Source organism: Paracoccus everestensis, assembly GCF_021491915.1.
Taxonomy (GTDB): Bacteria; Pseudomonadota; Alphaproteobacteria; order Rhodobacterales; family Rhodobacteraceae; genus Paracoccus; species Paracoccus everestensis.
In genome coordinates, this window is sequence record NZ_CP090836.1 from 2,539,233 (window position 1) to 2,593,453 (window position 54,221).

Genomic DNA, 54,221 nt, shown 5'->3' on the forward strand with positions numbered 1-54,221 from the left:
CCATGCCTGCAGCGGCCTGTTCCGTGGCCAGCACCGCGCCCAGCGGGAAGCCGCCGCCGAGGCCCTTGGCGACCATCATGATGTCGGGCGCAATGCCCGCATATTCATGCGCGAACAGGCGGCCGGTGCGGCCCATGCCGCATTGCACCTCGTCCAGCACCAGCAGCGCGCCGTATTGGTCGCAAAGGTTACGGATCTCGCGTAAGTCGGCGTCGGGCAGCGGGCGGATGCCGCCCTCGCCCTGCACGGGCTCCAGCATGACGGCGGCGGTCTTGTCGCTGATGGCGGACTTCAGCGCATCCAGATCGCCCCAGGGCAGCGTGCGGAAGCCGGGCATCAGGGGGCCGAAGCCCTTGGTCATCTTTTCCGACCCCGAGGCTGCGATGGCGCCAGTGGAACGGCCGTGAAAGGCGCCTTCGAAGGTCAGGATCTCGATGCGGTCCTGATCCTGGTCGTGCCAGTACTTGCGGACCATCTTGATCGCCAGTTCGGCGGCCTCGGTGCCCGAATTGGTGATGAAGGCGGTATCGGCGAAGGTGTGTTCGACCAGCAGGTCGGCCAGCCGTTCCTGCTGCGGGATCTGATAAAGGTTCGAGACGTGCCAAATCTTGCCCGCCTGTTCGGTCAGCGCGGCCACCAGGTCAGGGTTCGCATGGCCCAGCACATTCACCGCGATGCCCGATCCCAGATCCAGGTATCGGCTGCCGTCCGTGGCGATGGCCCAGGCCCCCTCGCCCTGGTCAAAGGCGATGGGCGCGCGGTTATAGGTCGGCAGGACGTGCGAAATCATAGGGGACTCCCCGATTGGCAGGACGGAATGTGAGGGCAGGCGGGATCGGACGGTGACTTGGCGTCAACGTCGGGGACGGGCTGCAAAGGCGGTCCATGCGATCATGGCATCGGCCATAACGCCGATTCGGGCCTCGCGCAATCACGCTTTCATCCGATAGCCGGTTTTCAGCCAGTGCCAGGCCAGCCACAGGATCAGCGCGACAACCATGATGCAAACCAGCAGCCCCCGCCACACCGATGCGTCGCTGACCCCGGTGACGCCATAGCGCGCCCCGTCGATCAGGTAGAAGACCGGGTTCCAGTGCGACAGCGTGCGGAACGGCTCGGGCAGGGCCTGGACGGAATAGAAGGTGCCCGACAGAAAGGACAGGGGCGTGATGATGAAGTTGCTGATCGCCGCCATCTGGTCGAACTTCTGCGCCAGCACCCCGGCCAGGATCCCCAGGCCCCCCAGCATCAGCGCAGCCAGCAGGACAAAGGCCAGCGTCCAGCCGGGATGCGCGATCCCCTGACCCGTGACCAGGACCATGCCGGTCCCGATCACCGCGCCCACCAGGCCTGCGCGCACGACCGACCCCGCCAGATAGCCTGCCAGCAATTCCCCCGCCGACAAGGGCGGCATCAGCGTGTCTACGATGTTGCCCTGCACCTTGGCCGAGGTGATCGAGCTGGACGTGTTGGCGAAGGCGTTCTGGATCACCGTCATCATCAGGATGCCCGGCCCCAGGAAGACCAGATAGGGCAGGCCCATCACCTGTCCCCGCCCCTGCCCCATGGCCAGGGCAAAGATCAGCACGAACAATGCCGCCGTCATCAGGGGGGCAAAGATCGTCTGCTGCCAGACGGCCATGAAGCGCATCACCTCGCGCCTGGCAAGGGTTTGCAGGCCCAGCCAGTTGACGCGGCCGAAACGGCGCACGCCCATGGCGGGGGTTTCGGTGCGGATTATGGGCGACATCAGGCGGTCCTTGAATTTCTGCGCATCGGCGGCTAAATCTCGGCATCCCGTTTCTGACGGGGGCAATCGCAGGTTTCAAGATGGGGCGGCGCAGATGCACGCCCGGAAAGGCAGCCATGTCCTGGACGGATGAACGCGTCGAGACGCTGAAGCGCATGTGGTCCGAAGGCCAGTCCGCCAGTGCCATCGCCAAGGAACTGGGCGGCGTGACCCGCAACGCCGTGATCGGCAAGGTTCACCGCCTTGGCCTGTCGAACCGCAACGACGAACCCGAGCCTGCCCCCGCGCCTGCCCCGGAGCCCGTTGCCGAAAAGAAGGCGGACCGCAAGCCCGCCCCCGCCGCCCAAGCCGCCCCGCGTCCCGAACCGCAGCAGCCGCCCGAGCCTGCCGCCCCCGCGCGAGAGGCTCCCGCCGAGGAAGAACCCGTGTCCCAGCCCGTTTTCACCCCCGTTCCGCGCCGCCCCATCGTGCCGGCGGGCCAGCCCCTGCCGCCGCAGCCTTCCGCCAACGAGATCAGCCCAGAAACCCTGGCATCCGTCCGCGAGGTGGAAAAGCGTGCCAAGAAGCTGACCCTGATGGAATTGACGGAACGCACCTGCAAATGGCCCATCGGCGATCCTGCGACCGACAAGTTCTGGTTCTGCGGATTGCCCAGCCAGGCGGGCAAGCCTTATTGCGACGCCCATGTCAGCGTGGCCTTTCAACCGATGAGTTCGCGGCGCGACCGGCGGCGGTAAGGCCTGCCACAAGGGTTTGATCATGATGCGCCCGTCTTGCCTCACCCTTGCCATGACCGCCCTCCTGTCCGGTCCCGGACAGGCGCAGACCACCCTGTCCCTGCCCCTGGACGGCGCAACGCTGGACGACATCACCTATTTCTGCGACGGCGGCGCCCTTGTGCAGGTCAGCTACCTTGACGCCGGGCCGAACAGCCTGGCGCTGTTGCCCATTGACGGGGAACAGCGGATCTTCGTCAATGTGATCGCGGCATCGGGCGTGCGCTATGTTTCGGGCGAATACGAATGGTGGGCCAAGGGCCGCAACGCCAGCCTGACCAATGCCATGGACGACGCCGCCACCCGGTCCTGCGTGCAGACGGATTAAAGGCCCGGCACCCGGTCTTCGACCCAGGCGCGCAGGATCGTCTGGGCGATGGCACCCTTGCGCGCCGGCCGGATGCGGCCGTGCTTTCCGGCCAGGGCATCCGCCATTTCGGCCTTGCCGGCCCACAGCGCGTCTTCCAGTTCAACAGGGTCCATGGTGATCGCGCTTGTTTCGGCCCGCGCCACGCAACCGATCATCAGGGATGCGGGGAACGGCCAGGGTTGAGAGGTCAGATAGCGGACTGCACCCACCCGGACCCCCGTTTCCTCGTGAACCTCGCGGCGCACGGCTTCCTCGATCGTTTCGCCCGGTTCGACGAAACCGGCCAGCAGGGAATACATCCCGTCATCCCAGCCGGGCTGGCGGCCCAGCAGCACGCGGTCGCCGTCCAGCACCAGCATGATGACAACCGGATCGGTGCGCGGAAAATGCGGCCGCTTGCAGGCGGGACAGTCGAAACGCCAGCCAGCATGGGCGACGATGTTGCGCGCCCCACAATTGGAACAGAACCCGTGACTGCGGCGCCATTCGAAGATGCCCTTGGCCGGGGCGGCGATGGCGGCATCGCGATGATCCAGGTCGCCCAGCACGGCGCGCAGGTCGATGAACCCTTGCGTCGCGGGCAGGCCCAGGTCGGTGGCCGGATCGCCGTCGGGCGGCGCCAGGCCTGACAGGTCAATGGCGAAATGCGCGCATCCGCCGTCGTCCAAACCCAGGAACAGCGCCGTATCGGCCTGTCCCGCCACGACCGGATCGGTCGACCCCCACCAGACCAGCCGCGGACCGGCATCCGTCGAATCGAACAGCGGCTTGCCTTGCCAGAAGGGCAGCACGCGGCTGGCAGGATCGGCCAGATATCGCGCCATGGCCCCTCCGTCGCCGCGCAGCCGGTCGGCGCGGTCCAGGTAGCTGCCGCCAAAGGTGATTTCGGATTCGTCGATCATGGCCGCGACGCTGCACCGTCTGGCGGGCGGCGGCAAGCCCCGGCACTTTTCATCGCAGCCCAAGACGGCTAGAGACGGTGCGACCCAAAGGACGCGACCATGGCCCGCCATCTCATCACCTCTGCCCTGCCCTATATCAACGGCATCAAGCACCTGGGGAACCTTGTCGGATCCCAGCTGCCCGCCGATCTTTACGCCCGTTACCTCCGGGCGCGGGGGCACGAGGTGATGTTCATCTGCGCCACCGACGAACATGGCACGCCCGCCGAACTGGCCGCTGCCAAGACGGGCGAACCCGTGGCCGATTACTGCGCGCGGATGCATGGGGTGCAGACGGAACTGGCGCGCGGCTTTGGCCTGTCCTTCGATCATTACGGCCGGTCCTCCAGCCCCCGGAACCACGCGCTGACCCAGCATTTCGCGGGCCGCCTGGCCGAGAACGGCTTTATTTCCGAGGTCAGCGAAAAGCAGGTCTATTCCGTCGATGACGGCCGCTTCCTGCCCGACCGCTATATCGAGGGCACCTGCCCCAATTGCGGATATGACAAGGCGCGCGGCGACCAGTGCGAGAACTGCACCAAGCAGCTTGACCCGACCGACCTGATCGACCCGCGCAGCGCCATCAGCGGAAGCACCAACCTTGAGGTGCGGGAAACCAAGCACCTGTATCTGCGCCAATCTGCGCTGAAGGACCAGATCAGCGACTGGATCGACAGCAAGACCGACTGGCCGATCCTGACCACCTCGATCGCGCGCAAATGGCTGGACGACGGCGAGGGGTTGCAGGACCGCGGCATCACCCGCGACCTGCATTGGGGCGTGCCGGTCAAGCGCGGCGACCAGCCCTGGCCGGGGATGGAGGGCAAGGTCTTCTATGTCTGGTTCGACGCGCCCGTCGAATACATCGCCGCGACCGCCGAATGGGCCGATGCCCATGGCAAGACGGATGCCGACTGGCGCCGCTGGTGGCGCCGCGACGAAGGCGCGGATGACGTGACCTATACCCAGTTCATGGGCAAGGATAACGTCCCCTTCCACACCCTGTCCTTTCCCGCCACCCTGATCGGGTCCGGCGAGCCGTGGCGGATGGTCGATTACATCAAGTCCTTCAACTATCTGACCTATGACGGCGGGCAGTTCAGCACCTCTCAGGGGCGCGGCGTCTTCATGGACCATGCGCTTGAAATCCTGCCCGCCGATTACTGGCGGTGGTGGCTGCTGTCCCACGCCCCCGAATCCGGCGACAGCGAGTTCACCTGGGAGAATTTCCAGCAATCCGTGAACAAGGATCTGGCCGATGTCCTGGGCAATTTCGTCAGCCGCATCACCAAGTTCTGCCGGTCCAAGTTCGGCGAAACAATCCCCGAGGGTGGCGAATACGGTCCCGAGGAAACCCGGCTGATCGACACGCTGACTACCCGCATCTGCGCCTATGAAGGCTTTATGGCCGCGATGGAGGTCCGCAAGTCGGCCGGTGAACTGCGCGCGATCTGGGTTCTGGGCAACGAATACCTGCAATCCGCAGCCCCCTGGTCCACGCACAAGACCGACCCGCAAAAGGCCGCGATGCAGGTGCGCCTGGGCCTGAACCTGATCCGCCTTTATGCGGTGCTGTCCGCGCCCTTCATTCCCTTTGCCGCCAGGTCGATGCTAGAGGCGATGGGAACCACGGATGAGGCCTGGCCCGACGACGTGGCGGGTGCCCTGACTGCGCTGGCGCCCGGCCATGCCTTCTCCGTGCCAGAGGTGCTGTTCGCCAAGATCAGCGACGAAAGCCGCGTCGAATGGGAGGAACGCTTCAAGGGCGTTCGGACCTGACAGGGCTCCTGTGGCCATCAAGCCACAGGAAGGCCCTCGATCCCCTGCGAAAACTTGAGACAGCAAGGCTGGGCGGTTAATCCGACAGAAATACCCAGGAATGCGGCATAGCGAACCCAGGCAGAATCATGGATTTATGCCTGGACTTCATCATGCCTATTGCCTTTCGACTTCCGACCCTTCTTCTTTCCGCCACTGCCTTGTGCGGCCCTGCCGCTGCCCTTGCGCAGACCCAGGCCGCCCCAACCGTATTGGAGGAGATCGTCGTCACGACCGCGTCGGGCATCGCGACCTCCGTCCAGGACGCGCCAGCCTCGGTCACGGTAATCGACCAGAAAGCGATCCAGGCCAGCGGCGCGCGCAATGTCAAGGACGTGCTGCGCACGGTGCCAGGCCTGAACCTGACGCGCGGCAATGACGGCAATTCGAACGTCTCGTTCCGGGGCCTGTCCAGCAGCCGCACCCTGACCCTGGTCAATGGCAAGCGCATCGGCAGCCGCAACACATTCGCCCGCCATTACCAGGGCGACCTGCAAATCGTGCCCCTAGATGCTATCGACCGGATCGAAGTCGTGCGCGGTCCGATGTCCACCCTTTATGGATCGGATGCGATGGGCGGGGTGATCAACATCATCACCCGAAAGTCGAGCGACGCCTGGACCGGATCGGTCACGACCGATTTCGGCATTGCGGACAACAACACCACTGCCGACAGCCGGTCGGTCTCGGCCTGTCTGTCGGGCCCGCTGGGCCGGAACCTTTCCCTGTCGGCTTGGGGCAAGCTGGCGGAAACGGAATCCCCCAAAGCCTATGGCTTCACCGAAAGCCGGGGCGAGTTGATCCCGCAGTATTCCACGAACGGGATCCGCACCCAGACCCTGGGTGCGCGCCTGACCTGGACCCCCGGCGACGGCATGGAATGGGGGGCCGAGGCGCAGTCTTCAGTCGACGACTATCTGGCGCCCGACAACGGCCCGACGGAAAACGAGGTCACCCGCCACAGCATCGGCCTGACGAACGAATGGCAATTGGCCGGGGGACAGCTGTCCAGCTACCTGCGCCACGAGGCGTCGGAAAACAAAAGCCGGAACACCGATACGGGCGATTTCGACGATGCCATCGATTATAACGCGACGACGCTGGAATCGCGCTATACGTCCGCGGCAACGCTGGGCGGGCATACCTTGGACTATACCCTGGGCGGGTTGATCGCCCATGAGAAGTTGCGCGATCCGAACACCACGGCGGATGCGCTGATCGAAGGCTCGGCCACAACGGCGGCGCTTTACGGAGAGGTTCGCACGGACGTGACCGACGCGCTGAGCCTGACCGGAGGCCTGCGCGTGGATCATCACGAGGATTTCGGCACCCATGTGACCCCCCGCATCTATGCCAATTACCGGATCAGCGACGCGCTGATGCTGAAGGCGGGCTATTCCCAGGCCTTTGTCGCGCCCGACCTGCGCAACCTGAACCCGAACTATCGGATGGGTTCGCGCGGCAATGGCTGCAAACCCTATCCCGGTCCCTGCACGATCATCGGCAACCCCGACCTGCAACCCGAAATCTCGGACAATTATGAAATCGGGCTGAACTATCAGGGCGAACGGACCAGCTGGGAGGTGACGGTCTTTTACAACGATGTCGAGGACATGATAAGCGCCCGCAGGATCCGCCCGGCCGATCCTGCAAATCCCGATGACACCGCCTTGTTTCAGCGCGACAACTTCGATTACGGCAAGACCGCCGGGATCGAGGCGGGGTTCGAACATGACCTGACCGACAACCTGGCCTGGACCACCTCGGCCACCCATATCGCCAAGTCGGAATTCAAGTATGGCGATTTCGACACCGCCTATCCGATGGCCACGACCCCGGAATGGAACGTCACCACCGGCCTTGCCTGGCAGGCCACCGACCGCCTGAACCTGTCGGGGCAGGTCACCTATGTCGGCAAGCAGGTGGGCTTTGTAATCGAGGAAGGGTTGACGGTGGGTGATGACGAACAGGCGTCTGTTCCGGCGGGGCAGAACAGCAAGGCCTATTACCTGGTCGATGTCGCGGCGGCTTTCGACCTGACCGACGACACCACGCTGAACCTGGGCATCGACAACCTGTTCGACGACCAGCCCGAATCAGAGGTGGATTACCGCGAGGATGGCCGCCTGTTCAAGATCGGGCTGACCACCCGCTTCTGACCCCGTGTCGCGAACCGGCCTGCGCCCGGTGGTGGACCTTCGCCGCCAAGCGTGTTCTTTTCGGGCCACCCGGCCCAAGGAGACGCGACCATGACCCATTGCATCTTGATCGGCGCGCCTGTCGATGAAGGCCAGCGCCGCCCCGGCTGCCTGATGGGACCGGCGGCCTATCGCGTGGCGGGATTGCCGGGAACCCTGACGGCCCTGGGCCATACGGTCCAGGACAGGGGCGACGTGCTGCCGGGTGCCCTGCCCGACCTGTCCTGCGCCAACCCTGCCGTCCACCACCTGCCCGAGATGATCGCCTGGACCGATGCGCTGCGGGATGCCGTGGCCGGGGCCTTGCCCGACGGGCTGCCGATCATCATGGGCGGGGATCACGCGCTTGCGCTTGGCAGCGTGGCGGGGGCGGCAATCCACGCGCACGCCACGGGCCGGCCCTTGTTCGTGCTGTGGCTGGACGCGCATAGCGACATCCACACGGTCCAGACGACGACATCGGGAAACCTGCACGGCACGCCCATAGCCTATGCGCTGGGGCTGCCGGGCTTTGATCCCTTTCCGTCCTTTCCCCATCCGGTGCCGGGCCAAAACATCTGTATGTTCGGCATCCGCAGCGTGGATCCGGCCGAACACGCCGCCCTTGTTGCCATCGACATTACGGTGAACGATATGCGAGTGCTGGACGAACAGGGCATTGTCGCCCCCTTGCGGACATTCCTGGACCAGGTCGCGGCGGCGAACGGGATGCTGCACGTGTCGCTGGACGTGGATTTCCTGGACCCGTCGATCGCACCCGCCGTAGGCACCACCGTCCCCGGTGGAGCCACCTTCCGCGAGGCGCATCTGGTCATGGAACTGCTGCACGAATCCGGCCTGGTCACGTCGCTGGATCTGGTGGAGCTGAACCCGTTCTTGGACGACCGGGGCCGCACGGCCAAGCTGATGGTCGATCTGGTCGGCAGCCTGATGGGCCGCAAGGTCTTCGACCGCCCCACCCGCAGCTTCTGAAAGCCTTGCCAATTGCCCCCCTGCCGGTTAGCGACAGGGAACGCGGGCGTGGCGGAATGGCAGACGCATGGGACTTAAACTCCCTGGGGCGCAAGCCCGTGCGGGTTCAAGTCCCGCCGCCCGCACCAGTTTTCCCCCGGAAATGCAAGACGGCCAGCCCCGAGGGACCGGCCGTTCCTGGATCAACCATGGTGCCGCTGAAGGGACTCGAACCCCCGACCCCATCATTACGAATGACGTGCTCTACCAGCTGAGCTACAGCGGCATCTGGTTGTGCGGCGCCGGATAGCAGGTTCCACGCCAAGGGAAAAGGGGGCGCGGCACTTTTTCTGCGTCCCCGTCGGTCAAGGCCGGGTCTTGCCCTCGGTCCAGTCCGCATCCTCGGGCGGAAGGACGTCGGGACGGATCAGGGTCGGTTCGGGCTGCACGGCGGGCGCGGGCCGAACCGACGGCTGCGGGTCTGCGGCCATGACCTCGACCCGGACGGGCACCGGTTCGGGCGTGGTGATGGTGTGGGCGGGTTCGACCGTCACATAGTCGCTTTCACGCGGGACCATGCCCGGGGTCACATCGGCGATTTCCACCCTGCGGACCTTGGAGGTCTTGCCCACGGGTTCCACGACCGGCTTGACCGGCTCGTCTTGCCGGACCGCGTCCTCGACCACAGGGGCCGATGGCTGAGGCTTTGGCGCGCCGACCAGCAAGGGCAGCATTTCAGCGCCCGGCGCCGCCATGGCGCCGGTGCCCCTTGCCTGGGGTTCCCGCCAGGTCAGCGTGTCAAAGCCGCCGCAACTGTCGCAAACCGGCGCCCAGTCCGACATCACGTTATGGCATTTGTCGCAAACCCATTGCGGGCCGCGCGAGGCGGTCAGCGCGCGCGCCAGATATCCGCGCACGACGCTGTCGTCCGCGCCCTCGCCCCGCTCCACCGCCGCCATGATCGACAGCGTGCGCACGGTCGGATGCTTTTCGGCCAGATCGCCCAACGCGCGGCGGGCGCCGGGGAAATCTTCGGCCGACAGCAGCAGTTCGGCGCGCAGCAGGCGCGATTCCTGGTCGTTGGGGTTCTTGGCGATCAGCCGGTCGAACCGGGTCAGGCGGGCGGAAGGCGTCTCATCGGGCACGATCTCGGCATAAGCCGAGGCCACGTCGGGATGGGGCCGCACCGACCAGGTCTTTTCCAGCACGCGGGACGCATTGCGGTAATCCTTTTGCGCGATATAGCTGCGCGCGGCCAGGACCGCCGCCGGGATCAGGTCCGGGGATGCCTTGTTGGCGGAAATCGCGGCCTCTCGGGCGCTTATGGAATTGCCATGGGCCAGAACTTCGCTGGCTTCCTGCAAGGCCAGCACGGCATCGCGGCGGATATGCACATCGGAGGGCAGATCGCCCTGACGGCGCTTGTCCTTCAGCAATTGCCGCGCGCCCTTCCAGTCATGTTCCCGCATTTCCAGATCCAGCAGCGTATCCTGCAGATCGCGGTGACGGGGCTTGAGGGCATAGGCCTTCTGCGCCAGCAGCAAGGCGGTTGCCGTGTCGCCGTCTTCCATCTTCTGGCGCATCAACCCGCGAATACCCACAAAGCGGGTGCGGTCGTCTTCCAGCAGCGTGCGATAAACCTGGCCCGCGCGGGTCTTGTCACCCGCCACCTCGGCCGCCTGGGCGGACAGCAGGTTGGTGATATGGGGCATGTTCAGGTATTTCTCGGCCTTGGCGGCCTTGTCCTGGGCCAGCTTGCCTTCGCCCGATGCCACGGCCAGCATCCCCTCGCCCAGGGCCTCGTATCCCTTGCGTTCGCGGGACCGGGCGAAATAGCGGTCGATGGCCGTTTCATCCCCCGCAATGAAGCGGATAAAGGCCAGGACCAGGCCCAGGGCCTTGAAGACCAGCCAGGCCAGAACCATCAGCACCAGCAGCGCCACGACCGCCTTGACGGGGGTCAGCGCGTATTCCGTGCCGGCATATTCGATGCGCAGCATCTGGCCCGTTTCGGACAACTGCACCGCCCCAAGCGAGACGACTAGGACCACGGCGAAGAAAAACAGGATTTTCAACAAGGACAGCAGCATTGCCCGGACCTCAGTTTGAAGGGGCGGACAGGTCGGACAATGCCGCCTGCGCATCGCGATAGGACACGGCCCCGGCCAGCCATTCGGCCATGGCGGGGGCGGCACGGGCGTTGTCGGACAGGGCTTCGATTTCCGTCACGGCATCCGCGATGCGGCCCGCCTGGACGGCTTCGTCGGCGCGGGACAGGATCGCATCCGGATCGCTGCCTTCGCGCGCCTCGACCGACCGGGCGCCGGTCTGGGCGCGCAGGAAATTGGTCAGCAGGTTGCCATTGCCCGCCACGCTGTCCCCGCGCAGCGATGCGCGCAGGGCGGCGCGCGCCGCCTCGGGAAAGCTGGCTTGCAGGCTGTCCAGGCTGGGCACGTCCCGGGTCAGTGCCTCGGGCGCCTCAAGCCCCGCGCCTTCCAGCGTTTGCCGCGCCTCCTCCGGTGTCACGCCCCGGTCCAGGGCGGATTGCAGGGCGGCGACGGCGGCCACGGCTTCGGCCCGGCGGGTGCTTTCGGCGGCGGCTTCCTGCAACTGCTGCGCCTCGGCCTGGGCTGCATTGATCTGCGCCTGCGCGGCTTGGGCTGCGGTCTGGAGCTGTTGTTCCAGGGTATCCGCCTCAGCCGCCAAGGCCTGCACGCGCGCGGCCATGTCGGGGTCGATCTGCGGACGGGCCGTCAATTCCTGGATTTGGACAGCCTGGGCTTCGATCTGCTGGCGCAATGCGGCCAGATCCTCGGGCGTAGGACCGGCGGGGGTATCTGCCGCCGCGGCTTCGGGCTGTGCCGCAGCCAGTTCGCTGCGCAGCGCATCGACCTGTTCGGCGGCCGCAGCTTGGGCTGCGGCAACCGCATCGCTGCGAATGGCAGCCACATCCACCTCGGGGGCGGCTGCAACGGGCTGGGGGACCGCCTGTTCGGGCAGCCAGTCCGCGGGCAGATGCGGCAATGCCCAGATCGTTGCCGCCGATCCCAGGCCTGCGGCGACCACCCCGCCCAGGAAAACCGGCCAGAAGCCGGTCTTTTTCACCACGACCTTTTGCGCCGGTGCTGGTGCGGATGTTTGGACCGGGATGTCGCGCGGCGCGGGTTCCGGCATGGCGGCCTTGGGGGGATCATCGGATCCGGCCGCGTCCGGCTTGCGCGCGGCGGGGGGATGCTGGCCGGTCTTGTCGCCCAGCAGGGTCGATTCGACGGGCTTCATCTCTGCCCCTTGCGCCGATGCGGCACGTCCGTCCCCCGCACCGATATCGGTCTGGGCAATCACGCCGGGCGTGGCCGCATCCTTTTTCGGCATCAGGGGGGTCTTGTCCTGCGGGGTTTCGGATTTGCTGTCGCTTGTGGTCTTGTCTGGCTTTTTCACGTGGTATCCCCGTCTCGCGGCAGCACGCATGGCCGCGCCTGGCCCGCAGCCTAATGAGGCCGGAGGCGCTTCTCAACCCGCCCTGCGCATCATTGTTCCGCCAAAGGCAGGCTGCGGATGGCCGCAGCCATGGCCGCCGCATCGGGCCGCTGGGCCACGGCATGACCGGCGGCGGGCGCGGCCCAGGCGGCCCAGGCGGCATCGCTGATCGCCACCGGCCACAACGGCGCCCTTGCCCCCCGCCCGGCATCCGCCACCAGACGTGCGCTGCGCGGGGAAAACAGCGGCAGGATCACCGGGGCCGTTCCCGCCAGCAGCGCCCCCGCCTCGTTGGTCAAGGGGACGGCCTGCTGGTCGTACACGACCATCCCCGGGACCGGCAGGCGCCTTGCCAGATGCCGGCCATGCGGGTGGATCAGCGGCACCCCCGCCGCCTCGATCAGCGGCAGCAGGCTTTCGGCAAAGCCATTGCCCATCCGGACGTCAAATCCCGCCGCGTGCGCAACCTGCCCGGTATGCTCGCCCACGCACAGCGCCAGCCGTCCCCGCCCCGCCCCGGCCGCGGGCACCGCATGGGCGGAGGTGAACACCAGCCCCGGCGCATCGCGCAAGGCGGCGGCGTCATGATCCACCGCCACGATCCGCAGGATGGGCGAAATCACCGCTGGCCAGTCCGGCAGCATTGCCGCGAACCGCCGCGAATCCTGCGGCGGGCGGGTCAGCAGCAGAACAGGTCGCTTGGTGCTGGACATTGGCATCCCCTGTGACCGATGCTAGGGCCTGACGCGTAAGCGCCATTTCCCCGCCCGGCAAGAGCATGAACGATACCCAGATTTTCCTTGGCATCGAGAGCAGTTGCGACGACACTGCCGCTGCCCTTGTGACAGGCGACCGGCGGATCCTGGCATCCGTGATCCACAGCCAGACCGCGCTTCACGCCGATTTCGGCGGCGTGGTGCCGGAAATCGCCGCGCGCGCCCATGCGGAACGGCTGGACCTGGTCGTGGAACAGGCGCTGTCCCAGGCGGGCGTCGCGCTGTCCGATGTGGCGGCGGTGGCGGTCACGGCGGGACCGGGGCTGATCGGCGGGGTGATGGCGGGCGTCATGTGCGCCAAGGGCATCGCCGCTGGTGCGGGCCTGCCGCTGATCGGCGTGAACCACCTTGCGGGCCATGCGCTGACCCCGCGCCTGACGGACGGCATCGGCTTTCCCTATCTGATGCTGCTGGTATCGGGCGGACATTGCCAGTTCCTGCGCGTGGACGGACCGCAGGATTTCACCCGCCTGGGCGGCACCATCGACGATGCCCCGGGCGAGGCCTTTGACAAGCTGGCCAAGCTGCTGGTCCTGCCCCAGCCGGGCGGGCCTTCCGTGGAATCCGAGGCCGCGTCCGGCAATCCCAACCGCTTCGCCCTGCCCCGCCCGCTTCTGGACCGTCCGGGATGCGATATGTCGTTTTCCGGCCTCAAGACCGCCGCGCTGCGGCTGCGCGACCAGTTGATCGCGGACCAGGGAGGCCTGCGTCAACAGGACCGTGCGGACCTGTGTGCCGCGTTCCAGCAGGCCGTGGCCGAGGTTTTGGCCGAAAAATCCCGCAGGGCGCTTGCGGCAAGCTCGGCCCCGGTTCTGGCCGTCGCGGGCGGTGTCGCCGCCAACCGCACCATCCGCGCGGCCTTGGAACGGGTGGCGCAGGATGCGGGCGCGCGGTTCCTTGCCCCGCCGCTTGCGCTTTGCACCGACAACGGCGCGATGATCGCCTGGGCCGGGGCGGAACGCTTTACCCTGGGTCATCGCGACGGCATGGACCTGGCCGCCCGCCCCCGCTGGCCGCTGGATCAGGACGCGGCCCCGATGCTGGGCAGCGGCAAGAAGGGTGCCAAGGCATGAGCATCGCGATCGTGGGCGCGGGCGCATTCGGCACGGCGCTTGCGGTGGCCTTGTCCGCGAACGGCCCTGTGACGCTGTGGGCGCGCGACATCCGCTGGGGCCGCGACAACCCGCGCCTGCCGGGGGTCGCCCTGCCCGATGCAATCCGCATCACCGATGATCTGCCGACGGCCACCCGGGCCGATACGCTGCTGATGGCCCTGCCCGCCCAGGCGCTTGGCGGCTTCCTGGCCGATCACGCGGCGCTTCTGGACGGCAAGCACCTGGTCAGCACGGCCAAGGGCATCGACCTTGCCCAGTTGACCGGCCCGTCCGTCCTGCTGTCCAACGCCTGTCCGCGCGCGACCGTGGCGGTCCTGACCGGCCCGTCCTTTGCGGCTGACATCGCGCGCGGGCTGCCCACCGCCCTGACGCTGGCCTGCGCCAACGCTGAGGCGGGCAAGGCGCTGCAACACGCGCTGTCCACCCCGGTCCTGCGGCTTTACCGAACCACTGACGTGACAGGCGCCGAACTCGGCGGCGCGCTGAAGAACGTCATCGCCATCGCAGCGGGCGTCGTGATCGGCGCGGGCTTGGGCGACAGCGCGAGGGCCGCCATCATCACGCGCGGCTTTGCCGAGATGACCCGCCTTGCCGCCCGTCTGGGCGCGCGCCCCGAAACGCTGACCGGCCTGTCGGGCTTGGGCGACCTGACATTGACCTGCACCTCGGCGGGGTCGCGCAACTTCCGCTATGGGCAGGCGCTTGGCGCGCGCCAGCCGTTCGACAGCACCACCACCGTCGAAGGCGCCGCCACCGCCCGCGCCGTCGCGGCCCTGTCGGACCAGATCGGCGAGGATATGCCGATCGCCGCCATGGTGGCCCGCCTGGCCGAGGGCCGCATGACCGTGGACGACGCGGCCCAATCCCTGATGACTCGCCCCTTGAAGGAGGAATGATGCCCCTGTTCGCCGTGATCTGCCGGGACAAGCCCGGCGCCCTGCAAACCCGCCTGGATACGCGCGACGCGCATCTGGCCTATCTGCACGACAGCGGCATTGTCCGCATGGCCGGCCCGCTTGTCGAGCAAGGCCAGATGTGCGGATCCCTGCTGGTCGTCGAAGCCGATGATCTGGCCGCGGCGCAGGACTGGGCGGCAAAGGATCCCTACAAGGCCGCCGGGCTGTTTGGCAGCACCGAGGTCGTCGAATGGAAGAAGGTGATCGGCTGATGGCCTTCTGGCTGTTCAAATCGGAGCCCGACGTGTTCGGCTGGGACGACCTGGTCGCCAAGGATGACGCGGGCGAGGAATGGGACGGGGTGCGCAACTATCAGGCGCGCAACTTCATGCGTGCGATGAAGACGGGCGATCTGGGCCTGTTCTATCATTCCAACATCGGCAAGGAAGCCGTGGGCATCGTCCAGGTCATCGCCGAGGCCCATCCCGACAGCACGGCGGACGATCCGAAATGGGAATGCGTGGACATCATGGCCGTGAAGCCCCTGCCCCGCCCGGTTTCGCTGGACCAGGCGAAACAGGAACCGGCGCTCAAGGACATGGTGCTGGTCAACAACTCGCGCCTGTCGGTCCAGCCGGTCAAGGATGACGAATGGGCCGCAATCATGAAACTGGCGGGGCTATAGCTTTTGCCTTGGCCAAAATATCCCACGGGGGCCCGGGGGTGGGAAACCCCCGGCTTGCCGCTTCCTCTCGGCGCGACAGCGGGTTAGGGTCCGGGCGACATCCAACAGGGGAAGACACCCATGAGCCAGCGTCTGCATCTTGTCTTTGGCGGCGAGCTGACCGACCCGCAGGGCACCCAGTTCCGCGACACCGATGCCATCCACATCGTCGGCATCTTCCCCAATTACCAGGCCGCCTATGATGCCTGGAAGGCGGAATCGCAGCGGACGGTGGACAGCGCCCATACCCGTTATTTCATCGCCCACCTGCACCGCCTGCGCGACGAGGAAGCCGCCGCCAGCCCCACCGAGGAGCTGGAGGTCCGGGGCTGATCGCCCAGGTTCGGCGCAGGCCATGATCAAGGTATCCGGCATCGGGCAGTTCGGCCTGTGGTGGCAAGGCCGCCGGGCCGTGCCCGACGATGCCCCCGCGCCCGAAATCCCGCAGGGCATCGGCCCCTTGCTGCTGGTGCAGGTCGCGCCCGAAGCGCGGGCGGCCTTTGCCCAGGTGCAGCGCCGCCTGATGCGGGGACGCCCCGACCTGCGCATCCTGGACGCGGGCGATCCCGCCCCCGCCATGGCCGAGACGCTGATGGCCGCTGGTCCTGCCGCCGTCCTTTTGCTGGGATCGGACCTGCCCGCATCCCTGATCCTGGCGGCCAGCCGCCGGGGCCTGCCGGTCATCCTGGCCGAAGCGCGGCTTGCCCCCGAGGATACCGGCTGGACGCTGCGGGCCAGCGCGCGGCGCGAATTGCTGCGCCAGATGCGCGCGATCCTTGTGACCGACCCCCCCAGCCACTCGATCGCCCTGCGCATGGGCGCAGACCGCAGACGCGTCGCCATGACCGGCCCGGTGGCCGAAATCCGCGATCCCCTGCCCTGTTCCGAGGCCGAGCGCAGCGTCATGGCCCAGTTGCTGCGGGGCCGCCATGCGTGGCTTGCAGCCTCGGTCCCCCCGGACGAGGAAGACGCGGTGCTGACCGCCCATCACGCGGCGCTTGCGCAATCGCACCGGGCGCTGCTGTTCCTGGCCCCGCGCGATCCCGACCGCATCGCCCCCCTGGCCCAGGCGATCGAGGCCGGCGGCCTGACCGTCGCCCGCCGGTCCTGGGACGAGGATCCGACCGATGATGTCCATGTCATGCTGACCGACGGTCCGACCGAAATGGGCTTGTGGTATCGCCTGGCCCCCGTCACCTACCTGGGCGGCACGCTGGGGGGCGACGATGCCGCGGCCCGCCATCCGTTCGAACCCGCCGCCCTGGGTTCCGCCATCGTCCATGGCCCCCATACGGACCGCTTTGCCACCGAATGGCAGCAGCTTGGCGGCGCGGGCGCGGCGCGCCAGGTCGCCACCCCCGAGGATCTGGCCGCAGCCATCGCCGAATTGTCCCAGCCCGACCTGATCGCAACGCTTGCCAGCAATGCCTGGACCGTCAGCACGGGCGGCGCGGACGTGACCATGCGCATCTGCGCCCCGGTCTTGGACGCCATCGCAAAGGCCACGCCATGAAACGCGCGCCCGTCTTCTGGTATCAGCGTCCGCCGACGCTCGCCGCACGTCTGTTGTCGCCGCTGGGTGCGGCCTATGCCCGTGCCACCGCCCGGCGGCTGGCGGGCGGCACGCGGGCGCGGGTGGGCGTGCCGGTGATCTGCGTGGGCAACCTGAACGCAGGCGGCACCGGCAAGACGCCCACGGTGATCCACCTGCAACAGGCGCTGCAGGCGCGCGGGATTGCCGCCCAAGTAGTATCGCGCGGCTTTGGCGGCAGCGCCTCAGGCCCCCTGCGGGTCGAGGAAGCGCGCCATGAGGCCGCTCTGACCGGGGACGAGCCCTTGCTGATGGCGGCCTTCGGCCCGGTCTGGGTCGCCAGGGACCGGCTGGCGGGCGCACGGGCGGCGGTGGCCGATGGCGCAGGGGCGATCATCCTGGACGACGGGTTCCAGGATCCGGCCCTTGCCCACGACCTGTCGCTGGTCGTGGTCGATGCGGCCAAGGGCTTTGGCAACGGTTTCTGCATCCCGGCCGGACCCTTGCGCGAACCCGTGGCGACAGGCCTTGCCCGCGCCGATCTGCTGTTGTCGGTCGGTCCCCCTGACGCGCAGGCCCGCTTTGCCGCCCCCCCGGGGGCACCGCCGCATCTGCGCGGGGCCTTGGCGCCCCTGGCCATGGGCATGGACTGGGGGGGCTATCGCGTCTTGGCCTTCGCAGGCATCGGCCACCCCGAGAAGTTCTTTGCCACCCTGGCCGGGCTTGGCGCCGATCTGGTCCGGGCCGAGGCGTTGGAGGATCACCAGCCCTTCACCCCCGCCTTGCTGACCCGGCTTGAGACCGAATCCCGGTTGCTGGGCGCCCAGCTTGTCACCACCGAAAAGGACGCGGCCCGCCTGCCCCGATCCTTCCGGCCCAAGGTGATGACCCTGCCCGTGCGCCTGGCCCTTGACGACCCCGCGCCGCTGGACCGGGCGCTGGACCGTCTGTTTCCGCGTGGCTGATCTTTGCAATCGGCCCGGCAATCCCGATATAGGGCAGGACGGGCCGTGATGGCCCAAGGGGAAAGGACAGGCATGTCGCGGAACGCCATCCAACGGCTGGGCTTTTATCTGCTGGTTCTGGTGACGCTTTATGCCTCGCTGGGGGCGGGATAGGACCATGGCGAAACGCTTTGGCGGGCGGTTCTCGCCCGATGCCCTGCAGAATGGCAATCTGAACCCCATCCCTGACGCGCCGATCCGCCACCGGCTGGCCGGGCGCCCGAAATATGTGACCATGGCGGCGGTGCCGTTCCTGTTCAGCGCGTTTTTCCAGGATCCGGCAGGCATGGCCGCCAATCTGGCGGCCTTTGGCGTGATTGCCAGCGCCATGTGGATGACCCGCGAAGGCCTTGCCGCCGAGGCCGCGTACGAGGTGCGCCGCGTCGCGCGCCGCCCGGCGATCCCGCGCAAGCTGTTCGGGGGCGTTCTGGCCGGGCTGGGCCTGGGGCTGGGGGTCGCAGAACCCGGCAGCCTGGCCGGCGCCGGGGCGGTGGGCGTGACGGGACTGGCGCTGCACTGGCTGGCCTTCGGGTCCGACCCGATGCGCGACAAGGGGATGGACGGGGTCGACGGCTTTCAGGGGGAACGCGCCCAGAAGATGATCGAGGAAGCCGAGGCCCATCTGGCCCAGATGCGCGACGCGATCCGCCAGTTGGGCGACCGCTGGCTGGACGCACGGATAAACCGTTTTGCCGCCACGGTCGAAGACCTGTTCGACCGCGTGCGCAGCAATCCCGGCGATCTGTCGGCAGCGCGGCGATATCTGGGCGTTTACCTGATGGGCGCGCGCGATGCCTCGGTCAAGTTCGCCGATCTGTATCGCCAAACGCAGGATCCGGCGGTACGGGCGTCCTATGAAACGTTCCTGGACGATCTGGAAAAGGATTTCAGCGCCAAGTCGCGGCGATTGCTGGAAGGCGACCGCACCGATCTGGACATCGAGATATCGGTCCTGCGCGACCGTTTGGCGCGGGAAGGCGTCCGGGCCAGCGAACCCGCGGCGCTCGAACCGCCCCGGACCGAGGCCGCGCGCTTTCTGGACGACCTGCTCACCCCCGGCCAGGACAAGGTGCGCTGATCCGCCGATGCCGCGCTTTGCCCTGAAGATCGAATATGACGGGCGCCCCTTTGCCGGATGGCAGGCCCAGGCCGACCAGCCGTCGGTGCAAGGCGCAATCGAGGCCGCGCTGGCCCGCCTGGATCCCGGCTTTGCCGCAGGGGCGCGGATCGCGGCGGCCGGGCGCACCGATGCGGGCGTCCACGCCACGGCCCAGGTCGCCCATGCCGATCTGGCCCGCGACTGGGATCCGTTCCGCCTGGCCGAGGCGTTGAATTTCCACCTGAAACCCGCACCCGTGGCGGTCCTGGTTGCAGCCCGCGTTCCCGATGATTTCCACGCCCGCTTTTCCGCCATCGAACGGCGATACCTGTTCCGCCTGCAGGCCCGCCGGGCGCCCGCGACCCATGATCGTGGCCTGGTCTGGCAGGTTCTGCACCCTCTGGACGCAGACGCCATGCGCAAGGGGGCCGCGCATCTGCGGGGCCGTCACGATTTCACGACCTTCCGATCCTCGATCTGCCAGGCGGCAAGCCCGGTCAAGACCTTGGATGACATCAGGATCGAGGAGACCGCCATTCCCCACGGGCATGAATACCGATTTCACCTGCGGGCGCGGTCGTTCTTGCACAACCAAGTCCGGTCGATCGTGGGCACATTGGAGCGGGTCGGCGCCGGATCGTGGCCGCCAGACCGGGTGGCCGATGCCCTGGCCGCCCGCGACCGGTCGGAATGCGGCCCGGTCTGCCCGCCGCACGGGCTTTATCTGTGCGGTGTCGGCTATCCGCAGGATCCGTTTGAAAACCCCTAGCGGCTATCAGGGGCCGATCGTTCCGTCATCCAGCGCCAAAGATCCGACAGCCCCTGGTCCACGTCAAATCGGGGTGTGAAGCCCAGCTCGTCGTGTGCGGCCTTGCCGCATCCGAGCGAAGCCTGGATATCCCCCGGTCGCGCCGGGACGTGAATATCGGCCGTCCGCGCCCTGCCGGACGCCGCATCGACCTTTTGCGCAAGGTCGGCCACGGTGGTGCCGGCACCCGTGCAGACATTGAAACGGTGGGCGCCCGGCCGGCTGGCCGCAAGATCCCCTGCGTGCAGGATCGCGCTGACAACATCCTGGACATGGACAAAGTCCCGCACCTGCGAGCCGTCGCCCTGAATGGTATGGGGCAGATCGTGCAGGACATTCGAAAAGAACTTGGCAATCACCCCCGCATAAGGGGACGCGGGATCCTGCCCTGGGCCATAAGCATTGAAAAGCCGAAGACTGACCGAGGGCAGGCCGCGTATATCCGCCATGGCCCCCAGATGATGTTCGCCAGCAAGCTTGTCCGCCCCATAAGGGGAAAGCGGCAACAAGGCGTCATCTTCGCGGCACGATGCCCCCGTCATGTTGCCGTACACCGCCGCGGTAGAGGTGAAGACCACCGGAATCCTGCGACGCTCGCTGGCCGCCAGGAAGACGGTAAGGGCGCCATCCAGGTTTACCCTGTGCGCATCCAGCCAGTCGTCTATGCAGGCTTGGACAGACACACGGGCAGCCAGGTGGTAAATGCCGTCCACCCCCGATGCCAGGTCGCGCACCAAAGGTCCGTCCAGGATGCTTCCCCGCACAAAGGATGCCTTTGCATGGATGTTTTCCGGCTTTCCCGTGGAAAGATCGTCCAGAACGACAACGTGGTTGCCTTGCCCAATCAGGCGGTCAACCAGGTGGGTTCCGATAAATCCAGCTCCTCCGGTAACAAGAACCTTGCGGGTGTTCATGCTATCGGGGCCAAACCATGCTCCATCGGCAGTTCAGGATCATTTCCGCCTGCGCGGCCGCCGGTTTTTCGAAAAGACCACGACCAATGTCTGCCACATGATCCAGATATCAAGGGCCATTGTCCGGTTTTTCTGGTATATCAGGTCTATCTTCAACTTCGTGGGCAGGCAGCGCCTTTGATAGGCGGTCTCGGTTTCCTCGGCGCTGCGGCACCTGGCCAGGATACTGCCCTCGTGCTGATGATAGATCAGCGTGGCCAGCCCCGTCACACCGGGGCGGTTTCGCAGAACCTGCCCATAAACGCCGGGAAAGCGTTCGGCATATTCACGGATGGTCGGGCGCGGCCCGACAAAGCTCATGTCGCCGGACAGGATGTTGAACAACTGCGGCATCTCGTCGATCCGGGTGCGGCGCAGGAAATGTCCAAGCGGCGTTATGCGCCAGTTCTTGTGGGCGCCCGTCACCCCGAAATCGCCGTCCTGCTGCATCATCGTGCGGAACTTCAGATGCATGAAGGTCCGGTTCGGCGAACTCATGCGCGGCGCGGCATAAAAGATTGGCCTGCCTTGAACGATCAGCAGTACAAGCGCAACAAACGCCATGATGAACGACAAGGGGACAAGCAGAAGCAGGGCCAGCGAGACATCGAACAAACGCTTGCGCCGGGGCAATGGCTTGATGCCCGCCGCCCTCGCCTCATGCATGAGCCAGGTTAAGCTGGTGGCCGGAACATATGCTGCTTCGCCCTTGTCCCAGTCATGGTGGATCGTCACGATACCTGCCCTGCAACAACTCGTTCTTTGTTGCCGGGTAGCATATCGACGAAAGCATGGAAACCATGGCAGCACTAATCTGCCGAATGACTTGCGCGACCATGGCAAAGGGGCCACTGTCTGGCCGGAAATGGGCAATTCGAAGGCGGGTGATGCGGAAATTTCTTGTCATGCTGGACGACAGCCGGGAATGCCTGAACGCGATGCGCTTTGCGGCCATGCGCGCATCCAATTCCGGGGGCGCGGTGACGGTGCTGGCGGTCATCCCCCCGAATGAAATCCAGCACGGCTTCGGCGTGGCCGAAGTGATGCGCGCCGAGGCCTATGAACGGATCGAGGCGCATTTCGAAGTTTTCGCCAAGTGGATGAGAATGCGGCCAAAAGTGGAACCGGAACTGGTCATCCGCGAGGGGGATCCGGCCGAGGAACTGCTGGCTTATCTGGCCCAAGACCCCGAGGTGGGCATTGTCGCGATGGGCCTGGGATCGGACCGGTCGGTCCAGAACCCGGTGCTGACGCGCCTGTTGCGCGATGCGGCGACCCTGCCCTGCCCGATCACCATCGTGCCCGCCGATATCTCGAAGGAACGGCTGGAAGCGATCACCTGACCCCCGCCCTGCTTGACCTGCAGGCCCCGCGTCGCCATATCCGTTCCAAAGGAGCCTTGGCCATGTTCATCCAGACAGAAACCACCCCGAACCCTGCGACGTTGAAGTTCCTTCCCGGCGACATCGTGCTGGACAACGGCACCGCCGACTTTCCCGCCCCCGACACCGCCGCCAAGTCGCCCCTGGCGCAGCGCATCTTTGCCGTGGGCGGCGTGACGGGCGTTTTCCTGGGCCGCGACTTCGTGACCGTGACCAAGGCCGACGACCAGCCCTGGGATCACCTGAAGCCCTCGATCCTGGGCGCGATCATGGAACATTTCCAGTCAGGCGCCCCCTCGGTCGAAGGCAAGGCGGAACAATCCGGCCATGCCAGCCACGACGGTCCCGATTCGGAAATCGTGGTCCAGATCAAGGAACTGCTGGACACCCGCGTCCGCCCGGCGGTCGCCCAGGACGGCGGCGACATCACCTTCCACGGTTTCGACCGGGGTGTCGTCTATCTGCATATGCAGGGCGCCTGCGCGGGTTGCCCGTCGTCCACCCTGACGCTGAAGATGGGGATCGAGAACCTGCTGCGCCATTACATCCCCGAGGTGGTCGAGGTCCGGCCGGTTGCCTGATTCCCTTGCCTTGGGCTTTGACACATCGGCCGCGCATTGCGCGGCCGCTTTGTTGCGGGGCGACACCGTTCTGGCGCATCTGTCCGAGGAGATGACCAAGGGCCAGGCCGAACGGCTGTTTCCGTTGCTGGAAGGGCTTCTGGCCCAAACCGGCCTGGTCTGGCGGAACCTGGACGTGATCGGCGTGGGCATCGGGCCGGGGAACTTTACCGGCATCCGCATTGCGGTCGCCGCCGCGCGCGGGTTGGCACTGTCGCTTGGCATTCCTGCCGTGGGCGTGACCGCGACAGATGCGGCGGCCCATGGCCTGCCCCGCCCCTGCCGCATCGTTCTGCCGCTGCGGGCGGACCAAGTGGTGTGGCAGGACTTTGGTAGGGGCGAAACCCAGCCTCGGCAGGCAACCCAGGATTCCCTGCCGCCCGGCCTCGCGCCCGCTCTGCCGGTGGTCCAGCCTGCGGTGGCCATTGCGCGCATCGCCCTGGCCCGCCGCGCTGACCCCGGCCCGCGCCCGGCGCCCTTCTATCTGCGCCCCGCCGATGCCGCACCCGCGCGGGACGTGGCACCCTTGATCCTGCCGTGACGCCAGACCGGCTTGCGGCTCTGCACGCGCGCTGCTTCACCCGCCCCCGGCCCTGGACGGTGGCCGAGTTTGCGGATCTGCTGGCCAGTCCTCATGCCTTCCTGCTGACCCGTCCGGACGGTTTCCTGCTGGGACGCCTTGTTGTTGACGAAGCCGAGGTGCTGACCCTGGCCGTGGCCCCGCAATCCCGCCGACAGGGCATCGCACGCGACCTGATGGACGATTTTGCCGCCACGTCACGTGACCGAGGGGCAACCCGCGCCTTTCTGGAGGTCGCGGCCGACAACGCGCCCGCCCAGGCCCTTTATCATGGGACAGGCTGGCGGGAATCCGGCCGCAGGCGGCGGTATTATGGGCCCGATCTTGACGCCATTGTCATGGCCTTGGCCCTTTAACCCGTCCAACAAGGCGGTTGACCGGCAGGGGGCGATGCGCCCTAATCGCGCCATCACGCGGGCGGCTTGAATCGCGCGCAACAACAGGATGAGGTTTCCTTATGTCCCTGACGAAATCGCTGCTTGCGGGCGTGGCGCTGACGGCATTGACGGGCGCTGCGGCGCTGGCCGAACCGGCGCTGATCTTCGACCTTGGCGGCAAGTTCGACAAGTCCTTCAACGAGGCGGCCTTCACCGGCGCGCAACGCTGGGCCGAGGAAACCGGCGGCACCTACAAGGAACTGGAAATGCAGTCCGAGGCGCAGCGCGAACAGGCGCTCCGCCGCCTGGCCGAGACGGGCGCCAACCCCATCGTGATGACCGGATTCGCCTTTGGCGACGTGCTGAACCAGGTCGCCCCCGATTACCCCGATACCCAGTTCGCCATCATCGACATGGTGGTGGAACAGCCCAACGTCCAGTCGATCGTCTTTACCGAGGAACAGGGCAGCTATCTGGCCGGGATCATGGCGGCGCAGGCGTCGAAATCCGGCACCGTGGGCTTTATTGGCGGCATGGACATCCCGCTGATCCACAAGTTCGAATGCGGCTTTGCCCAGGGCTTCAAGGCTGCCAAGCCTGACGGAACCGTCCTGATCAACTATACCGGCACCACCCCCGCCGCCTGGAACGACCCGGTCAAGGGGGGCGAGCTTGCCAAGGCCCAGATCAGCCAGGGCGCCGACGTGATCTATGCGGCGGCGGGCGGCACCGGCATCGGCATCCTGCAAGCCGCCGCCGACGAGGGGATCCTGTCGGTTGGCGTGGACAGCAACCAGAACCACCTGCATCCGGGCAAGGTGCTGACCTCGATGGTGAAACGCGTGGACACGGCGGTCTATGACGCGTTCAAGAACGGCGTCGAGCCGGGCGTCAAGGTTCTAGATCTCAAGGCCGAGGGCGTGGACGTGGCCATCGACGACAACAACAAGCCGCTGATCACGCCGGAAATGCAGGCCGCCGTGGACGAGGCGCGCGCGGGGATCGTCGGCGGGGAAATCGCGGTCCATGACTACATGACCGACAACGCCTGCCCGGTCCAGTAGATGGCGGCGATGGCGCAGACACAGGGGCGGCCCGAAACGGCCGCCCCTGCGGCGATTGAACTGCGCGGCATTTCCAAGGCCTTCGGCCCCGTGCAGGCCAACCGCGACATCCACCTGCGCGTGGAACGCGGCACCATTCATGGCATCATCGGTGAAAACGGCGCGGGCAAATCGACGCTGATGTCGATCCTCTACGGCTTCTACAAGCCCGACGCGGGCGAGATTCTGGTGGGCGGCCGGCCCCTGACCATCACCGACAGCCAGACCGCGATCCGTGCGGGCATCGGCATGGTGTTCCAGCACTTCAAGCTGGTAGAGAATTTCACCGTTCTGGAAAACATCATCCTAGGGGCCGAGGAAGGGCGGTTGCTGCGTCAGTCGCTGTCCAAGGCGCGCGGCGTCCTGCGGCAACTGGCGCAGGATTACGAATTGAACGTCGATCCCGATACCCGCATCGAAGACCTGTCCGTCGGCCACCAGCAGCGGGTGGAGATCCTCAAGGCGCTGTATCGCCAGGCCGACATCCTGATCCTGGACGAACCCACCGGCGTGCTGACCCCTGCCGAGGCCGACCACCTGTTCAGCATCCTGGAAGGCCTGCGGGCCGAGGGCAAGACGATCATCCTGATCACCCACAAGCTGCGCGAGATCATGGAGATCACCGACACCGTATCCGTCATGCGGCGAGGAGAGATGGTGGCGTCCGTCAGGACGGCGGAAACCAGCCCCGAACAGCTTGCCGAACTCATGGTGGGCCGCAAGGTCTTGCTGAACGTGCAGAAGGCGCCCGCGACACCCGGCAAGCCGGTCTTGGAAATCCGCAACCTGCGCATGGTCGATGCGGCGGGTGTGGAACGGCTGCGCGGCATTGATCTGGACATCCGGACGGGAGAGATTCTGGGGATCGCCGGCGTGTCCGGCAACGGGCAGACCCAGCTGCTGGAAATCCTGGGCGGATATCCCGAAAAGGGCAGCACGCTGTCGGGCGAGAGCCGCGTGAACGGCGCCCCCCTTCCCCTGGGCGGCACCGCCTGCAACGCCGCCGAACGCCGCCGCCGAGGCATTGGCCACATCCCCGAGGATCGCCAGGCCGAAGGCCTGATCATGGATTTCGCGGCTTGGGAAAACGTGGCCTTCGGATACCACGACGCACCGGAATACGGGCGCGGCCCGCTGATGGACCGCGACGCCATCCGCCGCGATGCCGAAGGCAAGATCGCCCGCTTCGACGTCCGCCCGCCCAGTTGCGATCTGGCCGCACGCAACTTTTCCGGCGGCAACCAGCAGAAGATCGTCGTCGCCCGGGAAATCGAGCGCAACCCCGAACTGCTTCTGATCGGCCAGCCGACGCGAGGCGTTGACATCGGCGCGATCGAATTCATCCACAAGCGCATCGTGGAACTGCGCGACGCGGGCAAGGCGATCCTGTTGGTGTCCGTCGAACTGGACGAGATCCTGTCGCTGTCCGACCGCATCGCGGTGATGTTCGACGGCCGCATCATGGGCGAACGCCTGCCCGGCCAGACGACGACGGGCGACCTGGGCCTGTTGATGGCGGGCGTTGACGCCGATGCCCACCCCCAGACCCAAGACCTTTCCCGGGAAATGTGAATGACGCCTGCCCGTATCGCCTGCCTTCTTTCCCTCCTCCTCGCTGCCGGCTGCAGCACCGTGCCGATGCCCCGGATGCCCAAGATGGACATCTGGCCCGATGGCGCGGCGCCCGACCGCCTGGTCATGGCGGCCGAGGCCCGCGCCCAGACCCGCGCCCGCAACCAGGACGGCAGCTGGGCCGTGGCGGATCCGATCAAGGGGTCAGATTACCAGCAGGACTTTGGGTCGAATTGCGTGACCGACGCGCGCGGCACCGCCTGCGCGGACCATGCCCCGGTGGAAATGCCCGCCGGGGCCGCAACCGCGCCCCAGGTCACGGGCCGCGTCGCCATCGCCTTTGCCGCCCTGTCCGACGGCAGCCGCTGCACAGGAGAGGCGCGACAGGGCCAGTCACGGTCTGATGAAAACCTGCTGGCCGTGCGCGGCTATCCCGGCGCGGGCGGCGCGGTCCCCCGTGCCCGCAGCTTGGCCCGCATGGCGGGCAACGGCGACGCGATCGGCTGGGATCAGATTGCCGATGCCCGCAGCTTTCTGGCGCTGTGTCACGGCATGAGGGGCTAGGCCGATGGAAAAGATGCCGAAATGGGCCGATGTGATCCTGACACCGCTGATCTCGCTGGTGCTGGCGATGGCGATTTCGGCGCTTGTGATCCTGGCCATTGGCGAAAGCCCGGTCGAGGCGCTGACGACGATGATCGACGGGGCGCTCGGCTCCAGCTATGGCTGGGGCTTCACGCTCTATTATGCGACGAACTTCATCTTCACCGGGCTTGCGGTGATGGTCGCCTATCACGCCAGCCTGTTCAACATCGGCGGCGAAGGACAGGCCGCCATGGGAGGCCTGGGCGTGGCCCTGGCGCTGCTGCTTCTGCCCTTGCCGCATTGGGCGCTTGCCCTGCCCGCCGCGATGGTGGGCGCGGCGCTGTTTGGCGCGGCCTGGGCGCTGATCCCTGCCTGGCTTCAGGCGAAACGCGGCAGCCATATCGTGATCACCACGATCATGTTCAACTTCATCGCCGCCGCCGCGCTGAATTACATCCTGGTGAACCTGCTGCGCCCGGTGGGCAGCATGGACCCGGCCTCGGCCCGCTTTCCCAACGAAACGCGCCTGCCCAAGCTGTCCGACATGGCGCTGAGCTTTGGCTTCGAATGGGGCAAGAACACGCCCGTCAACATCAGCTTCTTCGTGGCCGTGATCGCCTGCGTTCTGGTCTGGCTGCTGATCTGGCGGTCGCGCTTGGGATTTGAAATCCGTGCCTTTGGCAAATCCGAACCCGCTGCCCTTTATGCAGGCATCAATCCGGTCCGCATCACGGTGATCGCCATGCTCATATCCGGCGGGCTGGCCGGGATGATGGCCATCAACAGTGTCATGGGAGAGGCCGAGCGCCTGGTCCTGAACGCGGTCGAGGGCGCGGGCTTCATCGGCATCGCCGTGGCCCTGATGGGCCGCAACCATCCGCTGGGCGTGTTCCTGGCAGCCCTGCTGTTCGGGTTCCTGTATCAAGGCGGGGGCGAACTGGCGTTGTGGACCAGCATCCCGCGCGAGTTGATCATCGTGATCCAGGCGCTTGTGATCCTGTTCACGGGCGCCTTGGACAACATGGTGCGGATGCCGCTGGAACGGATGTTCATGGCGATGCGGAAAAGGGGCGCGTGATGGATCTGAACACCGTCCTGCAAATCCTCGACAGCGCGGTGCGGCTGATGACGCCCTTGCTGCTGGCCTGCCTCGCGGGGCTTTATTCCGAACGCGCCGGGGTCTTCGACATCGGGCTGGAAGGCAAGATGCTGATGGCCGCCTTCAGCGCCGCCACCGTGGCGGCGCTGACCGGCAATGTCTGGCTGGGCGCCTGCGCAGGGCTTCTGGGCGCACTGATGCTGTCGGCGATCCATGGCATCGCCTCGATCACCTTCCGGGGCAACCAGTTGATTTCGGGCGTGGCGATCAACTTCCTCGCCTCGGGGCTGACGGTGCTGCTGGGGCAAAAAATCTTCGGCCTGGGGGGACGCACCCCCAGCCTGACGCCGGGGGCCGAACTGGATGCGCAGGTTTCCCCCTTCCGCACCTGGCTGTCGGGCGTGACCGGCCCGGACGGCGCGGCGGCCCTGACGGCCACCCCGCGCTTTGGCGAAATCACCCTGCCCCTGGCCGAGACGCTGCGGGGCGTGCCGGTCATCGGCCCGCTTTATGCCGAGGTGATCTCGGGCCATACGATCCTGGTCTATGTGGCCTTCCTGATGGTGCCGCTGACCTGGTGGGTGCTGTATCGCACGCGCTTCGGGCTGCGGCTGCGGGCAGTTGGCGAAAACCCCGCCTCGGTCGATACGGCGGGCGTGTCGGTGACGCGGCTGCGCTTTGCCGCCGTGGCGATTGCGGGGTTGCTGTGCGGGCTGGCGGGGGCCTACCTCGCCACCGGGCTGTCGGCGGGATTCGTCAAGGAAATGACCGCCGGGCGCGGCTTTATCGCCTTGGCGGCGCTGATCTTCGCCAAGTGGCGGCCGTGGGGGGCGCTTGGGGCGACCTTCCTCTTCGGTCTGCTGGAGGCCATCGCCAACCGTTATCCGAACCTGGATCTGGGCGTGATCACCGTGCCGTCGATGTTCATGAACGCCCTGCCCTATATCCTGACCGTCATCATCCTTGCCGGTTTCGTCGGCCGCGCCATTCCGCCCCGCGCCGGAGGAGAACCCTATGTCAAAGAGCGTTGAGCTGGCCCGCCTGATCCGGGATCGCGCGGGCGACCAGCCGCCGGAATACGGGCTGATCCTGGGATCGGGCCTGGGGCACCTGTCCGGCACGGTGGACGGGGTGGCGATCCCCTATGACGACCTGCCGGGCTTTCCCCATGCGGGCGTGTCGGGCCATATGCCGCAACTGGTGATCGGCCAGTTGGAAGGCCGCCGCGTTGCGGTCTTTGGCGGCCGGTCGCATTACTACGAATCGGGGCGTGCCGATGCCATGCGGCTTCCGCTGGAAACGCTGGCCGCCCTTGGAACCGACAAGCTGATCCTGACCAACGCCGCCGGATCGCTGCGCCCCGACATCCCGCCGGGCGACCTGATGCTGCTGGACGACCACATCGCCTTCGCCGGCACCAATCCCCTGATCGGAGAGCCGACCGACGCCCGCTTCGTCCCCATGACCGACGCCCATGACGCGCGCCTGCGCGCCGCCCTAACCCAGGCCGCCCAAGACGAAGGTATCGAGCTTCCGGGTGGCGTCTATTGCTGGTTCTCTGGCCCCAGCTTCGAAACCCCGGCCGAGATCCGCGCCGCGAAAATCCTCGGCGCCGATGCCGTCGGGATGTCCACCGTCCCGGAAATCATCCTGGCCCGCTTTCTGGGGCTTCGTTGCGCCGCCATTTCGGTCATCACCAACATGGGCGCGGGCCTGTCTGACGAATCCATCAGTCACGACCACACCAAGGCCATGGCCCCTTTGGGCGCAGCCAAACTGGAACGCATCCTGCGCCGCTTCTTGCGCGACGCCTGACGTTTCTTCTTCATTCAAATATCCCCGCCGGAGGCTCCTGCCCCGGCAACCTGCGCCAAGGCTTCAGTTTAGGCGCGCCAGTGCCGCCTCGACCTGCGCCGCGGCTGCGTCCAGATCATGCAAGGCATCAAGCACGACGACCGCCCGTTCACGCTCGGCATAGCGCATGCGGTGCCTCAGATAGCGCGGGTCGTAATGATCGCGCAGCAATCCTTCGGCCAGACCGCGCCAGTCCTGCGTGGCGACTGCGGCGCGCCAGCCTTCGATCCGCTCGGCGGGATGGAGAAGTGACAGCGCGGAAACGATCGTCTCGACCCGAGCAGGATCGTCCACCATGTCGCCATAGGTCGCGGCTGTGTAACCCGCCCGCGCCGCAACCGGCACGTCCAGCCGCAGCCGGGGTGCGGCGCAGATCGCCTGCCACAAGGATTTCGGCACCACGATATCGCCGATGCGGCTGCTTTCGGCCTCGACGACGACGGGACGGGACGGGTCCAGCCCTTCCAGGACGACCGCCAGGCGCCCCTCGAACAGCTTCTGGCTAGGCTGGCCCTGGGGCTGCCCGCCGAACAGGCTGCCCCGATGGTTCGCCAGGCCTTCCAAGTCGATCACCTGCCAGCCTCGCTTGGCCAGCCGCGCCAGGATTGCGGTCTTGGCGCTGCCGGTATTGCCGTCCAGCACGATCACCGGGGCGGGAACGGGCCGGTTCTGCACCCGGTCCACCACAAGCGCGCGCCAGGCCTTGTAGCCGCCCTCGATCCGGTCCACGCGCCAGCCGATCTGCGACAGGATCGTGGCAAAGCTGCCCGAGCGCTGTCCGCCGCGCCAGCAATAAACCAACCCGCGCCAGCTTCCGTCACGGTCCGCCAAGGGCCCGGCAATATGGCGCGCGGCATTGGCGGCAACCATGGCGCCGCCCAGCTTGCGCGCATCGAAGGGGGAAACCTGCTTGTAGATCGTGCCCACCCGCGCCCGTTCGCCGTCGTCCAGCACGGGCAGGTTGATCGCGCCGGGCAGGTGATCCTCGGCATATTCCAAGGGCGATCTGACATCGACGATGTCATCGAACCCCGCCAGCGCGGGATCCAACAGGCGCGTCAGCGTCAGGGCCAAGTCAGTAGACGTAGACCGGCGCCCCGATCGGAACCTGGTCATACAGCGCCATCACCGCCTCGTTGCGCATCCGCAGGCAGCCGTTCGACACGGCGCGGCCGATGGAACCCGGTTCGGTCGTGCCATGGATGCGGATCGCGGTGTCCTGGCCTTGGGCGTTATACAGATACAGCGCCCGCGCGCCCAACGGGTTCTGCGGCCCGCCCGGCATTCCGTTGGCCCATTTGGCGTATTGCTGCGGCTTGCGCTTGATCATGTCTTGGGTGGGCGTCCAGGACGGCCATTCGACCTTGCGGCCCACGGTGGCGCGGCCCTTCCAGACCAGCTCGGCCGTGCCCACGGCCACGCCATAGCGGACCGCCCGGCCCGGCGCGATGACGTGATACAAGAAGAAGTCCTTGCTGACGACGACGATGCTGCCGACCTCGAAATCCTCGCGGATGGCGACCTCGGTCGGGGCATAGGGATCGCGGGCCGCTTCTTGTGCGAACACCAGCGAGGGGGCGAAATAGGCGGCGGCCATCAGCGGCACGGCCAACGACATAAGCTCACGGCGGTTCATGGTGATCCTGTCAATCTCGTGTTCTTCTGCTCTGGCAACGCGCATAGCAAGGGTAAGGTCCATCTGGCAACTCACGACGACGTATCAAAGGCTGGAAATAGGCCTTGACCCCGGGCTGCCGCAGACACATCTGCAAAAGATGGTTCACGTCATGCCCCCCTGCTGCCATGCCAGGCGCCGTCCCCTGCGGCGGCCCGCGCATCTGTGCCGGGGCCAAGGCGACCGCGCTTGCCGCTGTCACCAGGATGCGCGCGTGACCGTTGCCCGGCCCCGGCACGCGCCGCGCACCGACCCGCGCGCGCTGATCGCCGCGCAATTCCCGCGACAGGCCCCCAGGCGCCCGCAGGCGCCGCCCCGTTTCCTGATCCCGTCCTGCACCCTTCGCACGATCTCAGGAAACCGTCATGACCGTTCAATCCACTGACCTGCCCGTTCCAGGCAACCCGTCCGACCTGATCACCACTCGCCTGTCCATCCAGGGGATGAGCTGCGCCGCCTGTTCGGGCCGCGTCTCGCGCGCGCTGTCCGCCCGTCCCGGCGTGGCGGATGCGCAGGTCAACCTGCTGGCCGGCACCGCGAGCATCCGCCACGAACCCACCCTGTCGCCCGCCGACCTGGCCCAAGCCGTGACCAAGCTGGGCTATCCGGCAGCCATCCCGCAAGAAGCCACGCGGGTTCGGACGGAAAACGAGGCCGCGACGCTGAAGCGCGCCTTCCTGGCCGCCCTCGCCCTGACCCTGCCGGTCTTCGTGGCGGAAATGGGCGGCCATCTGATCCGCGGCTTTCACCACTGGCTGCATGGCCTTGTCGGCACTGCGCCGCTGAACTGGATGCAGATGATCCTGACCGCCGCCGTGCTTGCCGGGCCGGGCCGGCGGTTCTTTGCGACAGGTATCCCGGCCCTGCTGCGCGGCGGCCCTGAAATGAACAGCCTTGTGGCGCTCGGGTCCGGGGCGGCGTTCCTGTATTCGGCGGTCGTGGTGCTGGTCCCCGGCCTGATCCCGCCCGCATCCCGCCATGTCTATTTCGAGGCTGCGGCGGTGATCGTCACCCTGATCCTCATGGGCCGCTGGCTCGAGGCGCGGGCCAAGGGCCAGGCAGGCGCCGCGATCCGCGCCCTGATCGAACTGGCGCCCGACCGCGCCACTGCCCTGCGCGACGGAAAGCCCGTTCCCATGGCTGTCACCGATCTGTGGCCGGGCGATCTGGTCCTGCTGGCACCGGGCGAACGCGTGGCCGTCGATGGCATCGTGACCGAAGGACGGGGCCATGTCGACGAAGCCATGCTGACCGGGGAACCCGTTCCCGCCGAAAAATCCCCCGGCGATCCCGTCACGGGCGGCACGGTGAACGGCAGCGCCGCGCTGACCTATCGCGTCACGGCCACCGGATCGGACACCACCCTGTCCCGCATCGTCGCCATGGTGGAAGGGGCGCAGAACGCCCGCCTGCCGGTGCAGGCCCTGGTGGACCGGATCACCCGCGTCTTCGTGCCCGTGGTGATCGGACTGGCCTTGCTGACGGTCCTGGTGTGGCTGGTCTTCGGTCCCGACCTGGCCCACGCGGTCGTGGCAGGCGTGGCCGTGCTGATCATCGCCTGCCCCTGCGCGATGGGCTTGGCGGTTCCGGTATCGATCATGGTCGGCACAGGCAGGGGCGCGCAACTGGGCGTGCTGTTCCGCCGGGGCGAGGCCTTGCAGCGCCTGTCGAACGCCCGACTGATCGGCTTTGACAAGACCGGCACCCTGACGCGCGGGCATCCCGAATTGGTTGCGATCCATGTGGACGGCATTTCCGAAGACGACGCCCTGCGCCTTGCCGCGGGTGCCGAGGCGCGGTCGGAACACCCCCTGGGCGCGGCCATCGTCGCGGGCGCGGTGTCGCGCGGCCTGGATCTGCCGCCCGCGGCCGAGGTCCGGGCCACGGCGGGGCGCGGCCTTACAGGCCTGGTCCAGGGGCATCGCCTGCTGATCGGCAATCTTTCCGCGCTGGCCGAAAGCGGCATCGACGCGGCCCCCAGACTGCGCAATGCCGCCGAAGACATGGCCCGCCAAGGCGCCACCCCCGTTTATCTGGCTGTCGATGACCGCCATGTTGCCAGCTTTGCCTTGGCCGACCGAATCCGCGACGAGGCGCCGGACACCATCGACACTTTGCACCGCATGGGCCTGAAAACCGCCATGCTGTCGGGCGACGTTCCCGCCACGGCCCAGGCTGTGGCCGGGCAGCTTGGCATCGACCATGTGCAGGCGGGCCTGATGCCCGGAGACAAGCTGACCGCGATCGGCGACATGGGCGCGGGATCGGTTTTCGTGGGCGACGGCATCAATGACGCACCCGCCCTTGCCGCCGCCGAAACCGGCATCGCCATCGGCACCGGTACCAGCATTGCCATCGAATCGGCCGATCTGGTGCTGATGTCGGGCGACCTGGGGGGCGTTCCGCGCGCCATCCGCCTGTCGCGCGCAGTGATGCGCAACATCCGCCAGAACCTGTTCTGGGCCTTTGCCTATAACACCGCGCTGATTCCGATCGCCATGGGTGTGCTGGTGCCGTTCGGCGGGCCGCAGCTGTCCCCCATGCTGGGGGCTGGGGCCATGGCGCTGTCGTCGGTCTGCGTGGTAGGCAACGCCTTGCGGCTGCGGGGTGTGCGATGATCGGGCGCCGCGGGCTGCTGGCCGGGACGGGCGCCATGGCCCTGGCAGGCGCCGCCCCGCCGCGCCCGCGCGTGCTGGCCTTTGGGGACAGCCTCTTTGCGGGCTATGGCGTGGCGCGGGGCGCGGGAATGGTGCCGCAGTTGCAGGCATGGCTGGATCGCAACGGCCCCCCGGCACGGATGGTCCCGGCGGCGCTGTCGGGCGACACCACCTATGGCGGGCGCGTTCGGATCGGGCTGTCGCTGCGCCGCCACCGCCCCGATGCGGTCATTGTCGAACTGGGTGGCAACGATATGCTGCTGGGCTGGTCCGCCGCGCGGGCCGAGGCGAACCTGGACGCGATCCTCGCCCAGGCCGGTCAGGGCGGGCGCCCGCTGTTGCTGGTCGGCTTGAACCCTATCCCGGGCGAGCAGGCCTGGCGGCAAGCGTGGCGGGCGATCTGGCCGCGCCTGGCGGAACGTCACGGTGCGGTGCTGCTGCCCAGCCTTTACGCGCCCATCGCAGCCCTGCCCAAGGCCGATCACCGCAGCTATCTGCTGGCCGACGGCGTCCATCCGAACGCCGCGGGCATCAGGCTGATGGCCGCGGCGCTTGGACCGAAGGTTCAGCAGATGCTGGGCTAGTGGCCCTTGTGGGCGGCAGTTGCCTCGGCCTCAGCGGCGCGGTCGTTGTCCACCGCAGCCTCGACCTGCTGGGTGCCGCAATCGCCGAAATCGAGCGTCAGGGCAACGCTGTCGCCCTGGGCCAAGGGCGAGGTCAGCCCCATCAGCATCACATGGTCGCCGCCGCGCGCCAGCGCGTGTTCGCCGCCTGCGGGAATGGCAATGCCGCCCTCGATCTTCTGCATCTTCATCACGCCGTCGGCCTCGGCATGGGTGTGCAGTTCGACCATCTCGGCGGCGCTTGATGAAACGCCGGTCAGGCGGCATTCCACCTTGCGGTGGTTTTCGACCACCAGGAAAACGGCGCCCGTCTGCGGATTGGCGCTGCGGGCATAGGCGTCGCGGATGGCCAGCCCGTCATGGGCAAATGCGGCAACAGGGATAAGGGCCGCGGTTGCGGCAAGAATGATGCGGATCATGATTTCGTCCTTTGTGTCAAACAGGGAATGGTTCGGAAATCCCTGGTGACGGAGGACTGCGCGCCGCCGGACGCGCCGATGGACGCCCCTGCGCATGAAGAACAAGGCCGGGCCGCTTCAGCCCAGCAGGAACGAGGGACAGCGCCAGATCCAGCGGTCCCCCCGGCAGGGCGGACAACAGCGACAGCGCCATGTCGGGGCAGACCTGCGTTTGCCGCGTCCCGTCAGGGTGATCGACGATCACCACGCCATGACCCGTGCACAGCACGACCTGTTCGGCGCGCACCACGGTCCCGCGCGCCGCGCCCAGGCCGATGCCGGTCAGGACAAGGCACAGAATCAGCGCAAGATGGACCGGGCGTTTCATGGCGCGACCATCCATGATGCGCGGGGTAAAGGCAATCGATACGCAAAAACCCCGCCGCAGGAACGACGGGGCATATTGCCGCAATCAGGGCGCCAATCAGGCCTGTGCTTCGACCTTGGCGATCTCGCGCTTGATCTTCAGGGCGCGGTCCGACAGTTCGGTATCCTTGGCCTTTGCCAGAAAGGCGTCCAGCCCGCCACGGTGATCGACCGAACGCAGAGCAGCCGCCGAGATGCGCAGCGAATAGCCGCGGTTCATCTTTTCCGACGTCAACGTGACCTCGTTCAGGTTCGGCAGGAACCGGCGGCGGGTCTTGTTGTTGGCGTGGCTGACGTTGTTACCGCTCATCGGGCCTTTGCCGGTCAGTTCGCAGACGCGCGACATGGTGTTGATCCTTCGTCTTTGCTATGCGGGCGGTCCCGGCAGGGGTTCCGTCCCAAAGTGAAAAGGCGCCGCGAGGCAGCGCCCTGAAATCCGTTTGCGCGTCCCTAATGGAACCTGCGCAGGCCGTCAACCCGAATCAGGCATAGCGACGCTCGATCCCGATCAGCTTTTCCTTGCGCCACAGCCCGCCCGCATATCCGGTCAGCGTGCCGTCCGCGCCGATCACCCGGTGGCAGGGCACGACCAGGGCGATGCGGTTCGTGGCATTGGCGCGGGCGACGGCGCGGGTGGCCGTGGGGCGGCCAATGGCATGGGCAAGCTGGGCATAGCTGCGCGTCTGGCCTGCGGGGATATCCTGCAAGGCGCGCCAGACCTGCTGCTGGAACGGCGTGCCGTGCAGGGTGACGGGAACATCCAGGCGTGGCGCCCGGCCCGCGAAATAGGCTGCAAGCTGCGCCTCGGTCAGGTCATGGGTGGCGGTCCGGCCCAAGCCCACGCGGCCGCCCACATGGGTGGACAGGCGCCGCAGTCCATCGGGCAGGGCCTTGCGGTCGATGAATTCCAGCAAGTGCAGTGCCTGGTCGTCACAGATGGCGATCATGCCGCCCAAGGGGGTGTCGATCCAGTCGGCCAGCAAGTCCGACCCTTGCCGCATCTGGTGCGGGGCATGGCCGAACAGCCGTGCAAAAGCCCCACGAAAGCCCGACGCCGAATCAAACCCGGCCTCCAACTGTGCGTCGATCATCGCCGATCCTTTCGCCAGGCGGCCCATTCCCCCCTTCAGCCGGGCGGCGCGGGCCATGTCCAGGAAGCTTTGCCCGAAATGACGCTTGAACGCACGGCGCACGGTCGAGGGGTCGTGCCCAAGCGCCAGCAGGTCGGATTCGGACCAGCGATGGCCGGGCCTGGCTTCCAGGCGCGCGATCAGGTCGCCCACCAGGGCATCGCCCTCGGCCGTGGGGCCAAGCGGATAACAACGGCGGCAGGGCCGGAATCCCGCCGCCTGCGCCGCATCGGGCGTGGCGAACCAGCGGCAATTCTGCGGCAAGGGCTTTCGGGCCGGGCAAGTCAGGCGGCAAAAGATGCCGGTGGTCGTCACGCCAACCAGGGCGCGGCCTTCCCAGGCCGGATCGCGCGCCAGCAGGGCGGCATAAAGCGTGTCGGTATCGGGCAAATCCAGCATGACGTTTCCCCCTGTCCATGCCCGACACTAACCGATTCGCCGCCGCCATGGGCCGCAAAATCGGGCGTTTATTCCTGCCGCGCCAACCAGTCCAGCATGGCGTGCGCCGCATCGGCCGGGGCTTTGCTGCCGCCCGCCACGGCATCGCCCAGACAGGCCAGCCGGTCGCGCGCGGCAGCCGTTTCCAGCCGCGCCAACAGGCCTTCGCGCACGTCGGCCACGAACCACTGCCGCGCTTGTTCCGCCCGATTGGATGCGAAATGGCCCTGGTCCCGCCGCCACCCGGCCAAGGCCTGCATCTGGTCCCAGGCGCCCGCCAGCCCGTCGCCCGTCGCGGCCGATACCGGCAGCGCCTTGGGAAAGCCCTGCGGATCCTGGGGACGCCTGCGCAACAGCCGCAACGCGCCTGCATAATCGGCCACCGTGCGGCGCGCGGTGCCCAGCAATTCGCCATCGGCCTTGTTGACCAGGATCAGGTCGGCCATTTCCATGATGCCGCGCTTGACGCCCTGCAATTCGTCGCCCCCCGCCGGGGCCAGCAGCAGCACGAACAGGTCGCACATCTCGGCCACAAGGGTCTCGGACTGGCCCACCCCCACGGTTTCGATCAGGACCACGTCATAGCCCGCCGCCTCGCACAGGCGGATCGCCTCGCGCGTGCGCCGTGCCACGCCGCCAAGCTGCGCGTTGGAAGGCGTGGGGCGGATGAAGGCCATGGGGTTGCGGGCCAGCGTCTCCATCCGGGTCTTGTCGCCCAGAATGGACCCGCCGGACCGGGTCGAGGACGGATCGACCGCCAGCACCGCCACGCGCAAGCCCTGTTCGGTCAGCATGGTCCCGAACGCCTCGATAAAGGTGGACTTGCCCACGCCGGGCGTGCCTGACAGCCCGATGCGCAAGGACTGGCGGTCGGGCAGGTCGGCCAGCAGCGCGACCGCGCGGGCGCGATGGTCGGGGCGTGTCGATTCGATCAGCGTGATCGCCCGCGACAGGGCGCGCCGGTCGCCTGTGACCAGGGGTTCCAGAAGCTTGTCCATGGATCAAAGGGATAGGGGGGCGGGGACCGATTGCCAAGCCTTCGCCGCACCGTGATAATATCTGCCATGACTCGCATCCTTGCCGCCCTTGCCCTTGTGCTGTTCGCCCTGCCCGCTGCCGCTGGCCCGCTGCGCCTGCTGATGGTCGAGAAACAGGGCTGCGTTTATTGCGAAGCCTGGGACCGCAACATCGGGCAGGGATACGCCGCGACGAATGCGGGCCGCGCGGCCCCCCTGATGCGGGTGGATATCCATGGTCCCTACCCCGACGGTCTGGCCCTGGCCCGGCGCCCCTTCGTCACGCCCACCTTTATCCTGCTGGACGGGGGATCCGAGGTCGGCAGGCTGGAAGGCCACATGACCGCCCCGCAATTCTATCCGGCCCTGTCAGCCCTGCTGGAGCAGGCGCGATGAGCGGGCTTTCCCAGGTGCCGCGCATCGGCTAGGCAACGGCCAGCATTCTTTCAGCGACGGTGACGATCATGCATGACATCCGTGCCATCCGGGAAAACCCCGCAGCCTTTGACGCGGCCTTGTCGCGGCGCGGGCTTGCCCCCCTGTCGGACCGCATCCTGTCGCTGGATGCCGATCGCCGCGCACGGATCGTTGCGGCGGAAACCGCCCAGGCCGACCAGAACCGCGCCAGCAAGGACGTGGGTGCCGCCAAGGCGCGGGGCGACGATGCCGAGTTCGAGCGTCTGCGCGGGCTTGTGGCCGAGAAAAAGGCCGACATCACCCGGATGCAGGCCGAGGTATCCCTGCTGGATGGCCGGTTGCGCGACCTGCTGATGGAGATTCCCAATTTGCCCCTGGACAGCGTGCCCGACGGCGCGGACGAGGCGGACAATGTGGAACTGCGCCGCTGGGGCAGCCCGCGTGCCTTCGATTTCACCCCTGTCGAGCATTTCGAGATCGCGGGCGTGCGACCCGGCATGGATTTCGAGACAGCCGCGAAACTGTCGGGAAGCCGCTTCGTGGTGCTGAAGGGCGGCGTGGCACGCATCCACCGGGCGCTTGCCCAGTTCATGCTGGATCTGCACATCACCCAGCATGACCTGCAAGAAACCTGGACCCCGGTGCTGGTCCTGGAAAACATGATGGTCGGCACCGGCCAGTTGCCGAAGTTCGGCGAGGACAGCTATCTGACGCGCGAGGGTTATTGGCTGATCCCCACCTCCGAGGTGACGCTGACCAACACTGTGCATGGCGATCTTGTGGAACACGCCACCCTGCCCCGCCGCATGGTCGCGCATTCCCAGTGCTTCCGGTCCGAGGCCGGCAGCGCAGGCCGCGATACCACCGGAATGCTGCGCCAGCACCAGTTCGAGAAGGTCGAGATGGTCTCGATCACGGATGGCGACACGGGCGTGGCCGAACATGACCGCATGACCCGTTGCGCCGAGGCGGTGCTCGAAGGTCTGGAGCTGCCTTATCGCACCATTGTCCTGTGCACCGGCGACATGGGTTTTGGCGCGCGCATCACCCATGACATCGAGGTGTGGTTGCCCGGCCAGGACAAATACCGCGAAATCAGCAGCGTCAGCTATTGCGGCGACTTCCAGGCGCGGCGGATGAACGCCCGTTACCGGTCGGACCAGACCGGCAAGCCGGAATTCGTCCATACGCTGAACGGGTCGGGCCTGGCCGTAGGCCGCGCACTGATCGCCGTCTTGGAAAATGGCCAGCAGGCGGATGGGTCGGTGATTCTTCCTGCCGCGCTGCACCCCTATCTGGGCGGGGCGACGATGCTGGGGGCGGACGGCGGGCTGGGCTGACGTGAAAACAATCCGCGGTCTGTCAAGTTTACCGAAACTGGGCCGCCGACCGAGGCGTTGGCAGTCATGGCGCGAACGGCGGACATCTTTTATCTTGGATCGGTGACGATCTTTGTCGCCAGCGGGCTGTCGCTGGCGACACTGGGCCGGCCTGCCGTGCAGATCGTCACGCCCGACCTGTTCCAGGGACCAAGCTATGACCTGTTCGGGAACGGCATCGCCGTTCCGATGGCCACCCTGCCGCAGCTTTACGTGCAGCCGCAGAACCTGCTCATGTGGGCCTTGCTGATCGTGTTGTGGGGATTGCTGCTGCTGGACGGGGTCGGGCAATACCTGGATCCGTCCGACCATGGGCCCCACCCTGCCTGGCACCCGCTGAGCCTGGCCCTGATGGGCGGGGCGGCCTGGCCCTGGCTGGCGGGCCTGCACAAACCCTTGGCGACGCTGGGCGCGCTTTTGATGCTGGCGGCGGCCCTGTCGGGAGCGATCCGCGCGCGCGGCCAGCGCCGACCCGCCCCCGCCTTTCTCGCGGGGTGGAGCGTGGCCCTTGGCACCGCGACCGTCGCCACCCTGATCGGCGTACCCTTGTCCCTGACCACGCCACAGACTGCCATCCTGGCAATCCTGCCCGGCGCGGTGATCGGCATGATCGCCCAGGAACGGCTGGAAAGATCGCTGGGCTTTTCGCTGGCGATCATCTGGGCCTTTTGCGCGGTCGCCATTTCGACCATGGGCAGCAGCCCCGGTGTAGCCCTGGCCGCGATCATCGGCATATCGGGCATGGGCGTCGTGCTGGTGCGCGCGGCGACCTAGGCCCCCTTGGGCTTTTGCCGGTTCTTGTGCTTGGACAAGGCACCAGACTGGCTGATCTTGTTGGCCTTTTCCTTGAAGGGATTGTCGCCCCCCTGGTCGCGGAAGAACAGCCGGATCGGGGTGCCGGGCATATCGAAATCCTGGCGCAGGCCGTTGACCAGATACCGCTGATAGCTGTCCGGCAGCTTGTCGGTATGGGTCGCCTTGACCACGAAGGCCGGGGGCCGGGTCTTCACCTGCGTCATGTAGCGCAGCCGGATCCGGCGCCCGCCGGGCGCGGGGGGCGGGTGGCTTTCGGTCATGGCCCCCAGCCACTGGTTCAGGCGCGCGGTCGAAATGCGGCGGTTCCAGACCTCGTGCGCCTTGAGGATCGCGGCGTGCAGCCGGTCCAGCCCCTTGCCGGTGCGCGCGGACACGGTGACCAGGGGTGCGCCCTTCAACTGCGGCAGCAGCTTTTCGAAGTTCGCGCGCAGCTCGTTCAGTTTCTGCGGCTTGTCGTCTTCCAGATCCCACTTGTTCGCGGCCACCACGACCGCCCGACCCTCGGTTTCCGCAAAGTCGGCGATGCGCAGATCCTGCTGTTCAAAGGGGATCGCCACATCCAGAAGCACCACGACGACTTCCGCAAAGCGGACGGCGCGCAACCCGTCGGCCACCGACAGCTTTTCGACCTTGTCCGTGACCTTGGCGCGCTTTCGCATCCCGGCGGTGTCGAAGATGCGCATGGGCGTGCCCATGAACTCGGTCGCGACGCTGATCGAATCGCGGGTGATCCCGGCCTCGGGTCCGGTCAGCAGCCGGTCCTCGCCGATGATCTTGTTGATCAGCGTGGACTTGCCCGCATTGGGCCGCCCGATTACCGCCAGTTGCAACGGACGCGCGGCAGACGGGCGCCAATCCTCGGCCCCTTCGCCGCTCTCGGCATCGGCCTCGGACAGATCCACGTCGGTTTCGGCGGCGACCGGGGTCGGCCGTTCAGCCTCGATCTGGTCGGATAGCGGCATCAGGACGCGATACAGGTCGTCCATCCCCTCGCCATGTTCGGCGGAGATGCGCAGCGGCTCTCCCAGGCCCAGGCCCCAGGCCTCCATCGCGCCGGATTCGCCTGCCCGGCCTTCGGCCTTGTTGGCGGCGACGATCACGTGTTTCGCACGCTTGCGAAGGATATCGGCGAAATATTCGTCCGCTGCCGTCACGCCGATGCGCGCGTCGATCACGAACAGGCAGACATCGGCCTCGTCCACGGCACGCTCGGTCAGGCGGCGCATCCGGCCTTGCAGGCTGTCGTCCTCGGCCATTTCCAGGCCGGCGCTGTCGATCACGACAAAGCGCAGGTCGCCCAGCCGGGCGGCGCCTTCGCGCAGGTCGCGGGTGACGCCGGGCTGGTCATCGACCAAGGCCAGGCGCTTGCCGACAAGGCGGTTGAACAGGGTCGATTTGCCGACATTGGGCCGACCGACGATGGCGAGTGTGAATGTCATCTGAATGCGTGCAATTGGCCGCTGCGCGAGACGACATAGATCGTCTGGCCCGCAACGGCAGGGGCGGCGGCGGCACCGCCGGGGATTTCCGCCTGGCCAGTCAGGGCGCCGGAATTCGGGTCGAAGACCCGCATCACCCCGTCCGAGGACACGACGAACAACCGTCCCCCGGCCAGCACGGGGCCGAAATGGGCATGGATCCGGTCCTGCCTGCGGATGCGTTCGGTTGTGTAATAGGGCATGGGGACGCGCCAGATCACGCCGCCGGTCGCGGCGTCCAGCCGGATCAGTTCGGCCTGGTCGTTGACGGCGAAGACCGACCCGCCCGCCACGACGACCGGGCTGTTGGCCCCGTCGCGCGCGGACCAGGCCTCGATTCCGCTGTCCAGTTCGACGGCGTTGATGCGGCCCGACGAGGTGCCGCCATAGACCACGTTGCCCGAAATCACCGGATCGCCGGTCACGTCGCGGATATTGGCAATGGCGCGCCCGATCCGTATCCCGCCGATCTGAGCGGTCCAGAGCGTTGCGCCGGTTTCGCGATCGGCTGCCAGAAGCTGGCCGGATGCAAAGGGGAAGACCACCGTATTGCCCTGGATCGCCGGGACAGACACACCCATCACCCCTGCGGTCGAGGGCGTGCCCGAAGTCTGCCACAGCACCTTGCCATCGGCCGCGCGAACCGCCCAGCCGATGTCGTTGCGCCCCAGGACATAGACCGTGCCGTTCTGCACTGCCGGACCGCCGCCGATCGGCGCATCGACCCGCTGGCGCCACAGCACGCGGCCCGAGGCCGCATCAAGCGCGACCAGTTCGCCAAAGCCGCTGGTCGCATAAACACGCCCGCCCTCATAGGCAAGGCCGCCGCCCGACACGCTGTCGCGGGTTTCCAGGGCCGGGGCGATGTCGCTGGTCCAGGCGGTGGCGCCGCCGGTGGTCGTCGCGGTCACGCGCGTGCGGCTGTCCAGCGTGAAGACCAGCCCGCCCCCCACGACGGGGTCGGCGCTGATGCGATGGCGCTTGCCGCTGCCGTCGCCGATATTCGCGGTCCAGATGCGGCTGGTTCCCGCGCCCACGGCCAGATGCCCCGGCTGATGCGCGGCATTGCCCGCCCGATGCGTCCATTCAGCATTGGCAACAGGTGCCGCCAGCGACAGCGCGGTCGAGGTGACGGGCGCCGGGCCATCGATGGCGGGACCATCGGGCGAGGTCACGGCCAGCGGATCCAGCCTTTGGCCTGGCAGGATGGTGTCCCGTTCGCCGCAAGCCCCCAGGCCCAGCGTGGCCGCCAGGGCCAGGGTCAGTCGCAGCGTGGCGGTCATTCCTCGCCTCTCCCTCGTATCTGTCATTGGCGATCAGCCCGCGGGCATATTGTCGGACGGTTCCGGTTCAAATCCCAGGGCGATCATCATCTCGGACAGGCGCAGGCGCAAGGCCTCGGTCGTGCCGTCCTTTTGCTGGATCTGGCGGATCAGGTTCACCGCGTCATCGGGCCGGCCTGCGCCGACCAGGGCGATGGCCTTTTGTTCCAGGGCCAGCAGTTCGAACGGCGCCCCGGCGTGGGACAAGCGCGACAGGATCTCGTCGCGTTGCGCGGGGTCCATCGCGTCGCCTTGCAGCATCACCAGCTTCAGTTCGGCAAGGTCATGCAGGACTGTTCCCGCCGCGGCATCGCCTGCCACATTGCGCAGCGCATCGGTTGCAGCAGCGTCGTCGCCCTTGTCGGACCATTCCGAGGCCGCGATCATCGCGCCCAGAATGCGGCGGGATTCGGCGCCCTGCGGATCGACCCCCATGATCGCCGCCGGATCGCCCGAGCTTTCTGCCGCCAGAACGGCATCGCCCCAGGCCTGCGCCCGCGCCTGGTCCCGTGCCTGGCTGTATTCGCGCCAGACCACGCCCGCAACGATGCCCAGGATCACCAGGCCGGCCACCCAGCCCCAGCGGCGGAACAGCCGAAACAGGCGTTCGCGGCGCAGGTCGTCAAAGACCTCGTCGATGAAATTGTCGTTCTGGTTGGCCATGTCCCGCATTCCGCAGTGTCTTGCGCGTTGTCTTATACCGGCACGGGCTGAAAAGCCAATGGGGCCTTGCAGAAGGCAAAAGGCCCGGCACAGCGGCCGGGCCTTGCAAGGCGGTGCAGGGGGTTACATCCGCGAAGCGACGTTTTCCCAGTTCACCAGGTTCGACAGGAAGTTTTCCAGGTATTTCGGCCGCGCGTTGCGGAAGTCGATGTAATAGCTGTGTTCCCACACATCGCAGCCCAGCAGCGCCGTCTGACCATGGCAGAGCGGGTTCACGCCGTTCTCGGTCTTGGTCACTTCCAGCCCGCCGCCTGCGGACTTGACCAGCCAGACCCAGCCCGACCCGAACTGGCCCACGCCGCCTTCGGTGAATTTCTTCTTGAAATCATCGACCGAGCCGAAGGATTCTGTGATCGCCTTTTCCAGCTCGGACGGCATGGCACCGGGCTTAGGCGTCATCATTTCCCAGAACTGCGCGTGGTTCCAATGCTGGCTGGCATTGTTGAAGATGCCGTTCTGCGCCACCGCGCCCTTTTGATAGGTGCCCTTGACGATGTCCTCCAGCGACTTGCCGTCCCATTCGGTGCCCGAGACCAGCTCGTTCAGCTTGTCCACATAGGCCTTGTGGTGCTTGTCGTGGTGGTATTCCAGCGTTTCCCTGGACATGCCGCCTTCGGCCAGTGCGTCATGCGCATAGGGAAGATCAGGAAGCGTGAAAGCCATTTTTCTGTCCTTTCGTAAGGGATTGAACCTTTGGGTCCGGCGCACAGTCCCGCATTCATCTGATCAACGCAAGGGGAATGGCCGGGTTCCTGACCATGCTGGCGGACCCCGGAACGGCGAGGGCCGGGGGCTGGCTGCCCCCGGACCCCCGCGGATATTTAGGCCAAGGCAAAAGCCTTGGCGGGCCTTCGCGGCTCAGTTGGCCGGGGCCGTGCCCGGCGCGGCAGGCTCGACCTCGACCGCATCGTCGACGGCGGTGTCGGCGGGCGTCGTGGTGGTCGTGCCGGCAGGTGCCGTCGTGGTGGCGGTGCCTGTGGTCGGGTCGCTGGTCGCGGTCGCGTCCGTCGCCGTGTCGTCGCCCGACATGAAGAAGAACAACAGCGCCACCACAACGACGATGGCGCCGATAATGATATACATGCGATTGCTGTTGGGTTCGGCCATTCTTTTCCCTCTCGGTTCAACATTCCACACCCGGACAATGAGGGCCAAGCACTTCTGGTTCCCGCGCAATTCCCAATGCGCGGGTTCATGGTCAATGTGTCACACCCCGCAGTTGCGGGGGTCCAGGCCGAATGCGACAGGCTGGCGCTTTCCCAACGGGCCAAAGCACCCTAAAAGGTGGGTTCGAACAAAGGGGCTGACATGTTCTGGATCATCTGCGCCGCGCTCACAGGGGCCGTGGGCCTGGCCATCATGGCGCCCCTGCTGCGTGCCCGGGGCGATGCCGCCCAGCCTGCGGCGGCCTTTGACCTGCGCGTGTACCGCGACCAATTGCAAGAGGTCGAGCGTGATCTGGAACGCGGCGTCATCGCGCCGGACGATGCCGTCCGCCTGCGGACCGAGATCGGGCGCAAGGTTCTGGATGCCGACCGGCGCTTGTCCCAAGTGACGGCGGGCGGAGCGGGCGGGCGCGGGCTTGTGGTCCTTGGCGTGCTGGCGGTGCTGTTTGCGGGGGCGGTGGGGTTGTATCTGCGCGAAGGCCAGCCGGGCCGGGGCGACCTGCCGGTGGCGCAGCGCATCGCCCAGTCCCAGCAGGTCTATGAAAACCGCCCCAGCCAGGCCGAGGCCGAGGCGAGGGCCCCGGCCCCCGCGCCGGTGGAGGTGCCCGAAGATTTCGCGGCCCTGATCGAGCAGTTGCGCGAAGCAGTGGCCCGGAACCCCGATGATCCGCAAGGCCTGGCCCTGCTTGCCACGAACGAGATCCGGCTGGGCAACCTGCCTGCCGCGCGCCAGGCGCAACAACGGCTGGTCGATCTGCGCGGCGAAGGAGCAACGGCTGACGAACTGGTCCGCCTGTCGGCCCTGATGATCGAAGCCGCAGGCGGCCTGATCACGCCCGAGGCCGAGAAAGTCCTGGCCCGCGCCCTGGCAAGGGATCCTGCCCATCCCCAGGCGCGATATCTGCTGGGGATGCTGCAATTGCAGAACGACCGCCCCGACCGGGCCTTTCCGCTCTGGCGTCAACTGCTGGAGGAAGGCCCCGAGGACGCCCCCTGGATCGCGCCGATCCGCACCGCCATCGCCGATCTGGCCTGGCTGGCGGGCCAGCCTGATTATGTCCCCCCCTCTCCCATGCCTGGCCCCGATGCCGATGCGGTGGCAGCAGCCGGGGATATGACACCAGAAGAGCGCCAGCAGATGGTCGCAGGCATGGTGTCGCAACTGGAAGCGAGACTGGCCCAGCAGGGTGGCACGCCTGATGAATGGGCGCGGCTGATTTCCTCGCTTGTGGTGATCGGCAATACCGACCAGGCGCGCGCCATCTGGACCGAGGCGCAGACGCGCTTTGCCAGCCAGCCCGAGGCCCTGGAGATCGTCCGCCAGGGGGCCGTCCAAGCGGGGCTTGTCCAATGATCCATCTGGAAATCGCCGATTTCGCAGGCGCCCTGCCCCCCGTGGGCGCCATCGCCGGACTGGATCTGGGCACCAAGACCATCGGCGTCGCCGTCAGTGACGGGTTGCGCCAGGTGGCGTCCCCCCTGACGGTGATCCGGCGGCAGAAATTCACGCTGGATGCTGCCGAACTGCTGGCCATCGCCAAGGATCGCCGGCTGGCGGGCCTGATCCTGGGCCTGCCGCGCAACATGGACGGCAGCGAAGGCCCGCGCGCGCAATCGACCCGGGCCTTTGCCCGCAACCTGTCGAACCTGACCGGGATGCCCATCGGCTTCTGGGACGAGCGTCTGTCCACCGTCGCCGCCGAACGCGCGCTGCTGGAGGCAGACACTTCGCGCAAGCGCCGGGCCGAGGTGATCGACCAGGTGGCGGCGGGATACATCCTGCAAGGCGCGCTTGACCGGCTGCGGCATCTGGTCCGATGATCGAATCCCCCTGCATCAAGGTCTGCGTGATCGAGCCGGCATCCGGCATTTGCACCGGCTGCCTGCGCAGCCTGGACGAAATCGCCGCCTGGTCCAGATTGTCCGATGATGCCCGTCGCCGGATCATGGCCGACCTGCCCCGCCGCAGGAAGCAGCCGGACTGACCCTGCCGCTTGCCGCATGGCGGGCCATCTGCGATAGAAACGCGACCCCGACCAAAAGGCCGCCCATGACCTTCCGCGCCCGTCACCTGCTTGGCATCGACCACCTGTCCCCGCCCGAGATCGTCACCCTTCTGGATCTGGCCGAGGATTACGTCGCCTTGAACCGCCGCACGGTGAAACACGCCGACGCGCTGGAGGGGATGACCCAGGTCAATATGTTCTTCGAGAACTCGACCCGCACCCAGGCCAGTTTCGAACTGGCGGGCAAGCGGCTGGGGGCCGACGTGATGAACATGGCCGTGGCGCATTCGTCGGTGAAAAAGGGCGAAACCTTGATCGACACCGCCCTGACGCTGAACGCCATGCAGCCCGACCTGCTTGTGGTGCGCCACCCCCAGTCGGGCGCGGTCAACCTGCTGGCCGAAAAGGTCAACTGCGCCGTCATCAACGCAGGCGACGGACGGCACGAACACCCGACGCAGGCGCTGCTGGACGCTCTGACCATCCGCCGGGCCAAGGGGCGGCTGCACCGCCTGACCATCGCCATCTGCGGCGATATCGCCAACAGCCGCGTGGCCCGGTCGAACCTGCTGCTGCTGGGCAAGATGGAAAACCGTTTGCGCCTGATCGGCCCCGCCACCCTGATGCCCGCAGGCGCGGGAGAGATGGGGGTCGAGCTGTTCGAGGATATGCGCGACGGGCTGCGCGGCGCCGATGTGGTGATGATGCTGCGGCTGCAAAAGGAACGCATGGACGGCGGCTTCATTCCGTCGGAACGCGAATATTTCCACCGCTTCGGGCTGGATGCCGAAAAGCTGGCCTGCGCCGCGCCCGACGCCATCGTCATGCATCCCGGCCCCATGAACCGTGGCGTGGAAATCGACGGCACCATCGCCGACGACATCAACCGCAGCGTCATCCAGGACCAGGTGGAGATGGGCGTGGCGGTCCGCATGGCGGCGCTCGACCTTCTGGCGCGGAATTTGCGCGCCGAACGCGGGCGGGCGGCTGCAGGGGTGATGGTGTGATGCCGCAGGCCTCCGAGGAAGTGGACTGGACCGCCCTGCTGCATCCCGGCGAACGGCTTTTGTGGCAAGGCCGCGCCATCGGCGCAGGGCGTCCCGACCTGCCGGTGCGGTTCTGGTCCCTGCTGGGCACGATCCTGTCGCTGGGCAGCCTGCTGTTCTTGCTGATCGCCTTCCTGGGCCGGTCGCAGCCGGATTTCGTCGCAGGCTTTGGCGGCATCGGCATCGTGGCCCTGGCGGTCGGGCTGACCTGCAAGATCCTGCCCCGCCGGCTCCAGATCGCCCGGCTGCGCCGCAGCCGTTACGCGCTGACCAACGGGCGGATGCTGGCGCATGACGGACAGGCGATTCGGGAGTGGGACATCACGCCCGATCTGGACCTGACGGTTCACCCCGAGGATCCCGGCTCGGTCATCGTGGATCCGCCGTGGCAGGGCAACCGCCCGCCCAGGCCGCAGCGCGAGGCGGGCTTTATCGGCATCGCGGACGCTGACGGGATCGCCACCATGATCCGGGACATTCAATCGCGCCAGACCGGCAGGACGGAGACCGCCTTGTGACCACGCTTTGCTTCCAGAACGCCCGCCTGATCGACCCCGAGGCGCAAACGGATGCCACGGGCAGCCTGCTGGTCCGCGACGGCATGATCGAAGGCATCGACGCGGACGCCCCCGAAGACGCGACCGTCATCGACTGCAACGGCCGTGCGCTTGCACCCGGCATCATCGACTGGGGCGTCAAGATCGGAGAGCCGGGCGAGCGGCACAAGGAATCCTTCCGCAGCGCGGGCCTTGCCGCCGCCGCCGGGGGCGTGACCACCATCGTCGCGCGCCCTGACACCCTGCCGCCCATCGACACGCCCGAATCGCTGGAATTCGTGACCCGGCGCGCCGCCGACGCGCCCGTGAACATCCGCCACATGGCAAGCCTGACCAAGGCCCGCGAAGGGCGCGAAATGGTCGAGATCGGGTTCCTGACCGATGCGGGCGCCGTGGCATTCACCGACGGCGTGCGGCAGGTCGCGGACACGCGCCTGCTGTCGCGCTGCATGACCTATGCCCGAGGCCTGGGCGCGCTGATCGTGGGTCACCCGCAGGACGCAGGGCTTTCGCGTGGGGCGGCAGCCACCAGCGGCAAGTTCGCCTCGATCTATGGCATCCCGGCCGTGTCCCCCATGGCCGAGGTGATCGGGTTGGACCGCGACCTGGCCCTGGTCGCCATGACCGGCTGCCGCTGGCACGCCGACCAGATCACCACCGCCCGCGCCCTGCCCGCCCTGCGCCGGGCGCGGGATGCGGGGCTGGACGTGACCGCGGGAATTTCCATCCACCATCTGACGCTGAACGAATACGATGTGGGCGATTACCGCACCTTCTTCCGCTTCACCCCGCCCCTGCGATCCGAGGATGACCGTCTGGCCATGGTCGAGGCCGTGGCCGAGGGCGTGATCGACGTCATCGCCAGCTTTCACACCCCCCAAGACGAGGAATCCAAGCGCCTGCCCTTCGAGGCCGCAGCCCCCGGCGCCGTGGGCCTGCAGACGCTGCTGCCTGCGGCGATGCGGCTTTATCACCAAGGCGGGTTGTCCTTGCCGCAACTGTGGCGGGCGATGTCGCTGAACCCCGCGAAACGGCTGGGCCTGCCGGGCGGGCGGCTGACCGTGGGCGCGCCTGCCGACCTGGTCCTGTTCGACCCGGACGCGCCCTTCGTGCTGGACCGGTTTACCCTGCTGTCCAAATCGAAGAACACCCCTTTCGACGGCGCGCGGATGGAGGGCCGGGTGATCGGCACCTGGGTCGCAGGCCGCCGCGTGTTCGGAGACAAGGCATGACCCTGATCCTGTGGACCGCCTTCGGCTATCTGCTAGGTTCAATTCCTTTCGGAATGGTCATCGCGCGCGCCCTGGGACTGGGCGACCTGCGCAAGATCGGGTCGGGCAATATCGGCGCGACCAACGTGCTGCGCACCGGCAACAAGCCTGCCGCCCTGGCGACACTGCTACTGGATTCGGGCAAGGGCGCCATCGCCGTGCTGATCGCGCGCCATCTTGGCGGCGACATGGCGGCGATGCTGGCCGGGGGCGCGGCCTTTCTGGGCCATTGCTTTCCCGTCTGGCTGGGCTTCAAGGGCGGCAAGGGGGTCGCGACCTTCCTGGGCACGCTGATCGCGCTGCACTGGCCGCTGGGGTTGATCGCCTGCGGGGTGTGGCTGCTGACGGCGGTCGTCAGCCGGATCAGCAGCCTGTCGGCTCTGCTGGCCGCGGCCCTGTCGCCGGTCTTTGCGTGGGGGCTGGGCCGCACGGATCTGACGGCCGTCAGCCTGTTCATGGCGGTGCTGATCTTTGTCCGCCACCGTCCGAACATCGCCCGCCTGCTGGACGGATCCGAACCCCGGATCGGGAAAAAAAGCTAGCGTTCGGCCACCAGGGTCCGGCCCACGGGGCGCGTCGGACGGACGGGAACGGGTTCAGGCTGCGGCTCTGCCACGACCTCGCGCAGGGGCGCCTGGCTGAACACCCGCGCCGGGGCGGGGGCTGCCGCACCCGATCCCGCCATGCGGCGCAGCGCATCGGCCCCGCGCCGCGCGGATATCGCCAGCGAAATCAGCGCCAGGCACCCCCCCGCCAGCAGGATCAGCACCACGACACCCAGGATGCCCACGAAGATCGGCAAAGGCGGCAGCCCCTCGGCCTGGCCGACCTGGGTGACAATGGCCCCGATCAGGGCCACGACCCCCGTGACAAAGACCGCGCCCACGATCCGCTGCACCCACACCATCGCATCCGCCTTCATCGCCCCGTCCCTTTACGATTACCTGGCACCGGCACTGCCACCGGCGCGCCTTTGCCGCAAGACAGGGACGGGTCATATTGTCGTGCGTCACCCGAAGGACGGATCGGGTGCGTCGGCTGGTGCTTACAAATGGCCAAGGCCGAGATGGATCACACCGTCCATCCCGACCCGAAGATTACGACGCGCCGATGATCCCATCCACCTGCAGGATGAGGGAATTCGCATCACCAATCCTTACGGTCGGAGCGCAGGGATGCAGCAAAGCCCCCGGGCGCCGCGCACCATCAATACGAATATTCGCCATAGATCGGGGTCAGGTCGCCACCCCATTCGCCGTGGTATTTGTCCAGCAACTCGTCGGCCATGACCTTGCCGCTGTCTAGGCTTTCCTTGATGGCGTTCAGGAAATGCGTCTCGTCCGGGACCAGGCCGCCTGCGCCCGCGCGGGCGCGGTTCTTCAGGCCCCCTTCGGCGATCTCGACCACCTGCCGGGCCAGGTCATGCATCCTGACGCCGTTCACCTGCGCATCAAGCGCGTGGATCCCGGCCTCTCGCCGCCAGGCCTCGCGTGTATCGTCGTCCCATCCCTTGACCAGATCCCAGGCGGCATCAAGCGCCTCCTGATCATAGATCAGCCCGACCCACAGGGCGGGAAGCGCGCAAAGACGCCGCCAGGGGCCGCCATCGGCACCGCGCATCTCGATGTATTTCTTGACCCGTGCCTCGGGGAAAACCGTGGTCATGTGGTCGGCCCAGTCCGACAGCGTGGGCACCTCGCCCGGCAGGGCGGGCAGGCGGCCGTCCAGGAAATCGCGGAACGACTGGCCCAGGGCGTCGATGTATTTCCCGTCGCGATACACGAAATACATCGGCACGTTCAGGACGTAATCCACCCAGGCGTCGTATCCGAACCCATCGCGGAACACAAAGGGCAGCATTCCCGTGCGTGCCCCGTCCAGGTTCTGCCAGATATGGGCGCGCCAGCTTTTCCAGCCGTTGGGCTTGCCGTCGAGGAAGGGCGAATTGGCGAACAGCGCATTGGCGACAGGTTGCAGCGACAACGCCACGCGCATCTTCTGGACCATGTCGGCTTCGCTGCCGAAATCCAGGTTCACCTGCACGGTGCAGGTCCGGTACATCATCTGCTTGCCCAGGGTGCCGACCCGATCCATGTAGTCGGTCATCAGCCGATAGCGGCCCTTGGGCATCATCGGCATCTGGTCCTGGCCCCAGATCGGGGCTGCGCCCAGGCCGATGAAGCCCGCGCCGATGCGGTCGGCGATCTCTTTCACCTCGGCCAGATGCCCGTTCACCTCGTCGCAGGTCTGGTGGATGGTTTCCAGCGGCGCGCCCGACAGTTCCAACTGCCCGCCCGGTTCCAGGCTGATGTTGGCGCCGTTGCGTTCCAGGCCGATCAGCTTGTCCTGTTCCATGACCGGTGCCCAGCCAAAGCGTTCCTGAAGGCCCGCCAGCATCGCATGGATCGAACAGGTTCCCTCATACGGCAGCGGCAACAGGTTCGCCTTGTCATAGCCGAACTTTTCATGCTCGGTCCCGATGCGCCAATCCTCGCGCGGCTTTTCGCCGCTGGCGATATAGGCGGCCAGCTGGTAGCGGCTTTCGATCGGGCCTCCGCCCTGTTGTGGTATCGACATGAGGCGAGGCCTTTCGAGAAGTTGCGACGGTCACAGGTGGCGCGCGGCGCGGGCCAAGTCAACCCGCCTCAACCCGGTCTCCGCCAAACGGTGCGCACGGCGTCCGGCTGGTCCGCAACATGGGCCAAGGCGGCGGACACCGCGCCCATGTCGAGATCCGGCAACGCGGTAAAGGCATCGGCCAGGGCGTCCGATCCGGCGGCATCAACGGGCACCAGCAGGGCCTCCCCGCTGGCGCTGCGCAGCCGCCAATGGCCCCGGCCCTTGAGCCGCAACAGGCGGATTTCGACCAGATCGCGCAGGGCGATTTCGCCGCCCAGGACCGACGCGCCAAAATATCGGATGGCGCCCTCGTCCACTTCGACCAGGCCGGGGGCGTCGATGCGGCGGCGAAAGGGCATTCTGCGAAGCGCCCCGATCAGCAGCGACAATCCGACCACCACGGCAATGGCGCCAAGGGCCGCGAAGAACCAGCCGCCGCGCAGCGCCAGCCACGATCCGGCCAGCAGGATTGCGACCGCCACAAGGGCTTCGGACCAGCGGGCGGTCCATGCACGCAATTCGGGCCGGACCAAGGGGCCTACCATCGCGACAAGGCGTCTTCGTCGCTGGTCTTGGCATCGACCCAGCGAACGGCACCATCATGGCCGATTTCGCGCTTCCAGAAGGGCGCACGGGATTTCAGCCAGTCCATCAGGTAATCGGCGGCTTGGAAGGCGGCCTGGCGGTGACGGGCGGCGG

60 protein-coding genes and 2 tRNA genes (2 of these 62 cut by a window edge) are annotated in these 54,221 nt (G+C 67.0%); 37 read left to right on the forward strand and 25 right to left on the reverse strand.

Translation table 11 applies throughout. The annotated features are described in order from the left end of the window. On the reverse strand, positions 1-790 hold the 5' portion of the coding sequence (locus LZ585_RS12610) for an aspartate aminotransferase family protein (protein WP_234853884.1). It extends 377 nt beyond the left edge of the window; 790 of the gene's 1,167 nt are visible here — the first part of the coding sequence; it begins with the start codon at positions 788-790; the stop codon falls past the left edge of the window. Between the two features lie 141 nt (positions 791-931). Beyond that, positions 932-1,750: an ABC transporter permease gene (locus tag LZ585_RS12615; protein WP_234853885.1), complete on the reverse strand. Its 819-nt coding sequence runs from the start codon at positions 1,748-1,750 to the stop codon at positions 932-934. 116 nt (positions 1,751-1,866) lie between these two features. On the opposite strand from LZ585_RS12615, the gene LZ585_RS12620 reads away from it, so the two are divergent. Then, the gene (locus LZ585_RS12620) at positions 1,867-2,487 is read left to right on the forward strand and encodes a GcrA family cell cycle regulator (protein WP_234853886.1); all 621 of its coding nucleotides are present in this window, start codon (positions 1,867-1,869) and stop codon (positions 2,485-2,487) included. A 52-nt stretch (positions 2,488-2,539) separates the two neighbouring features. After that, entirely contained in the window at positions 2,540-2,854 is a 315-nt protein-coding gene (locus LZ585_RS12625; protein WP_234853887.1) for an MliC family protein, read from the forward strand. Here the strand turns inward: LZ585_RS12625 and nudC are convergent. After that, the gene (nudC, locus tag LZ585_RS12630) at positions 2,851-3,798 is read right to left on the reverse strand and encodes an NAD(+) diphosphatase (RefSeq protein WP_234853888.1); all 948 of its coding nucleotides are present in this window, start codon (positions 3,796-3,798) and stop codon (positions 2,851-2,853) included. The genes LZ585_RS12625 and nudC overlap by 4 nt on opposite strands. A 99-nt stretch (positions 3,799-3,897) precedes the next feature. Between nudC and metG the strand changes: the two genes are divergently transcribed. The 4 genes from metG (at position 3,898) to LZ585_RS12650 (ending at position 8,953) form a co-directional block, all read left to right on the forward strand. Beyond that, entirely contained in the window at positions 3,898-5,616 is a 1,719-nt protein-coding gene (gene metG, locus LZ585_RS12635; RefSeq protein ID WP_234853889.1) for a methionine--tRNA ligase, read from the forward strand. A gap of 128 nt (positions 5,617-5,744) precedes the next feature. Continuing rightward, entirely contained in the window at positions 5,745-7,814 is a 2,070-nt protein-coding gene (locus tag LZ585_RS12640; RefSeq protein ID WP_234853890.1) for a TonB-dependent receptor domain-containing protein, read from the forward strand. Positions 7,815-7,904: 90 nt separating this feature from the next. Further along, on the forward strand, positions 7,905-8,825 hold the full coding sequence (rocF, locus tag LZ585_RS12645; protein WP_234853891.1) for an arginase: 921 nt from the start codon (positions 7,905-7,907) through the stop codon (positions 8,823-8,825). Between the two features lie 42 nt (positions 8,826-8,867). Continuing rightward, positions 8,868-8,953 (forward strand) — tRNA-Leu (locus LZ585_RS12650). Between the two features lie 61 nt (positions 8,954-9,014). On the opposite strand, the gene LZ585_RS12655 is transcribed toward LZ585_RS12650, so the two are convergent. The 4 genes from LZ585_RS12655 to LZ585_RS12670 all read right to left on the reverse strand — a co-directional run bounded on the left by LZ585_RS12655 (position 9,015) and on the right by LZ585_RS12670 (position 12,994). Then, positions 9,015-9,090 (reverse strand) — tRNA-Thr (locus tag LZ585_RS12655). Between the two features lie 79 nt (positions 9,091-9,169). Further along, the gene (locus LZ585_RS12660) at positions 9,170-10,894 is read right to left on the reverse strand and encodes a heme biosynthesis protein HemY (RefSeq protein ID WP_234853892.1); all 1,725 of its coding nucleotides are present in this window, start codon (positions 10,892-10,894) and stop codon (positions 9,170-9,172) included. Positions 10,895-10,904: 10 nt separating this feature from the next. Then, the gene (locus tag LZ585_RS12665) at positions 10,905-12,242 is read right to left on the reverse strand and encodes a COG4223 family protein (RefSeq protein ID WP_234853893.1); all 1,338 of its coding nucleotides are present in this window, start codon (positions 12,240-12,242) and stop codon (positions 10,905-10,907) included. An 89-nt stretch (positions 12,243-12,331) separates the two neighbouring features. Continuing rightward, on the reverse strand, positions 12,332-12,994 hold the full coding sequence (locus LZ585_RS12670) for a uroporphyrinogen-III synthase (RefSeq protein WP_234853894.1): 663 nt from the start codon (positions 12,992-12,994) through the stop codon (positions 12,332-12,334). A gap of 65 nt (positions 12,995-13,059) precedes the next feature. Between LZ585_RS12670 and tsaD the strand changes: the two genes are divergently transcribed. From tsaD to truA, 9 genes are all read left to right on the forward strand, one after another. Continuing rightward, positions 13,060-14,130 carry a tRNA (adenosine(37)-N6)-threonylcarbamoyltransferase complex transferase subunit TsaD gene (gene tsaD, locus LZ585_RS12675; protein WP_234853895.1) on the forward strand — a complete coding sequence of 357 codons (1,071 nt, stop codon included), beginning with the start codon at positions 13,060-13,062 and terminating at the stop codon, positions 14,128-14,130. Further along, entirely contained in the window at positions 14,127-15,068 is a 942-nt protein-coding gene (locus tag LZ585_RS12680; protein WP_234853896.1) for an NAD(P)H-dependent glycerol-3-phosphate dehydrogenase, read from the forward strand. The genes tsaD and LZ585_RS12680 overlap by 4 nt, the downstream gene beginning before the upstream one ends. Then, positions 15,065-15,340 carry a YciI family protein gene (locus LZ585_RS12685; RefSeq protein WP_234853897.1) on the forward strand — a complete coding sequence of 92 codons (276 nt, stop codon included), beginning with the start codon at positions 15,065-15,067 and terminating at the stop codon, positions 15,338-15,340. Before LZ585_RS12680 ends, LZ585_RS12685 begins: the two co-directional genes overlap by 4 nt. Continuing rightward, positions 15,340-15,753, forward strand: a complete 414-nt coding sequence (locus tag LZ585_RS12690; RefSeq protein ID WP_234855834.1) for an EVE domain-containing protein — start codon at positions 15,340-15,342, stop codon at positions 15,751-15,753. Before LZ585_RS12685 ends, LZ585_RS12690 begins: the two co-directional genes overlap by 1 nt. 120 nt (positions 15,754-15,873) lie before the next feature. After that, complete coding sequence (locus LZ585_RS12695) at positions 15,874-16,125, forward strand: DUF4170 domain-containing protein (protein ID WP_234853898.1); 252 nt, start codon at positions 15,874-15,876, stop codon at positions 16,123-16,125. Between the two features lie 22 nt (positions 16,126-16,147). Next, on the forward strand, positions 16,148-17,305 hold the full coding sequence (locus tag LZ585_RS12700; RefSeq protein ID WP_234853899.1) for a 3-deoxy-D-manno-octulosonic acid transferase: 1,158 nt from the start codon (positions 16,148-16,150) through the stop codon (positions 17,303-17,305). Beyond that, on the forward strand, positions 17,302-18,288 hold the full coding sequence (lpxK, locus tag LZ585_RS12705) for a tetraacyldisaccharide 4'-kinase (protein WP_234853900.1): 987 nt from the start codon (positions 17,302-17,304) through the stop codon (positions 18,286-18,288). Before LZ585_RS12700 ends, lpxK begins: the two co-directional genes overlap by 4 nt. Positions 18,289-18,445: 157 nt before the next feature. After that, the gene (locus LZ585_RS12710; RefSeq protein WP_234853901.1) at positions 18,446-19,405 is read left to right on the forward strand and encodes a 5-bromo-4-chloroindolyl phosphate hydrolysis family protein; all 960 of its coding nucleotides are present in this window, start codon (positions 18,446-18,448) and stop codon (positions 19,403-19,405) included. A 7-nt stretch (positions 19,406-19,412) separates the two neighbouring features. Next, positions 19,413-20,195 carry a tRNA pseudouridine(38-40) synthase TruA gene (truA, locus tag LZ585_RS12715; RefSeq protein ID WP_234853902.1) on the forward strand — a complete coding sequence of 261 codons (783 nt, stop codon included), beginning with the start codon at positions 19,413-19,415 and terminating at the stop codon, positions 20,193-20,195. On the opposite strand, the gene LZ585_RS12720 is transcribed toward truA, so the two are convergent. Together LZ585_RS12720 and LZ585_RS12725 are read right to left on the reverse strand one after the other, a co-directional pair. Continuing rightward, a complete protein-coding gene (locus LZ585_RS12720; protein WP_234853903.1) occupies positions 20,192-21,148 on the reverse strand; it encodes an NAD-dependent epimerase/dehydratase family protein in 957 nt (318 codons plus the stop codon). The genes truA and LZ585_RS12720 overlap by 4 nt on opposite strands. A 39-nt stretch (positions 21,149-21,187) precedes the next feature. Further along, positions 21,188-22,060 carry a sugar transferase gene (locus LZ585_RS12725; protein WP_315857606.1) on the reverse strand — a complete coding sequence of 291 codons (873 nt, stop codon included), beginning with the start codon at positions 22,058-22,060 and terminating at the stop codon, positions 21,188-21,190. Positions 22,061-22,074: 14 nt separating this feature from the next. Here LZ585_RS12725 and LZ585_RS12730 point away from each other — a divergent pair, with 14 nt between their 5' ends. The 10 genes from LZ585_RS12730 to LZ585_RS12775 all read left to right on the forward strand — a co-directional run bounded on the left by LZ585_RS12730 (position 22,075) and on the right by LZ585_RS12775 (position 30,320). Next, positions 22,075-22,530, forward strand: coding sequence for a universal stress protein (locus LZ585_RS12730; protein WP_234853904.1), 456 nt, complete (start codon positions 22,075-22,077; stop codon positions 22,528-22,530). 62 nt (positions 22,531-22,592) lie between these two features. Beyond that, a complete protein-coding gene (locus LZ585_RS12735; protein WP_234853905.1) occupies positions 22,593-23,150 on the forward strand; it encodes a NifU family protein in 558 nt (185 codons plus the stop codon). Then, positions 23,143-23,730 carry a tRNA (adenosine(37)-N6)-threonylcarbamoyltransferase complex dimerization subunit type 1 TsaB gene (gene tsaB, locus LZ585_RS12740; RefSeq protein WP_234853906.1) on the forward strand — a complete coding sequence of 196 codons (588 nt, stop codon included), beginning with the start codon at positions 23,143-23,145 and terminating at the stop codon, positions 23,728-23,730. Before LZ585_RS12735 ends, tsaB begins: the two co-directional genes overlap by 8 nt. After that, positions 23,727-24,125 (forward strand): ribosomal protein S18-alanine N-acetyltransferase, encoded by a 399-nt coding sequence (gene rimI / locus LZ585_RS12745; protein WP_234853907.1) that lies wholly within the window; start codon positions 23,727-23,729, stop codon positions 24,123-24,125. The genes tsaB and rimI overlap by 4 nt, the downstream gene beginning before the upstream one ends. 101 nt (positions 24,126-24,226) lie before the next feature. Beyond that, positions 24,227-25,210, forward strand: a complete 984-nt coding sequence (locus tag LZ585_RS12750) for a BMP family lipoprotein (RefSeq protein ID WP_234853908.1) — start codon at positions 24,227-24,229, stop codon at positions 25,208-25,210. Continuing rightward, complete coding sequence (locus LZ585_RS12755; RefSeq protein WP_390625071.1) at positions 25,211-26,821, forward strand: ABC transporter ATP-binding protein; 1,611 nt, start codon at positions 25,211-25,213, stop codon at positions 26,819-26,821. Then, positions 26,822-27,385 carry a hypothetical protein gene (locus tag LZ585_RS12760; RefSeq protein ID WP_234853910.1) on the forward strand — a complete coding sequence of 188 codons (564 nt, stop codon included), beginning with the start codon at positions 26,822-26,824 and terminating at the stop codon, positions 27,383-27,385. A gap of 4 nt (positions 27,386-27,389) precedes the next feature. Beyond that, positions 27,390-28,484 (forward strand): ABC transporter permease, encoded by a 1,095-nt coding sequence (locus LZ585_RS12765; RefSeq protein WP_234853911.1) that lies wholly within the window; start codon positions 27,390-27,392, stop codon positions 28,482-28,484. After that, positions 28,484-29,536, forward strand: coding sequence for an ABC transporter permease (locus LZ585_RS12770; protein ID WP_234853912.1), 1,053 nt, complete (start codon positions 28,484-28,486; stop codon positions 29,534-29,536). The genes LZ585_RS12765 and LZ585_RS12770 overlap by 1 nt, the downstream gene beginning before the upstream one ends. Next, positions 29,520-30,320 (forward strand): purine-nucleoside phosphorylase, encoded by an 801-nt coding sequence (locus LZ585_RS12775; RefSeq protein ID WP_234853913.1) that lies wholly within the window; start codon positions 29,520-29,522, stop codon positions 30,318-30,320. Before LZ585_RS12770 ends, LZ585_RS12775 begins: the two co-directional genes overlap by 17 nt. Positions 30,321-30,383: 63 nt before the next feature. On the opposite strand, the gene mnmH is transcribed toward LZ585_RS12775, so the two are convergent. Together mnmH and LZ585_RS12785 are read right to left on the reverse strand one after the other, a co-directional pair. Then, entirely contained in the window at positions 30,384-31,475 is a 1,092-nt protein-coding gene (mnmH, locus tag LZ585_RS12780) for a tRNA 2-selenouridine(34) synthase MnmH (protein ID WP_390625072.1), read from the reverse strand. Beyond that, positions 31,435-31,995, reverse strand: coding sequence for a L,D-transpeptidase (locus LZ585_RS12785; protein WP_234853915.1), 561 nt, complete (start codon positions 31,993-31,995; stop codon positions 31,435-31,437). Before LZ585_RS12785 ends, mnmH begins: the two co-directional genes overlap by 41 nt. 404 nt (positions 31,996-32,399) lie before the next feature. On the opposite strand from LZ585_RS12785, the gene LZ585_RS12790 reads away from it, so the two are divergent. Both LZ585_RS12790 and LZ585_RS12795 read left to right on the forward strand, forming a co-directional pair. After that, a complete protein-coding gene (locus LZ585_RS12790; RefSeq protein WP_234853916.1) occupies positions 32,400-34,652 on the forward strand; it encodes a heavy metal translocating P-type ATPase in 2,253 nt (750 codons plus the stop codon). Then, entirely contained in the window at positions 34,649-35,275 is a 627-nt protein-coding gene (locus tag LZ585_RS12795; protein WP_234853917.1) for an arylesterase, read from the forward strand. The genes LZ585_RS12790 and LZ585_RS12795 overlap by 4 nt, the downstream gene beginning before the upstream one ends. Here the strand turns inward: LZ585_RS12795 and LZ585_RS12800 are convergent. From LZ585_RS12800 to meaB, 5 genes are all read right to left on the reverse strand, one after another. Beyond that, on the reverse strand, positions 35,272-35,733 hold the full coding sequence (locus LZ585_RS12800; RefSeq protein WP_234853918.1) for a copper chaperone PCu(A)C: 462 nt from the start codon (positions 35,731-35,733) through the stop codon (positions 35,272-35,274). The genes LZ585_RS12795 and LZ585_RS12800 overlap by 4 nt on opposite strands. 16 nt (positions 35,734-35,749) lie before the next feature. Continuing rightward, on the reverse strand, positions 35,750-36,100 hold the full coding sequence (locus LZ585_RS12805) for a hypothetical protein (protein WP_234853919.1): 351 nt from the start codon (positions 36,098-36,100) through the stop codon (positions 35,750-35,752). Between the two features lie 96 nt (positions 36,101-36,196). Then, complete coding sequence (gene rpmB, locus LZ585_RS12810; protein WP_234853920.1) at positions 36,197-36,484, reverse strand: 50S ribosomal protein L28; 288 nt, start codon at positions 36,482-36,484, stop codon at positions 36,197-36,199. 136 nt (positions 36,485-36,620) lie between these two features. Continuing rightward, positions 36,621-37,667, reverse strand: coding sequence for a bifunctional transcriptional activator/DNA repair enzyme AdaA (locus LZ585_RS12815; protein WP_234853921.1), 1,047 nt, complete (start codon positions 37,665-37,667; stop codon positions 36,621-36,623). A 68-nt stretch (positions 37,668-37,735) separates the two neighbouring features. Then, positions 37,736-38,704, reverse strand: a complete 969-nt coding sequence (gene meaB, locus LZ585_RS12820; RefSeq protein ID WP_234853922.1) for a methylmalonyl Co-A mutase-associated GTPase MeaB — start codon at positions 38,702-38,704, stop codon at positions 37,736-37,738. A 66-nt stretch (positions 38,705-38,770) separates the two neighbouring features. Here meaB and LZ585_RS12825 point away from each other — a divergent pair, with 66 nt between their 5' ends. From LZ585_RS12825 to LZ585_RS12835, 3 genes are all read left to right on the forward strand, one after another. Continuing rightward, positions 38,771-39,118 (forward strand): thioredoxin domain-containing protein, encoded by a 348-nt coding sequence (locus tag LZ585_RS12825; protein ID WP_234853923.1) that lies wholly within the window; start codon positions 38,771-38,773, stop codon positions 39,116-39,118. 68 nt (positions 39,119-39,186) lie between these two features. After that, positions 39,187-40,479, forward strand: coding sequence for a serine--tRNA ligase (serS, locus tag LZ585_RS12830; RefSeq protein WP_234853924.1), 1,293 nt, complete (start codon positions 39,187-39,189; stop codon positions 40,477-40,479). A gap of 66 nt (positions 40,480-40,545) precedes the next feature. Further along, positions 40,546-41,292, forward strand: a complete 747-nt coding sequence (locus LZ585_RS12835) for a hypothetical protein (protein WP_234853925.1) — start codon at positions 40,546-40,548, stop codon at positions 41,290-41,292. On the opposite strand, the gene der is transcribed toward LZ585_RS12835, so the two are convergent. The 5 genes from der to LZ585_RS12860 all read right to left on the reverse strand — a co-directional run bounded on the left by der (position 41,289) and on the right by LZ585_RS12860 (position 45,964). Next, entirely contained in the window at positions 41,289-42,773 is a 1,485-nt protein-coding gene (gene der, locus LZ585_RS12840) for a ribosome biogenesis GTPase Der (protein ID WP_234853926.1), read from the reverse strand. The genes LZ585_RS12835 and der overlap by 4 nt on opposite strands. Then, the gene (locus LZ585_RS12845; protein WP_234853927.1) at positions 42,770-44,095 is read right to left on the reverse strand and encodes a PQQ-like beta-propeller repeat protein; all 1,326 of its coding nucleotides are present in this window, start codon (positions 44,093-44,095) and stop codon (positions 42,770-42,772) included. The genes der and LZ585_RS12845 overlap by 4 nt, the downstream gene beginning before the upstream one ends. A 33-nt stretch (positions 44,096-44,128) precedes the next feature. Continuing rightward, complete coding sequence (locus LZ585_RS12850; protein ID WP_234853928.1) at positions 44,129-44,797, reverse strand: hypothetical protein; 669 nt, start codon at positions 44,795-44,797, stop codon at positions 44,129-44,131. Positions 44,798-44,920: 123 nt separating this feature from the next. Then, entirely contained in the window at positions 44,921-45,520 is a 600-nt protein-coding gene (locus LZ585_RS12855) for a superoxide dismutase (protein WP_234853929.1), read from the reverse strand. Between the two features lie 195 nt (positions 45,521-45,715). Beyond that, entirely contained in the window at positions 45,716-45,964 is a 249-nt protein-coding gene (locus LZ585_RS12860; RefSeq protein WP_234853930.1) for a hypothetical protein, read from the reverse strand. Between the two features lie 201 nt (positions 45,965-46,165). On the opposite strand from LZ585_RS12860, the gene ccmI reads away from it, so the two are divergent. From ccmI to plsY, 7 genes are all read left to right on the forward strand, one after another. Continuing rightward, positions 46,166-47,377, forward strand: a complete 1,212-nt coding sequence (gene ccmI, locus LZ585_RS12865; RefSeq protein WP_234853931.1) for a c-type cytochrome biogenesis protein CcmI — start codon at positions 46,166-46,168, stop codon at positions 47,375-47,377. Further along, positions 47,374-47,844 carry a Holliday junction resolvase RuvX gene (gene ruvX / locus LZ585_RS12870; protein WP_234853932.1) on the forward strand — a complete coding sequence of 157 codons (471 nt, stop codon included), beginning with the start codon at positions 47,374-47,376 and terminating at the stop codon, positions 47,842-47,844. Before ccmI ends, ruvX begins: the two co-directional genes overlap by 4 nt. Continuing rightward, positions 47,841-48,008 carry a DUF1289 domain-containing protein gene (locus LZ585_RS12875; RefSeq protein WP_234853933.1) on the forward strand — a complete coding sequence of 56 codons (168 nt, stop codon included), beginning with the start codon at positions 47,841-47,843 and terminating at the stop codon, positions 48,006-48,008. Before ruvX ends, LZ585_RS12875 begins: the two co-directional genes overlap by 4 nt. 65 nt (positions 48,009-48,073) lie before the next feature. Further along, complete coding sequence (locus tag LZ585_RS12880; protein ID WP_234853934.1) at positions 48,074-49,036, forward strand: aspartate carbamoyltransferase catalytic subunit; 963 nt, start codon at positions 48,074-48,076, stop codon at positions 49,034-49,036. Further along, entirely contained in the window at positions 49,036-49,593 is a 558-nt protein-coding gene (locus tag LZ585_RS12885) for a hypothetical protein (protein ID WP_234853935.1), read from the forward strand. Before LZ585_RS12880 ends, LZ585_RS12885 begins: the two co-directional genes overlap by 1 nt. After that, complete coding sequence (gene pyrC, locus LZ585_RS12890) at positions 49,590-50,864, forward strand: dihydroorotase (protein ID WP_234853936.1); 1,275 nt, start codon at positions 49,590-49,592, stop codon at positions 50,862-50,864. The genes LZ585_RS12885 and pyrC overlap by 4 nt, the downstream gene beginning before the upstream one ends. Then, entirely contained in the window at positions 50,861-51,445 is a 585-nt protein-coding gene (gene plsY, locus LZ585_RS12895) for a glycerol-3-phosphate 1-O-acyltransferase PlsY (RefSeq protein WP_234853937.1), read from the forward strand. Before pyrC ends, plsY begins: the two co-directional genes overlap by 4 nt. Here plsY and LZ585_RS12900 read toward each other — a convergent pair. The 4 genes from LZ585_RS12900 to LZ585_RS12915 all read right to left on the reverse strand — a co-directional run. Continuing rightward, entirely contained in the window at positions 51,442-51,825 is a 384-nt protein-coding gene (locus tag LZ585_RS12900; RefSeq protein WP_234853938.1) for a hypothetical protein, read from the reverse strand. The genes plsY and LZ585_RS12900 overlap by 4 nt on opposite strands. Positions 51,826-52,109: 284 nt before the next feature. After that, the gene (locus LZ585_RS12905; RefSeq protein ID WP_234853939.1) at positions 52,110-53,480 is read right to left on the reverse strand and encodes a glutamate--cysteine ligase; all 1,371 of its coding nucleotides are present in this window, start codon (positions 53,478-53,480) and stop codon (positions 52,110-52,112) included. A gap of 68 nt (positions 53,481-53,548) precedes the next feature. Further along, positions 53,549-54,067: a hypothetical protein gene (locus LZ585_RS12910; RefSeq protein ID WP_234853940.1), complete on the reverse strand. Its 519-nt coding sequence runs from the start codon at positions 54,065-54,067 to the stop codon at positions 53,549-53,551. After that, positions 54,061-54,221, reverse strand: the final stretch of a protein-coding gene (locus tag LZ585_RS12915; RefSeq protein WP_234853941.1) for a molybdenum cofactor biosynthesis protein MoaE. 274 nt of this gene lie beyond the right edge of the window; only the last 161 of its 435 coding nucleotides appear in the window; the start codon falls outside the window, past its right edge; its stop codon occupies positions 54,061-54,063. Before LZ585_RS12915 ends, LZ585_RS12910 begins: the two co-directional genes overlap by 7 nt.

What these genes read in the sequence shown, in the direction of transcription:
- LZ585_RS12615 (WP_234853885.1), bottom strand. Translation starts at nt 1,750, where the DNA reads ATGTCGCCCATAATCCGCACCGAAACCCCCGCCATGGGCGTGCGCCGT.
- LZ585_RS12620 (WP_234853886.1), top strand. Translation starts at nt 1,867, where the DNA reads ATGTCCTGGACGGATGAACGCGTCGAGACGCTGAAGCGCATGTGGTCC.
- LZ585_RS12625 (WP_234853887.1), top strand. Translation starts at nt 2,540, where the DNA reads ATGACCGCCCTCCTGTCCGGTCCCGGACAGGCGCAGACCACCCTGTCC.
- nudC (WP_234853888.1), bottom strand. Translation starts at nt 3,798, where the DNA reads ATGATCGACGAATCCGAAATCACCTTTGGCGGCAGCTACCTGGACCGC.
- metG (WP_234853889.1), top strand. Translation starts at nt 3,898, where the DNA reads ATGGCCCGCCATCTCATCACCTCTGCCCTGCCCTATATCAACGGCATC.
- LZ585_RS12640 (WP_234853890.1), top strand. Translation starts at nt 5,745, where the DNA reads ATGGATTTATGCCTGGACTTCATCATGCCTATTGCCTTTCGACTTCCG.
- rocF (WP_234853891.1), top strand. Translation starts at nt 7,905, where the DNA reads ATGACCCATTGCATCTTGATCGGCGCGCCTGTCGATGAAGGCCAGCGC.
- LZ585_RS12660 (WP_234853892.1), bottom strand. Translation starts at nt 10,894, where the DNA reads ATGCTGCTGTCCTTGTTGAAAATCCTGTTTTTCTTCGCCGTGGTCCTA.
- LZ585_RS12670 (WP_234853894.1), bottom strand. Translation starts at nt 12,994, where the DNA reads ATGTCCAGCACCAAGCGACCTGTTCTGCTGCTGACCCGCCCGCCGCAG.
- tsaD (WP_234853895.1), top strand. Translation starts at nt 13,060, where the DNA reads ATGAACGATACCCAGATTTTCCTTGGCATCGAGAGCAGTTGCGACGAC.
- LZ585_RS12680 (WP_234853896.1), top strand. Translation starts at nt 14,127, where the DNA reads ATGAGCATCGCGATCGTGGGCGCGGGCGCATTCGGCACGGCGCTTGCG.
- LZ585_RS12685 (WP_234853897.1), top strand. Translation starts at nt 15,065, where the DNA reads ATGATGCCCCTGTTCGCCGTGATCTGCCGGGACAAGCCCGGCGCCCTG.
- LZ585_RS12690 (WP_234855834.1), top strand. Translation starts at nt 15,340, where the DNA reads ATGGCCTTCTGGCTGTTCAAATCGGAGCCCGACGTGTTCGGCTGGGAC.
- LZ585_RS12695 (WP_234853898.1), top strand. Translation starts at nt 15,874, where the DNA reads ATGAGCCAGCGTCTGCATCTTGTCTTTGGCGGCGAGCTGACCGACCCG.
- LZ585_RS12700 (WP_234853899.1), top strand. Translation starts at nt 16,148, where the DNA reads ATGATCAAGGTATCCGGCATCGGGCAGTTCGGCCTGTGGTGGCAAGGC.
- lpxK (WP_234853900.1), top strand. Translation starts at nt 17,302, where the DNA reads ATGAAACGCGCGCCCGTCTTCTGGTATCAGCGTCCGCCGACGCTCGCC.
- LZ585_RS12710 (WP_234853901.1), top strand. Translation starts at nt 18,446, where the DNA reads ATGGCGAAACGCTTTGGCGGGCGGTTCTCGCCCGATGCCCTGCAGAAT.
- truA (WP_234853902.1), top strand. Translation starts at nt 19,413, where the DNA reads ATGCCGCGCTTTGCCCTGAAGATCGAATATGACGGGCGCCCCTTTGCC.
- LZ585_RS12720 (WP_234853903.1), bottom strand. Translation starts at nt 21,148, where the DNA reads ATGAACACCCGCAAGGTTCTTGTTACCGGAGGAGCTGGATTTATCGGA.
- LZ585_RS12730 (WP_234853904.1), top strand. Translation starts at nt 22,075, where the DNA reads ATGCGGAAATTTCTTGTCATGCTGGACGACAGCCGGGAATGCCTGAAC.
- LZ585_RS12735 (WP_234853905.1), top strand. Translation starts at nt 22,593, where the DNA reads ATGTTCATCCAGACAGAAACCACCCCGAACCCTGCGACGTTGAAGTTC.
- LZ585_RS12750 (WP_234853908.1), top strand. Translation starts at nt 24,227, where the DNA reads ATGTCCCTGACGAAATCGCTGCTTGCGGGCGTGGCGCTGACGGCATTG.
- LZ585_RS12755 (WP_390625071.1), top strand. Translation starts at nt 25,211, where the DNA reads ATGGCGGCGATGGCGCAGACACAGGGGCGGCCCGAAACGGCCGCCCCT.
- LZ585_RS12760 (WP_234853910.1), top strand. Translation starts at nt 26,822, where the DNA reads ATGACGCCTGCCCGTATCGCCTGCCTTCTTTCCCTCCTCCTCGCTGCC.
- LZ585_RS12765 (WP_234853911.1), top strand. Translation starts at nt 27,390, where the DNA reads ATGGAAAAGATGCCGAAATGGGCCGATGTGATCCTGACACCGCTGATC.
- LZ585_RS12770 (WP_234853912.1), top strand. Translation starts at nt 28,484, where the DNA reads ATGGATCTGAACACCGTCCTGCAAATCCTCGACAGCGCGGTGCGGCTG.
- LZ585_RS12775 (WP_234853913.1), top strand. Translation starts at nt 29,520, where the DNA reads ATGTCAAAGAGCGTTGAGCTGGCCCGCCTGATCCGGGATCGCGCGGGC.
- mnmH (WP_390625072.1), bottom strand. Translation starts at nt 31,475, where the DNA reads ATGACCAGGTTCCGATCGGGGCGCCGGTCTACGTCTACTGACTTGGCC.
- LZ585_RS12785 (WP_234853915.1), bottom strand. Translation starts at nt 31,995, where the DNA reads ATGAACCGCCGTGAGCTTATGTCGTTGGCCGTGCCGCTGATGGCCGCC.
- LZ585_RS12790 (WP_234853916.1), top strand. Translation starts at nt 32,400, where the DNA reads ATGACCGTTCAATCCACTGACCTGCCCGTTCCAGGCAACCCGTCCGAC.
- LZ585_RS12795 (WP_234853917.1), top strand. Translation starts at nt 34,649, where the DNA reads ATGATCGGGCGCCGCGGGCTGCTGGCCGGGACGGGCGCCATGGCCCTG.
- LZ585_RS12800 (WP_234853918.1), bottom strand. Translation starts at nt 35,733, where the DNA reads ATGATCCGCATCATTCTTGCCGCAACCGCGGCCCTTATCCCTGTTGCC.
- LZ585_RS12805 (WP_234853919.1), bottom strand. Translation starts at nt 36,100, where the DNA reads ATGAAACGCCCGGTCCATCTTGCGCTGATTCTGTGCCTTGTCCTGACC.
- rpmB (WP_234853920.1), bottom strand. Translation starts at nt 36,484, where the DNA reads ATGTCGCGCGTCTGCGAACTGACCGGCAAAGGCCCGATGAGCGGTAAC.
- LZ585_RS12815 (WP_234853921.1), bottom strand. Translation starts at nt 37,667, where the DNA reads ATGCTGGATTTGCCCGATACCGACACGCTTTATGCCGCCCTGCTGGCG.
- meaB (WP_234853922.1), bottom strand. Translation starts at nt 38,704, where the DNA reads ATGGACAAGCTTCTGGAACCCCTGGTCACAGGCGACCGGCGCGCCCTG.
- LZ585_RS12825 (WP_234853923.1), top strand. Translation starts at nt 38,771, where the DNA reads ATGACTCGCATCCTTGCCGCCCTTGCCCTTGTGCTGTTCGCCCTGCCC.
- serS (WP_234853924.1), top strand. Translation starts at nt 39,187, where the DNA reads ATGCATGACATCCGTGCCATCCGGGAAAACCCCGCAGCCTTTGACGCG.
- LZ585_RS12835 (WP_234853925.1), top strand. Translation starts at nt 40,546, where the DNA reads ATGGCGCGAACGGCGGACATCTTTTATCTTGGATCGGTGACGATCTTT.
- der (WP_234853926.1), bottom strand. Translation starts at nt 42,773, where the DNA reads ATGACATTCACACTCGCCATCGTCGGTCGGCCCAATGTCGGCAAATCG.
- LZ585_RS12845 (WP_234853927.1), bottom strand. Translation starts at nt 44,095, where the DNA reads ATGACCGCCACGCTGCGACTGACCCTGGCCCTGGCGGCCACGCTGGGC.
- LZ585_RS12850 (WP_234853928.1), bottom strand. Translation starts at nt 44,797, where the DNA reads ATGGCCAACCAGAACGACAATTTCATCGACGAGGTCTTTGACGACCTG.
- LZ585_RS12855 (WP_234853929.1), bottom strand. Translation starts at nt 45,520, where the DNA reads ATGGCTTTCACGCTTCCTGATCTTCCCTATGCGCATGACGCACTGGCC.
- LZ585_RS12860 (WP_234853930.1), bottom strand. Translation starts at nt 45,964, where the DNA reads ATGGCCGAACCCAACAGCAATCGCATGTATATCATTATCGGCGCCATC.
- ccmI (WP_234853931.1), top strand. Translation starts at nt 46,166, where the DNA reads ATGTTCTGGATCATCTGCGCCGCGCTCACAGGGGCCGTGGGCCTGGCC.
- ruvX (WP_234853932.1), top strand. Translation starts at nt 47,374, where the DNA reads ATGATCCATCTGGAAATCGCCGATTTCGCAGGCGCCCTGCCCCCCGTG.
- LZ585_RS12875 (WP_234853933.1), top strand. Translation starts at nt 47,841, where the DNA reads ATGATCGAATCCCCCTGCATCAAGGTCTGCGTGATCGAGCCGGCATCC.
- LZ585_RS12880 (WP_234853934.1), top strand. Translation starts at nt 48,074, where the DNA reads ATGACCTTCCGCGCCCGTCACCTGCTTGGCATCGACCACCTGTCCCCG.
- LZ585_RS12885 (WP_234853935.1), top strand. Translation starts at nt 49,036, where the DNA reads ATGCCGCAGGCCTCCGAGGAAGTGGACTGGACCGCCCTGCTGCATCCC.
- plsY (WP_234853937.1), top strand. Translation starts at nt 50,861, where the DNA reads ATGACCCTGATCCTGTGGACCGCCTTCGGCTATCTGCTAGGTTCAATT.
- LZ585_RS12900 (WP_234853938.1), bottom strand. Translation starts at nt 51,825, where the DNA reads ATGAAGGCGGATGCGATGGTGTGGGTGCAGCGGATCGTGGGCGCGGTC.
- LZ585_RS12905 (WP_234853939.1), bottom strand. Translation starts at nt 53,480, where the DNA reads ATGTCGATACCACAACAGGGCGGAGGCCCGATCGAAAGCCGCTACCAG.
- LZ585_RS12910 (WP_234853940.1), bottom strand. Translation starts at nt 54,067, where the DNA reads ATGGTAGGCCCCTTGGTCCGGCCCGAATTGCGTGCATGGACCGCCCGC.